We start from the raw sequence: 57,671 nt of genomic DNA, 5'->3' as shown, positions 1-57,671 counted from the left end.
ACAATAAAAGAAAGTATGCCGCTGAAGATCTGGGGATTTCGGAACGAACTTTGTATAGGAAGATCAAGCAATATGAATTGGAAGACCTTTAGTTTAATTATTCTTTTGATCTCCTCGGGGCTTGGTACCGGCTGTGGTGTTTATTCATTTACCGGGGCATCCATTTCTCCCGATGTAAAAACAATCTCCATCCAGACGTTTTACAATAATGCCCCGCTCGGCCCATCCAATATGAGCGTATTGTTTACTGAGAACATCAAAGACTATTTCCAGCAAAATACCAGCCTGGAGTTAGTTGATAATAACGGGGACCTCCAAATAGATGGTTATATATCCAATTACACCATTACCCCTGTAGCTGCCACTGCAGGAAATCAAGGACAAGCAGATTTTTCTGCGCTATCCAGAATTACTATTACTGTATCTGCTACCTACACTAATGTGCAAGATCCCTCCTTTGATTTTGACAAATCATTCTCTTTCTTCAAGGATTTTGACAATAATTCCACAAATCTGGCATCCGATGAAGAAGCGTTTGTAGAAGAGATATTCGACCAAATAGTTTTAGATATCTTTAATGCTTCCGTTGCAAATTGGTGATTTTGCTTAATTTTAGCTTAAACACCGTTAGCTAGTCCTGTGAACAAAACCGAGTTAATCACCTATCTAAGAGATCCAAGCAAGCTTTCCGGCGAGCAGTTAGAAAAGCTGGAAGGCATTGTAAGTGAATATCCCTATTTTCTTAGCGCTCGGTTGTTATTGGCAAAAGCCAGCAAAGAGCAAAAGCATCCTAAAACTAAGAAAAGAGTGGCATCTGCCGCTATATATTCAACAGATCGGATTTTACTTAAGAAATACCTGAACGGTAACCTGTTTTTTCTTTCACACCCTCCTGCTCCGGAAACTGAGACTAAAAAAGAGTCTGATACATCATCTCAGACCCAGAAGGCCAAAACCCCAGAGACCAAGCCCCCTACTCAGGAAAAAGCAACCCCAGAGGTAAAATCTGCACCTGAACAAAAAATTCCTGCTGAACAACCGGTAGAAAAAGTAGCTGCCAAGAAACCTTCAGAGCCGGCAGAACAAAAGAAAGAAGACAAACCACCAATTCAAGAGGCTGTAGGTACTGAGCAACCTAAAAGTCTTGAACCTAAGATATCACCTCCCAAAGAAGAAAAAGTCAGAAAGGATGTGCGTCCAAGTTCAATAAAGGAAAAGGAACAAAAACCACAACCTGAAATCCCTGAGGTACCTAGTGGAGAGCTTGACTCTATTCTGGAAGAGCTGCAGCGTGATATGGAGAATCTGAAGGCATCCCGTGAAAAATTTGCGGAGGTCCAACAGAAAATTGAAGAAGATGATGCAATCTCAACAGCACTTGAAAAGGTTTCTTTAAAGTCAGACCCGGAGGAACAGAAAACCCAGGAAAAACCTTCCATTGAAGAAAAAGACACCCAAAAGGAAGAACTAGAGAAGTTAAAAGACAAAATAAAGCAGGAAGAACAAGCAGAAGAAGAGGCTAGGGATACACCTAAAGCGGAAGAAGAAAAACCTTCCACTATAAAGGAGGAAAAAAGAGAAGCAGATAAACCTACATCACCTAAGGAAGAAGAACCTGAGGAAAATGCGAGAGCAGAACGGGTGATTCGTGAACCTCGATTCTCACGTTTCTCAACAAGAAGCTATCTAAAATCACCTGAAGAGACGGATTTGTCAAAATTGCCTGAAGAGAAAGAGGAAAAACCTAAGGCAAAAGAGCAACCATCTAAAAAACAAGACGAAAAGAAAGAAGGAGAAGAAGAAAAAATAAAGCTCCCTGACTTATCTAAGGCAAAGCCAGTAGCTCGAAAGAATCCCAGAAAAAAAAGTGCTAAAAAGGAAGAAAAGTCAGCGGAAGATGATAAGCCTACTACTAAAAAGGATGAGAAAGAGGAAAAGCCCAAGCAAACTGAAAAAGCAACTGCCGTAGAAAAAAAAGAAAAGAAAAGCACTTCTAAAAAGGAAACGAAGAAGACAGAAACAAAGAAAAAGTCATCAACTAAAGCTACTACAGAAAAGAAAGCCACTAAAAAGAAAACCTCCACAAAAAAAGAAGCTGTTTCAAAAAAAGAAAAGGAGTCATCAAAAAAAGGCACTCGAGCAAAGACTACTGCAAAAGATAAAAAGGAGGAGAAAAAAGATGATGACAAAGCTGATCGCAAGGACCAGCAGGACATTATTGATAAATTCATAAAAGAATCACCCACCATAAAGTATCAGCGCAAGGAAGATATAAAGGCTGAAGACTTAGCAGAGGAGAGTGCAGCGTGGGATCCTAACCTTGCCTCCGAATATTTAGCTGAAATTTATCTGCATCAGGGAAATAAAAAGCGTGCAATCGAAATCTATGAAGCATTAAGCTTGAAATATCCCGAAAAAAAATCTTACTTTGCGGACTTAATTTCAAAGATTGAATAGATGTACGGAATAATAGTAACCCTGATTGTAATAGTAGCTGTTTTGTTAATCCTTGTGGTTTTGGCACAAAACCCTAAAGGTGGTGGGCTTTCAAGCCAGTTTGGAGGGTCCGGAACCACTCAGCTAATGGGTGTTAAGAAGACTGGAGATTTACTTGAAAAGCTGACTTGGGGATTTGCTATTGCACTACTCGTATTATCTGTTTCTACAAACTTCATCCAGCCAACACAAGATGAAGGTGGACTTACAAGCCCTAACATTGACAATGCTCAAAACGCTCAACCTGTAATCCCACAAGGTATTCAGCCTGCTGATTCGGACAATTCCTCCCTGCAAGACCTCACTCAGGGTGATTCTGATTCAACCGGTAATTGAGTTTTCAAATCTTTAGCATCTTAGAATAAATAAGGCGACTCATAGAGTCGCCTCTGCATTCCATTTCCCAATGGAATGCCGCCTTAGATGCCCATTAAGTAACGTCAACTACTAAGTGAGTTCACCATTCACAGGTTTAATTGCTTTGACGGGCTCTGCTCATCCACGATAGTGTTCCTTTCCGCTCACTGCTAAATTAAATTGGTGATCAATTCATATCCTGTTTAACTTAAAGACTGGTAACCCAAACATTTTTCCCAATCTAGGCTGAGTTTTATGCCTAAAGAGAAATCGGGAAATATTTGGCAGCTATAAGTCTAAAGGATAGCATATGTACATATCAGCAAAAAAGGATGAGGATCGGGAATCTTTGTGGCGAAGATTTGCGAGTGGGGATAAATCTGTCTTTGGCAGGCTCTACACGCACTATCATAGGAGTCTTACGGCCTATTGCATCGGTCGCATTGGGAATATTGAACATGCTGAAAATGTTGCTTCGGAAGTACTGATCAAACTATTGCAATATGAAAAAGCCAATGAAATAGAAAATTTTGAAGGGTGGTTGTTTCAGGTAGCAAAAAATGAATGTATAACCTTTATTACAAAAACTGCGAGGCGAAAAAAATTGCTAAACAGCAATTATAAACCAGAGCTAAATCGTCTGCCGGATGTAGAGATTAGGTTTTCAATGGAAAATATCGATCATTTGATACGGACAAGTCTGGATGAGAAAGACTACAAAATATGGCAGCTACACCAACAAGGATATGACAACCGTGAGATTGCAGAAATCATAGACTCAAGCGAAAAGACGGTAGCCAACAGAAAATCAGCAGCACGAAATAAACTGAAAAGTGTATTTAAGAAATTAAATGAATAGCAAAGTGAAAACCAAATACAATTACGAGCTGATTGAGGATTACCTCAATGGGATTCTTGATTCAAAAACCATGAGTGAGGTAAAGCATCTACTTGAAACAGATGAGGTAGCACGGGGTATTGCTCAAGGCATTTTAAATATGAAGGAAAGGTTTGATGCTGATGAAAGTCAAATGGATGACTATCTGAGCCAGACGCTTGAAAAGAAGCAAAAGCTTATCAATGATTACTCTTCTCAAAGATCTTCCTTGCGAATTATCAAAATCGCGGCTGCCGTTCTCGTATTGGCTGTTTCCACATTTGCTATTTATCAGCTGACACAACCAACACTCAATGACGTATTGGCTTATGAGCTAAGTCAACCATACGAGATGTTTATTACTTCGCGGGATGGTGAGGGTAGCCTGGATCATGCACTTGTCACCTATAATAATGGCAATTATGCCGAGGTGTTCAATTACATCCAAAACACCCATACTGCCCAGTCGAGTTTCCTGAAGGGCCTGAGTTATCTTTATCTGGAGGAGTATGAGTCTGCAATCACAGAGCTTCAAAGCGTAGCAAACTCAGACAGTAGGTTTGAAGAGCAAGCAAGATGGTATTTAGCCATTGCCTATTTACAAACTGATGAACCCGAAAAAGCAAAAGCAATACTTGCACAAATTAAAGGCAATCCGAATCACTACAAAGCGGAAAGAGCTGTAGAAATACTGGATTTATTGAAATAGCATAAACGAGTCTTCAGACAAACCTTCTCTGAAAACCGAAAACCAGTCCCACGAGCAATAGTGCAAGTAGAATCCACATCCAATACCTTTCTGTCTCGTCATTTATCGGTTCAGTATCACCCATTGCCACAAAACTCCCCCAAAAGAACGGATGCCTGTACAATGGATCTTCAGCCTCCGACAAATAACTGAGCTGAGCATTTCGGAGTGCCTGGTCCTTAGATTCCCCCGCTTTTATTCTTTTATAAAACTCAACCATAATCTTACTGGTTGCAGCATCAGGTAATTTCCACATACTCATAATCACACTTGGGCAGCCGGCATAACTAAAAGCCCGGGTAAAACTAATTGGGCCCTCTCCTACCTGCATCGATCCACCCCCGCTGCTGCATGCGCTCAGCACTACCATGGTGGCCTCTATATCTAAATTGTATATCTCATCGATTGTTAGGTATCCATCGTTTAGGGTGTCATTCTCAGCATTAAATAGTAATTCTGAATACGCAGGTTCCTGATGATTCAGTAAACTATGCATTGCGAGATGGAGGATACTGTATTGGTTGGCATTTTTCTTAAATACACTTTCCGATGCTTCTTCATTTACCCAGATCTTTCCACCAATCAATTGTTGAATTTCACGAACTTCCGCAATTGCACCAGGTAGTGGTAGCTTCCCATTCCTTACTAATTCATATGTCATTGGATGTTTTGATGAATCAATGTCCTCATACAACATCTGACTATAGGAAGGTGCAAAACCACCAAATCTCAGACCTGTGTTACCATCGGAGGATCGATAAGTTAATGCTGCATTGTAACCGTAGCTAATATCGTAATTTGAAAGAAGGTAAGTCAGTTGCTCATACTGAACATCTATAGGTTCAGCTGATTCAGTAAGTAATGTGCCGAAACTAAGCCTGCTCAGTGGACCATCCGGTATAATTGTTAGTTTATCCGGAATCTCCGATTTCGGAATAACAGGCTTAACCAATTTTGAGTACAGGTAATATGCTGAAGTAACCAGCAAACTATCAGCCTCAACTGAAGATTCCACTATGAAAACATTATCGGTCAAACTCCTGTGATAGTCTTCGATCGAATTTGTCAAGTATTCCGTAATCGGAATCTTTTCGAGATTAATCGTTTGCTGACTTATTCCTGTAATGAAGATGCTATTCTTCCCCCAGTAATATGTTATTAGCATTTCATCCTCAGCCAAAGATCCCTGCAGGTCTTCAGCAGTTAAAGTTTCATTAGTGTACCAATAGTCATAGTATTTGGGATACTGCTCCCTAAGCTTCAATTTGAAAGCTTCATAGGTACTTTGCGCATCAAAAACCTCCTGCTGAAACAAATCCATTTTTTCCTGCTCACCCATTGCAATCGCATCCCGCAATTGCTCTCTATAATAAGCAACTTCAACACGTATGTCCTGCTCTCTAGTGACCAAAGAATCCGGCACTCCTGCAAAGCGCTTCGCTTCATTTTCATATATTCTGGCTTTCAAAACAGGAGATTTACTTTTTTCAATGACCTCAAAAAGTAAGTGTTTGTACTCTGCATCATTTCTATTTTCATAGAGCTGATAAGCTGCAGCGACAACACCGTCAAATACCGCGCGAGTATCTTTGGAAAGCTGGTTTCTGGATTCTTCAAGCTGAAACTCAGATGCGATCAGATCAATCAGATCAATGGCTTTTTCATAGTATCGAATCGATATAGTAAGCTCATCGTCACCCATCTCTGAATAAGTAGAAGCGATTCTATTGAGACTGTTTAAAGCAACCTGTTTATGAGTGAAAAATTGTATATCAATATCATTGTAGTTTACTTTCTTTAAAGAAATGGCTTCTAAGGAACTCCGATAATAGTCCAAGGCCTCTTCCGTTTCACCTTGTGCCTTCTTCAGATCACCAACCAGTTGATATAATGTCGCAACCTTAGGGTTCTTCGACCCAAGTTTATCACTATAGATTTTCAGCGCGTCTCTATAGTAGATATCGGCTTGCTGAAACATATTCAATTTTGCGTTTGCCTCTCCTAATCTCATCAAAACATCCGCCTCTGCTATAGTAGCAGCATTATCAGATTGGTAAATAGCAAGGGCCTTTTGATGATATTCTTTCTGGCGTTCAAGCAAATTGCGATCGGCATAATATTGTCCAACGATATTGTAGACAATAGCCAGGTAAGGATGATTAGCATTCAGATGCTTTTCTGCCAACATTTGGGAACGATCAAGTAGCTCCTTAGCCTTTTTTTCATTACCAGCTTTAGCATATAATCTTCCCAAATAGGCATAATAGGTGTGCAACACGGGCAATTGTTCACCGAACCGCTTCTTGACGATTACATTCCCTTGTTCAATAAAATGGATAGCTCTGCGGTAATTAAACAGGTTGCCATAAAGTGTTCCGATTGAATAGTAACTCGCCCCAACATTTACGTGATCGGGACCAAGCGTTTGTTTCCTTATTTCCAATCCCCTCAGGTAATAGTCGAGTGCACGATCATAATTACCCATTGCCTTATAATTATTTCCTACATTATTCAGACAATTAGACGTGGATGGATGGTTTGGCCTAAGCTTCTTCTCCCGAATTTTTAAAGCCTTTTGATTAAAACTTAGCGCCTTTTTCAATTGACCTTTCCGTTCAAAAACATTGCCGAGATAATAATAGGTGACTGATAACTCTACCGAATCTATATCCGGATTATCCTCTCTTATGACGAGTGCTTTTTCCAGAAAATACAGCGCCGAATCATAATCTCCATGAAAATGATAAAGATATCCCATCAGCGTGTAGTCCTTGGACACTTGCACACTCTCCGCACCAAAATGAGACTGCTTAATGGCAATTGATTTCTTAAGTATCTGAGCAGCCTCACCCCACTTGCCCGCACAGCCACCCTCTGCTTTCGCCAACTTATGGAAACCGTTTGCCTGATCAATGCTCGATTCGGTGCTTTTATCTAACCCCAGCCTGATATAATAATCTGCACTATCGCATAATCCCAGATTTAAATAACTTTCACCAAGTGCATAGAAGACATCAATTAACCTTTCTTCGCCTTGAGCACTTATTGATTTAGCCCTTAAAAGTACCTGAACCGCACTGTCATAATAACCTGCATCATTCAATGCTTCGCCTTGCTTTAGTAGGTCGTTTTCCTCAGGAATTTGAGCATATAGATTTGATGTGCATACAACACAAAAAAACAACCACAGGGCAAGGTGTCGAATTCGAGGCACAGCAAATAGATTTAGGGTATTTGAAGCTAGCTATTATTTAACCCATATCAAAAAGGCGATTCGAATACCCGGACCCTATGAAACTGAGATCTCTCTGACAAGCATACGCTTGGCAACAGGAAGTACGGTTTCAATTAAAGGGAACTTAAGCTTGGTTGTTGCCAGGTAGGTAGCCGGGTTTGGTAGCTCCGTAAATTGTCGGGTAAGCTCCACTTTAATGTTTTCATAAGTCTTACTTAACCCCTTCATTTCGTTCATCAAAAACTCTGTAGCCATGCTTCTGTATTTTTCTTCTGCATGCTCGAAAAGTGTCATCTGATATCGATAGATAGACACATCGCTGGAAGCATCGTGGTTGATAAACAGATATCCTTCATCAGAGTAGATCGGCGAAAGGCCGACCGGCTCCAGGTTTATGTTTTCCTCCACAAATTCATATAGTTCTTTCCCCTCTTCCAACATACCTTTCATTTTCGGAATCGCGAAAGAAATGATCTCTTCAATTTGCTGCATGACTTCATCGTCGTTGACGATCTTATCATAGGTCAGTCGCAGCTTATTAAAGTCTGCTTTGGTCAATGTTTCAGGAAAACTGTCATACATCAGTTTCTTGCTCTCACGGACTTTTATCAGGTTTCGATAGTGAAAAATCAAGTCGGTCATGAACGGATACAATTCCGATTGGTTAAAACGCTTTCCTACGTCTTTCAAATACGCCAGCAAAATATATTTCTTGTATTCGTAATCAATCAGTCCTTCTGTCAGCCAGTCATGTTTTAAACTATCCATACTTCATTCATTTTAAAGAAAATTAAAATTGAAATGTCAGTTTGTCAAGACTAAAACGAGGAATTAGTCAAAAGTGACGTCTGATTCTGTAAAAATGTCATGACAACCTACGAATACAGCTGTCATATTGGACTTGGCACACAAAATGATACACCACAGACCAAACTAGAAATTCAACTAAACATAAACGTTTACAAACATGTCCAAAGTAAATTTCAAACCACTTGCTGACAGAGTTCTTGTAGAACCTGCTGCGGCCGAAGAAAAAACAGCGTCTGGAATTATTATCCCTGACACTGCGAAAGAAAAACCTCAACGAGGAGAAATTGTCGCTATCGGTACTGGTAAGAAAGACGAACCTATCAACGTGAAGGTCGGCGACCAGGTACTTTATGGTAAATACTCAGGTACTGAGATCACCATTGACGGAAGAGAATTCCTGATCATGAAGGAAGCTGATATCTACGGAATTGTATAATTAATCTCAAAACTGAAAATCAATAATAATCATGGCAAAAGATATATTCTTTAATACCGACGCAAGAGACAGCATCAAGACTGGTGTTGACATCCTTGCAGACGCAGTTAAAGTAACACTTGGACCTAAGGGACGAAATGTAATCCTTGACAAGAAATTTGGTGCACCTACTGTAACAAAAGATGGTGTTTCTGTAGCGAAAGAAATCGAGCTTAAGGAACCAATCGAAAACATGGGCGCTCAGCTTGTGAAAGAAGTAGCTTCTAAAACAGCTGACGATGCTGGAGACGGTACCACTACTGCAACTGTATTGACGCAGGCAATCTTCGGACACGGAATCAAAAACGTGGCTGCAGGTGCAAACCCAATGGATTTGAAAAGAGGTATCGACAAAGCAGTAGCTGCTGTAGTTGAAAACCTTAGATCACAGTCTAAAGACATCAAAACTTCTGAAGAGATCGCTCAGGTAGCTTCAGTATCTGCTAACAACGATCCTGAAATCGGTAAGATGATTGCTGATGCAATGGACAAAGTAGGTAAAGACGGTGTAATCACTGTAGAAGAAGCAAAAGGTACTGAGACTGAAGTGAAGACTGTAGAAGGTATGCAGTTTGACAGAGGATACCTTTCTCCGTACTTCGTGACTAACACAGACAAGATGGATGCTGAGCTGGAAAACCCATACATCCTGATCTACGACAAGAAGGTTTCTAACATGAAAGAGCTTCTTCCTGTTCTGGAAGCTACTGCTCAGACTGGTAAGCCATTGTTGATCATCGCTGAGGACGTTGAAGGTGAAGCGCTTGCTACACTTGTGGTAAACAAAATCAGAGGATCACTGAAAATTGCTGCTGTGAAAGCTCCAGGTTTCGGAGACCGAAGAAAAGCAATGCTTGAGGATATCGCTATCCTTACTGGTGGTACAGTAATCTCTGAAGAAAGAGGCTACAAACTAGAGAACGCTACACTTGATTACTTAGGTACTGCTGAGAAAATCAATATCGATAAAGACAACACTACCATCGTAAATGGTGCTGGTAAAAAAGAAGATATTGAGGCTCGGGTAAACCAGATCAAGCAGCAAATCGAGAACACTACTTCAGATTACGATAAAGAGAAGCTACAAGAGCGTCTTGCTAAGCTTTCTGGCGGAGTGGCAATCCTTTACATAGGTGCAGCTACTGAGGTAGAAATGAAAGAGAAGAAAGACCGAGTGGATGATGCACTTCACGCAACAAGAGCTGCCGTACAAGAAGGTATCGTAGCTGGTGGTGGTGTTGCCCTTATCAGAGCAATGAAAGCGTTGGATAGTCTTTCTCTTGAGAATGAAGATCAAAACACAGGTGTTGCTATCGTGAAGTTGGCGATCCAGTCTCCATTGAGAACGATCGTGGAGAACGCAGGTGGAGAAGCTTCTGTAGTTGTGAATGATGTATTGGCTGGAAAAGCTGATTACGGATTCAACGCTGCAAATGGCGAGTATGTAAACATGTTCAAAGCGGGTATCATTGATCCTACTAAGGTGACAAGACTAGCGCTTGAGAACGCTTCTTCTATCGCTTCTCTCCTATTGACTACCGAATGTGTAGTTGCTGAGGAGCCGGAGAAAGAAGGCGCAGCTCCAGCTATGCCAGCCGGAATGGGTGGCGGCATGGGCGGAATGATGTAAGAAACATCAGCGCTTAATAGATATAGATATAGAAAGCCTTCTCTCCCGATAGCTATCGGGATGGAGAGGGCTTTTTTTGTGGCTTGAAATGAATGAAACAGGTATATTTGAAAGGTGGATATCACGCATATGCGTGTTACATTAATGTTAGAGCCTATTAGTGCTAATGAAACAGATATTTGTCTTACTTATAGCTTTTCTCAGTTGTTCAACTCTATCTAGTCAGAACAAGTATTATATTAAAGCTTATCACAACTCTGATTTTTACCAACGAGCGGAGAATATTTACAACTACGAGACACAAGAACGCCTAACAACTAAACACTCAATCAGCAACTTCAGTAGAGTATCAATTGCATTATCTATTAAAAACAATAAAGATTGGTATCATGAAATGGAGTTATCATACGCCTCGGAAAGTCAACCATTTCAACACGAATCAAGAGTTTCGGAAAATGAAAAAAGGAGTTTACTCTATTTTTCGATTCATTATGAGATTTACAAAGAACTTTGGACCAATGACCGCTTAAAATTACTCAGCGGTATTGGTGTTAACATTTACAAATCTAAAGCTGAACGAATTGTTGAGCGTCAACAGATTCCAATCAAAGATGAATACCTTGGAGCAACTATAAATTTTGTTCCTCGGATAACTTATAAAGTAACATCTAGAATCGGACTTGACCTGAACACTAAGCTTGGGCTTCTTGACTTTCATAGCTATGAATCGACTGTCTACATTGGTCAAATACCCCAAGAACAACAAAAGTGGGTTGATAGAACAGATTCTGATCTTCTCCCATTTTCATATGTGGTGCGATTTGGCCTCTCATATTTGATGTAATAAAAGGCTCTAACAAACGATATAGCACATGGCCTTACTTAGCTGTATGCCAAGTGCCTGCAGAACATCCCGCTTATCTGTCGCCAAATAATTGTAGTGCTTTCTACATACTTCAGCTCGTGGGAGTTCCTACCCCTCAGAGTCACTCGTAGAGGACTCTGAGATCATTGCTCGAAAATCTTCAACTTTAACAATTCCTTCTTCTTCTCTTTTATAAAACCCTGCACTTGAATAAGCATACTTTGTGTAATCTTCAACTAGATCCCACTTGCCACTCACAAGGTTATGATGCATATAGTCCAGCACTTTGTTGATGCTTTCATCCCCGACAACTGCTTTCGCATCAAAGGACAAACGAAATACCTGATGCTTCTTCCCTTTTGAACGTTCATTTACCTGAACACCTTTAGCCAGTTGTGCCAAAATTGATTTTTCATTTTTGTCTATCAGTCTTGAAATAATTTCATAAGCCATAAATCGTTTACCCTCTCCAAGTACACTGTTAAGTCCTTTGCAGTCCTTCTGAACATATACAAGCAGATGTAAATGATTAGGCATCATAACATAACCACAAGTGACGAGTCCACGGCTTGATAATTGATTTATCCAGTTAATACGTATGAATCTCGGCCTGCTCCAGCAATGGAAGCCATTTGTAACAGGTAAATGTGGTGAAATAGAAGGTCTCTTTCTCTTCGTGTATTCGATGTGTGGGCATGATCAAATATACTGCTACCTGTATTCCTCAGAGTCCGCTATCCCACTCCCCTTCCCTGGGGTGACTCTGAGGGGGTGGAATCTTCAATCAACGCTGGTGCGCGTTTGTAACACGTGCCTCAATCTAAAAACTCTACATCGATCAATCCTTTGATGCCACCATAATCTCGTGCGGAACTGTATAAGTAATCTTCCTCATTATCTACAATTTCTGCTTCAACCGGATTAGCATGGATGTATTACCCCTCAGAGTCACTCGTAGAGGACTCTGAGATCATTGCTCGAAAATCTTCAACTTTAACAATTCCTTCTTCTTCTCTTTCATAAAACCCTGCACTTGAATAAGCATACTTTGTGTAATCTTCAACTAGATTCCACTTGCCACTCACAGTGGTTATGATGCATATAGTCCAGCACTTTGTTGATGCTTTCATCCCCGACAACTGCTTTCGCATCAAAGGACAAACGAAATACCTGATGCTTCTTCCCTTTTGAACGTTCATTTACCTGAACACCTTTAGCCAGTTGTGCCAAAATTGATTTTTCATTTTTGTCTTTCAGTCTTGAAATAATTTCATAAGCCATAAATCGTTTACCCTCTCCAAGTACACTGTTAAGTCCTTTGCAGTCCTTCTGAACATATACAAGCAGATGTAAATGATTAGGCATCATGACATAACCACAAGTGACGAGTCTACGGCTTGATAATTGATTTATCCAGTTAATACGTATGAATCTCGGCCTGCTCCAGCAATGGAAGCCATTTGTAACAGGTAAATGTGGTGAAATAGAAGGTCTCTTTCTCTTCGTGTATTCGATGGGTAGGCATGATCAAATATACTGCTACCTGTATTCCTCAGAGTCCGCTATCCCACTCCCCTTCCCTGGGGTGACTCTGAGGGGGTTTAAGATGTCGAAACCAAGCCTTGAAGATTCCGGCACAAGGCCGGAATAACGTTTTAATATAGAGCATTAGGAGCCTCAGCTATCCAATAGCGCGGAAGTTACTTCCGTGCTCCATCCATACCCCGTAGCTGTCATTCATTTTATGGTAGCTGCAATTTTTTCCTGGTAGCTGTGATTCATTCGTTGGTAGCTGCAATTTTCTTATGGTAGCTGTGATCTCTCATGCCGTAGCTGTGAATTTTTAGTGGTAGCTGCCATTACTAACATGGTAGCTGTCGTTTTTCGGTGGTAGCTGTCACTCATTGAGTGGTAGCGCTAACTTATCAGTTGGTGGCTATGATTTCAGGGCAGTCGTCTTGGTTCTTGGATGACAATCCGTTCGATCTGTTCAGGTTCTGAATATTGTTCTAAGCTAGATTCTCGTTTATGAATGGCGCTTTTTCATTTTGAGAAAATGAAACCTATATAAATGCGTTTTTAAGCAAAAGGATAGAATTTTTATGATTGGCACAGCGCTTGAAGTATAACTGGCGAACCAAAAAATAAATCAAAATGAAAAAGATACTAGCAATTGCATTAATACCGATGACATTATTATGGTCCTGTTCAGATGATGACCAGGCTGCTCAGGACCCCCAACCGAATATGCCACCTGAGTCCAGTATGGCACCAAACTTCGAAAATTTTGAAGATGATGGAGCAAGAGCTGAGACGGTAAACAATTGGGCATATGCTGCAACAAGTGTAGGAATATATTCAGCTATTTTGTATTCAAACCTGGCCGTTCCTGTTACAGCTTTTAAGATTGGACTGAAACAGGATGCTACTTACAATACAGAAACAAACCTTTGGGTGTGGGAGTACGATATCAGCGTTCCTAATAAGGGATCTTATGCAGTGAGATTAACAGCGGATGTAGATGGCACAAACGTAGACTGGACCGGATACATCTCTCTAGCAGGATCATTCGAAGATTTCGTGTGGTTTGAAGGCGAATCAAACCTTAATGCTGATGCAGGATCATGGACGCTATATGAAAGTCCGGACAATCCTTCGGCGTGGTTGTCGGTAAACTGGAGTGATAATGAGGCAACAGGAGTTGCTACTTCTACATTTAATGTGGAAAAAGAAGGAAATTTCTTTGAGAGTAGCATCACCTATACTGCAGATGCGAATGCAGACTTTAACAGAAGTGTAGTAATTGTAGATACCAACGCTTCAAATACCATCGAAGTTGATTGGAACAAACCTTCAGGTGAAGGTAGAGTAAAAAGTGAGGCACATTTTGAAGACACAGCCTATCACTGCTGGGACAAAACACTTAATGATACTGACTGCCCTTCATAGTAAGATCAGTCAGCTAGGACATAAAAAACCCTCCCATTTGGGAGGGTTTTTTATGTCCTAGCTATTCAAAAACTCTTTAAACAAGGCATAGTCTGCCTTCATTCGCGTTGATTGTTTTTTGCGTGTCATCAGGTCTTTTGCAAAGTCTGGAATGGGTACCTCCTCCCTTAAGGCTTCCTTCAAGGTTGGAAGGAATTTGCAATAGTGAGCCGTCCCCAGGAATATTCCTTCTTCATCCGCATTATGCAGTGCTGCATAAGCAATCGCACCATGCGGATCTAACAGGTATTCGTTTGCTTGATGGCATTCACGAATCGTTTGCTTGATCGCATCGTCATCCAATGTAAATGGTTTCAGATGGTTTTTTATGTCCTGATAACTCCTATCAAACAAAGAAAGCAATCGTTTGAAGTTGCTGGGATCTGAAACATCCATGGCATTCGCAATGGTCTGAATGGTATCTTCTGGCTCATAATTCCCCGACTGCAAATACCTGGGCACCACATCATTTGCATTGCTCGCCGCAACAAATTGCTTAATCGGCACACCCATTTTCATTGCCAGCACACCAGAGGTCAGATTTCCGTAGTTGCCGCTAGGAACAGCAATCGTCACATCTTCAAAGCCTTGCTGAAGCGGTACATAAAAAAACAATGACTGAGGCAACCACCGGGCAATGTTGATGGAATTAGCAGAAGATAAATGGAGCTTTTTATTTAGCTGCTCATCTGCAAATGCCTGCTTGACCAGGTTTTGGCAGTCATCAAATGTACCCTCAATCTCAAGGGCCGTAATATTCTGTCCCAGCGTTGTTAGCTGTTTCTCCTGGAGTTCGCTCACTTTTCCTTTCGGGTAAAGAATAACAACCCTCACACCTTCCACTCCAAGAAAGCCATTAGCCACTGCCCCGCCTGTATCTCCTGATGTAGCTACCAAAACGGTCGTTTCTTTATTCTCACCTGCATTGAAGTGAGCAAGGCACTCGGCAAGAAACTTCGCTCCAATGTCCTTGAAGGCAAAGGTTGGTCCATGAAACAATTCCAGACAATGAGTTTTGTTGTTCACCTGTACCAGAGGAATTGGAAAATCGAAGACTCTTTCGGTGATTTCCTCTAGCTCATCTGTACGAATATCTGCAGTGCAAAATTTGGAAAGCACCTCAAAAGCGATTTCTGAAAGATGCATCTTAGGAATCTCCTTGATGAATCCCTTCTCCAATTGACGGATTTCTTTCGGAAAATAAAGTCCTCCATCATTTGGTAGGTTATTCAAAACGGCCTCCCTGAAAGAGACTTCAGGTCCTTGTCCTGTTGTGCTTTTAAATTTCATTATCAATCAATTATTTGACAGCCGACATCACTCATGCTACTTGTAAAAAAATCGCAAGAAATTCCCTTCTGCTTGTAAAGCTTATTAATTTCTTCTTTTGCCTTTTCCAGATCTTCACTCGATGTAAAGAGTGAAAACATACTGGGGCCTGAGCCGGAGATATTGAAACCTACACTTTCATGATCAAAAGCAATTGTCCTAATTTCATCATAACCCGGTATCAAAGACTTCCTGACGGGTTCGGCCACAAAATCTTCAATGGACGACTTAAGTCGATCCCAATCCTTATTATGAATTGCATGAACCAAACTAGCTAAGTTTCCCCATTGGTTTCGTGCCGTGACAATATCCAATGTTTTTGGCACGATCCCTTTGGCATCTGAAGTCTTAATCTCAACCGACGGACGAACGATCAATACTTTTAGATCAGCAGCAACAGGTAATTTGAAGTAGTCCAGTGGATCATAACTCCGTATAACAATAAATCCCCCTATCAAGGAAGGAGCAACGTTATCTGCATGATAGCTTTTGGATGCAAACGCCTCGCCTTCCAGTGCAAACGGCAATAATTCGGAGGTCTTCAATGGGTTGGGTAGCAATTGATTCACCGCATACACCGCACCTGCTGCACTTGAAGCACTGGATCCTAAGCCGCTTCCGGGTTTAAAGAATTTTTTAATCTGAAAATCAAAGCCTGTATTTATACCAATATGATCCAATAAAGCTTTAGCAGCTATGGTAGCCACATTTTGTTCAGGATCAAGAGATAAATCGGCTCCCTCTATAGACTGGATCACCAATTGATTATCCTTTCTTTTAGAAACGGCTATTTCTTCATACACCCCATCCAATGCAAATCCAATGGTATCATAACCGCATCCTACGTTTGCGACTGTGGCCGGAGCATGTATTTTAACGCTTTCCATATTAATTATCCGATTGAGCAATACGTAATACATCCGCAAATATCCCTGAAGCAGTAACCTCTGCTCCTGCCCCCGCTCCTTTAATGACTAATGGCTGTTCTGAATATCGCTGCGTATAAAAAAGCACTACATTGTCTTTTCCCTCCAGGTGATAAAATGGATGAGAATCAGGCACTTCCTCCAGACTTACTTTACCCTTTCCATTTTCATAGGATGCTACTACCTTCAACCGTGTGCCATTCGACATAGACCGCTCATACAGTTCCTTGAAATACGATTCTGCTGATTCAATTTTATTATAAAAATCATTCAGATCCGTACTTTGCTGACAGCTGTCAGGTAAAAAGGAAGTTAATGCTATTTGAGATGCTTCCATCGGGTAGCCACTTTCCCGAATCAAGATAAGCAGCTTTCGCATCACATCTTCTCCTGAAATGTCCAGCCTCGGATCCGGTTCTGTATAGCCCATATCCTTTGCTTTTCTGATTACATCAGCGAATGGTTGTTTTGTGTCGTATTCATTAAAAAGAAAATTCAAGGTCCCGGAAAGTACAGCCTTGAGTTTAATGACCTGATCGCCACTTCTCACCAGGTCATGTAGTGTTGACAACACAGGAAGACCTGCACACACATTTGTTTCAATGTAAAACTGGCTCTTATATTTCTTTGCTACCGCTTTCAATTCCAGGTACTCTTCATAAGATCTGGTAGCAGCAATTTTATTGGGTGTTACCACAGATATACTTTGTTCCAAAACTTCTTTATACATGGATGAAATATCTGCAGAAGCCGTAATATCAATGAATACCGAATTTCGGAAGTTCAGTTCAGTCATTTGCTGAACGAATGATTCTTTATCAAATGGCTCTCCTTTATTAAGATGTTCTTCCCATTTCGACAATGGAATCCCATCCTTTTCAAAAGCCATTTGCCTTGAGTTTGCTACACCAATCACTTTAATATTCAAATGATGATGCTCCTTCAAAAAACTAAACTGTTTCTTCAATTGTCCGAGAAAAGCCTTACCTACATTTCCAGTACCAATGATGAATAAGTTAATCCGCTTGGTCAACGAAAGGAAAAACCCTTCATGCAAAACGTTTAATGCTTTATCCAAATCTGAGTTGGGAATGATTGCAGAAATATTCCGCTCTGATGAGCCTTGTGAGATTGCTTTAATGCTTATGCCATTTCTTCCCAGCACATTAAACATGTTGCCGCTCACACCTATCTGATCTTTCATATTGGACCCCACAAGTGCAAGTAGCGAATAACCATCCTCTACTATGATAGAGTTGATGACATGCGTCTCATCTGAGCCAGCAAATTCGCTTTTCAATGTCTGCAATGCTAATTGTGCATCATCCGGAGTAAACCCGATGGTGACCGTTAGACCTGCATTACTGTGAGTCATAAAGACAATGGGTATTTCCTCCCTTGCCAGTACACTGAATATGCGTGGGAAAAAGGCACTATCATTTCGCAGCGTATTCCCGCTAACTGACAGAATTGTCACTTCATCAATACTCGAAATCCCTTTAATGAGATGCTGGTCTGTATTTTCATTAGAGATCAGTGTTCCGGCTCTTTCAGGGTGAAACGTGTTTTTAACCCAAACCGGGATGGACGCTTTCAAGACCGGATCTATACTTTGCGGGTAGATTACTTTAGCACCAAAGTAGGAAAGCTCGAGTGCCTCGTCATAGGATACCTGCTCCAGTGTGTGTGATCGCTTCACTCTATTAGGGTCAGCAGTCATGATCCCATCCACATCGGTCCAAATTTCAAGTGAATCAGCATTTAGAATGGAAGCAATAATTGATGCGGTATAATCCGACCCTCCTCTACCAAGCGTTGTGGTTTCACCGGTATCTGTAGAAGCAATAAAGCCGGGAAAGACATTAACCTGTTTAAAATGCTCTCTTCGATTTTGAAATTGTACTGATGTTTTATCAAAATCTACATTAGCCCCACCAAATCGCTGATCCGTGACAATCAATTCCCTTGTATCAAACCGAATCACATCAAGCCCTTGCGTGCTGAAAAAATCAGCCACAACAATGGAAGAAGCGACTTCTCCCGTTCCCAATATGAAGTCCAGACTTTTCGCGGTGAGTTCTTTAAGAAGATACACTCCCTCACAAACTCGCTTGAGTTGAGAAAAGCACGACAAAAGATCAGCCGATTCTTTGGAACCGGTTAATGCCTCATAAAGGCTTTTGTGCCTTTTCTCCACCTTTTCAAGTAATCTTAGATAGCTCTCATCGCCTTTTTTGGCAGCATCTGCAACCTGCTGAAGTTCATCCGTGGTATGTCCGGTAGCTGAAACAACCATACAGACTGCTGAGTCTGATGAAGCAACAATCTCAACTACCTGCTTGATTGCTTCCTTATTCTTCAGGGAAGTACCACCAAATTTTAATACTTTCATAAGCTCAGACATAAAAAAAGCGCCATTCTAATCTAGAATGGCGCTTTTGGATACAGTTTTTATACTTCAGCAACTACCATTCCTTGTGACAGGGATACTCGGTGGTACCTGTCGTTCTAGAAATAATAGTTGTTGTAATCGTTTTCATTTGATGCCAAATGTAATGTTGTAATTGGATAATCAAAATAATCCAGGTGAATATTGCATATTCATTTTGTAATCTCAGCCTGTGTGCCCATCCTAAATTTATTATTAAACAAAAAAACCAGCCCCTTGGGCTGGTTTTTAGATCAACACAATGGTTGAATCTGCCTTAGTTTTATTTTTTTTATAAAGTCTCTAGGAATAATTCAGAATAATCAATTGATTATTTAAATCAAATAATCATCATCAATACCCCTCATTCTGAACAATATTTACATTAGCATCAATCGCAGATTGTGGAATTGGAAGCAATTGTTGGTAATCTTCTATGCCAAGCATATCTCTGGCTTTGTCAAAGCGCTTCATCACCTGGAATGCTCTTCCTTCATACCTAAAATCCTCTATCCAAACCTCAAATAAAATATCCAGAATTTCTTCATTTGTAGTTGTTGGCAAGCCTTCGTATCCATGATAAGTGGCTAATTCATTATAAATGGCTTCAAAATCATTTATTTCATCAGCCTCATCACCAATAATCTCATCTGGATTTCTTTGCCTCAAATAGGTCTCTAAATAAATAAGTGTGGGTTCTGTTGCTCGAATAACCGGCACATAATCGCCTATGTTGAAAAAACTACTGAATTCTGCATCCCCGTCAGCTGCAAAACCCAAAATACTTTCACGTCTCCATCCGTTATCAAAAATTTCCTCATAAGGACTCTGTATATAAACATGATTTAGCGCTATGTCTTCAAAATCAGCTTCTATATCAAAAGGGTCTCTCAGCGTTAAACCGCTTATAGACGTCAGGCTAAATCGCATTCTAAAAGCTTTAAGGAACGCGTCTGTGAATGTTACCTCAGAGCCATATTCTACATAATAGCCATTATCAAATTCCGGTAGACTGTTTGCCTGTCCTGAAATATCGTATATCAACAGATCTGTATCCTCGATTGTTGCCAACGTCGCAACCCTCCAACTGAGTTCATCTGTTTTCAGGGGTCCGTAAAAAGGAATGTATCCAAAATAGTTTAATAGACTATGTCTAACATATGAATCCACTATAATCAATCTACTATCGTACAGATTCATTAGTTCTTGATCTGAAATATTTGAAAGATTCAAATACATCAATGCGATATCATCTAATATTTGGAAACCATCATTCCATAACTTCTCCACTTTAACACTGTTTGGAGAATATGTATGATTGTAAATGTCTGACCAATCCCCGCTGAGTTCATATTGATTTGTGAGCACTGCATCAAAGAGATAAGTATATTGAATGAATTGCTTCAAGTCTATCAAAGCCTGATCATACTTCTCTATAAGCTCACTCTCAGTTAGTTGTGGGGTAATTACTTCAATAAAGTTTTCATTCTCACTCACACTAGTCTTACCCTCACCATTAGTGACAACTAAAACAACAGTCTTGAAGCCGGCAGTTGAATATGTGACAATTGGATTTTGTTCAGTCGAAACTTCCGGATTACCACCGGGAAATTCCCACTCCCATGAAGTAGCTCCTTCAGTAATATCTGTGAATTGAACTTCCTCTCCAACTTCAACCACATTTTTATCCACTTCAAATTCAGCTACAAAATCATCTTCAACAGTTGGATCTGAGTCCACCTCTATGTAATCTATTTTTTCCACCATATCAGTTTCACTTCCATTAGAAACAGTAAGCGTAACTGATTTAAAACCTTCCTCTGCATATGTCACCGTAGGATTCTGCTCTGTAGATGTTTCCGGGGAGCCTCCGGGAAACTCCCACAGCCATGTAGAAGGATTGCCTGTGGATTCATCTTGAAATAGCACTTGCTCGTCCGTGCCTACATTTCTTTCAACCACACTAAAATTTGCTTCAAGCAGTGAATTATCTTCATCTGAGCCTAAATCACAGCATTGAAAAGTTATCATAGTTACAAACAGGGCGATGAGGGTTAAAGCTTTCATGACATTTTTATTCTTATTAATGAGTGAAAATTTGATTCATCAAGTTTGTGAAGCGAATAATAAATGTCAATACCCAACAATGAGTATTGATTAGGTGCTAAATAACCCTTAATTGGTATTGACTTTGTGTGGAGAAAATATTAGAACAAGAGCATGGCTTTCGCTCTTTGGATCAACTCTATTGTGTTGGCTACATCCAATTTTCGCAGCATGGCCCTTCGGTGCGTGCCGACGGTGTGTTCAGAAATCTTCAAAGACTTGCCTATGTCTTTTGAGGTAAACCAGCGAGACAGTAATGACAGCACTTCCCGCTCTCTGTTTGATAGTGGGTTGGATTTTTTGCTAAACGAAGGATTGAAAGGATCTATTCCTACAAATGAGGGTCGTCCGTTGAGTCCAAGAAGCGACATACTCCCACAGGATTCATTGGTGATGTGACTCACATTGGTATGTACATTCAGGGCATGCGTCATTCCACCATCTGCATCCAGCGCGATTGGAACCCCCTGATGCTGGATGAACTGAAACTCATTAGAGGCATCTTTTATTCGTAGCGTATAGCTACTTTTATAATTCAGCATTTCTCCCTTTTCCAGGCTTGCAAAATATTCCATAATTACATTTTCACAGGCTGTACAAAAAGGCATGTCCTCTTTATGAACGGACGATAGAACATAGTCTAATGAAAATTGCTCCTTTGAAACACCGTGGTAATCAAGTGCAGTTTGGTCTATGTAAGACAGGTTAAGCTCAGGAAAAGATGAAAAGTCAATTACGTAATAATAAAAATCGCCCACACAAAACAGGTCACCCAAGTACTTTTCAAGTTGAGGCCTTTTAAGAGGAGTTACTTCTCCAAAGTTGGATTTGAAGGTTTGCCACACCTTGTTCATGGCCACTGCGTTTGATTTATTATCAATCATTTAGAAAAGATTCATATCCCGCGCCAAAGTGAGTAATTCGGGTGTGTTTGCCACATCTACCTTTCGGAGCATATTTCTTCGATGTGTATCTACTGTTAGTCTTGAGATTTGGAGGGCTTCAGCAATATCCCTGGAGTGAAAGCCGCGGGCCAGGAGTCTCAATATCTCAGCTTCGCGACTTGTTAATACATCGGAAAAGCCTTCAATTTCAGAATACTTGTAATCAAACAATTCGGCATGATCACCTTCAACTTTCCACGAGCCACTTTTTACACCTTTCATCCAGGAAATGTCATTCAGGTAGGTCACATTTCGAGTGATTTTTCCATCTTTTGCCCCACTGATCAACGATTCTCGATTCACAAGTCTGTAGTTTCCCCCTTTTCCCTTCATCCTAAAAACTGATTGTGTCCGACAAGTGAACAAATCATCGATTTTACGATTCGAAAAACTAATCGCTTTAATTGAAAAGTCCAGCGCAAAATCCAGGTCGTTTGGATGAATTAATGCATATAGATCATCCAAAGACTTAAGTTCAGAGGTTGAATAACCTACAATTCGTCGCACTCTTTTGTTTATGTGAAATTGATCTTTGCCTACCTCATATGTTGGTCCCTGGGATTCTACAGAAAAGTAATCACGAACAACCTGTTCCTCCGAATTGGCACTCGGTTCAAAGACCCCTTTCAAGTCATCTATCGCTATATTTTTAGATTCATATCCCATGCTAAAGTGAGTAATTCGGGTGTGTTTGCCGCTTCTACCTTTCTGAGCATATTCCTGCGATGTGTATCTACTGTAAGTCGCGAAATCTTAAGAGCTTCGGCAATATCCCTGGAGTGGAAGCCTCGGGCGAGGAGTCTCAATATTTCAATTTCCCGAGATGTTAGTGTCTTAGTGAATTTCCTGGCTTCAGGAAAACTGTAATCGAAAAACTCCGCGCCTTCACCGTCCATTTTCCATGCCCTGATTTGCACCCCGTTCATCCATGAGATATCCTTTAAATATCCTACATTTCGGGTCGCCTTTCCTCCTTTAACTCCATTTATGAAGCATTCCCTAAGGTATGTTTTGTAGGAACCGCATTTTGATTTTAAGCGTAAAACAAACTGAGACCTGCATAAGAGTGGCATTTTCATTTCATGATTGACAAAATCTAACCCACGAATTGAAAAATTCACGACATGATTCACATCATCAGGATGAATTAATGCATATATGTCATCTACAGATTTAAAATCAGAAGCTGCGAATCCAGCCAGTTTAGATTTAGCTTGTGTTAAGAAAACATCTTGCCCAACTTCATAAAAGGGCCGGTTAAATTCAGCGTCCCAAAAATTACGGATGATCTCTTTTTCAGATGCTTCAACCTGGAAAAGATATTCCGTATCGATCCAGCCTATATTTTTAGATTCATATCCCATGCTAATGATAATAGTTCAGCAGTATTGGCCACCTTAGCCTTGCGAATCATATTTCTTCGATGCGTATCTACAGTATGTTTGGAAAGTTTCAGACCTTGAGCAATATCTTTCGAGTAAAATCCACGAGCCAACAATCTCAGGATTTCCTTTTCACGTTTTGTGAAAACACATTCATATTCAGTTCCATTTGACCGGTGAAACCTAAAATGTTCTGCTCCTGGCCCATTTAACTTCCATGAACCGACCTTAGGCTTTAACCAGGTCAGATCACTCAAGTAAGTATAATTAGATGCGATCTCATTGTTTTTGACACCATTTATAATGGCGTGCCTCAAGTAGTAGTACTGTTTGCTGTTCTTACCAATGACCCGAAATACAATTTTTGTTTGAGAACGGCCCGGTTTCAGATTGCCATTATTAAAGTGATCTATAGATGCTTTTGAAAACCGGATGACCATATCCCGATCTTCGGGATGGATCACTTCATATAGCTGAGAAATACGCTTTATTTCTGCAGGTGCATATCCAAATAACTTTTGTTTGGTCAGACAAATAATGGACTGCTCCCTAATCTCATATTCAGGCTTTTTATCCAGAGACTGTGGACTCAGGTAGCTATCGGTTGGCTCTTGCGAGAACCTTGAAACCAAATGTGAAATGTCCATTTTTTGATTTCATTCGTTGATCAATATCAATTTACTTAAATTTTAGCTAATAACTAAACCAGTTTTCACCTATGAGACTAGTCTGCTTACATGGAAATTCGTCATCACCAGCGGTTTTTAATGATCTGAGAGATGTATTTGAAGATGTTCACACCATTACATTTCCCGGTCATGGAGGGGATTTTTCCAGTAACCCGGAGAGTGATTATAGCCTGGATGAACTTCGAGCTTTTGCCATTCGCCATATCCCTCAGGATGAACCATTTCTCCTGATCGGAAATTCATTGGGTGGTCATATTGCCATTGAAGTCACTCCTCAGCTCAAAAACTGCGTAGGGCTCGTGTTTTTCGCCTCACCTCCATTGAAAAGACCGTTGAATATTGAGGAGGCCTTTATGCCTACAGATATACTCGGAATATTCCTGGAGGCAGATTACACCCAGGAAGTTATTGAAAACGCTATGAAGGAGATTGCTGTCAATGAAAAAGTATGGCCATTGCTATTGAGCGACTTTAAGAATACAGATCCGAAATTCAGAGAGATTCTTGGCAAATCCATCTTAAACGGTGAACTCATGGATGAAATTAAAATACTTGAAAAGCTATCTGTTCCTGCCTATGTAATACACGGAAAACAAGACCCCACCCCAAACATAGATTACATCAAAAAGCTAAAAGGAATCAATAAGATTTTTCAAATTGATCAATGCGGACATTACGCCTCCATAGAAGCACCGAAAAAGTTTAATGATATTATCAAACAGATTATCCAAGAAGTGGAGAATGATTAAATTGGCGGCTTATTTTAAATAAGCAGCATGACCTATTTAATAGTAACCATTGGATACATTCTGATTCTAGCAGGAATCATTATTTACAAAAGCAGAGGAGTAAAGAACGAAGAAGACTTTGTAGTAGCCGGAAGAAATGTACCGGTTTATTTACTTGTAGGAACCTTGGTGACAACCTGGATAGGATCTGGTAGCTTGTTCGGTACTGCCGGGCTCACTTTTCAGGTTGGGTTTTCCGAGCTATGGTTTTCACTTGGTGCATGGATCGGCATATTAGCTGTTTACTTCATTGCCGCAAGAGTTCGCAGAATATCTCAGTATACCCTTACAGACATACTGGAAAAGCGCTATTCACCACTTGCACGTTTATTAGGAACTATTACCATCATTGTTGCATACCTCATCATTGCAGGCTACCAGTTTAAAGGGGGTGGTAGGTTCTTATCTATTTTAACAGAAGGTGGCATTTCAGTAGAGCAAGGTACGCTAATCACCTTTTTACTCATCATTGCTTTTACTGCTCTGGCAGGAATGGTTTCAATTGTGTCCATCGATATATTCAATGGCATCATTATGATTCTCGCTATTATTCTGGCGGTTCCATTTGCCATATCTGGTTTTGGTGGCTGGGAAAATGTGGTAGATACCATCAACGAGGTTAGTCCAAATCACCTTTCGGTATTTGAAGGTCACGAACCTACGTGGTACATAGGAATCATGCTACCAACACTCATACTCATGCTTAGTGAAAGCAGTGTCTATCAAAAATTTTCTTCAGCGAAAGATGCCAAATCAGCAAAAAAAGCAGTAATGGGTATGTTCATCGGGGTGGTAGGAATCGAATTCCTTATGTGTCTTTTAGCAGTAGTAGGTTTTGCTATTTACGCACACGATCCGAGGTTTTTTATGCCTGATGGGTCGGTTAATGCTCCCATGTCAGAAGAGATCATTCTTCGAATTGGGTTTGAACAACTGCCGGCATTTGTCGGATCATTACTTTTTGCCGGAGGGGCAGCCATCATTTTATCGACAGGAAATACCTTCCTGATGGTGACCTCAACCAATCTTTCACGCGATATACTGGAAAAGTATTTCATTAAGAATGCTTCGGATAAAACAAAATTGATCATCCAGCGAACAGCCATTGTAATCCTTGGATTCATAGCCTACCTAATTATGACACAGTTTGAAGAGATATTGTCAATGGCCTTTATCTCCTATACCATGATCGGAGCTGCTCTGGCCCCTCCTCTGTTAGCAACCTTCTTCTGGAAGCGAGTAACCAAGCAAGGTGGAGTTGCCTCTATTCTTGCAGGAATGCTATCTGTAATCGTTATTGAAGTGTTGAATAAAACAGGCACAGTGGTTGATCTTGGTTTTATGTCGTTTCCTTATGATTCAAAGATGGTGGCTATCCCTGCATTGATCACTTCAATACTTGCATTGGTCATTGTTAGCTTGCTTACCAAGCCAACTCCAAAGGAGGTTGTTGATCCCTTTTTTGAGAAGGGTGAGCAAGACGATTAAGTGGCTATTACTAAAACAGTATGCCCTCGCGAAGGCTTTTGAAAAAAGCCGTAGACTTGGGCATCTTCTCACTACTTGAATTGAGATTCCCAAGTCCGATTCGTACCTCATCGGCAAGGGAATAGTGTGCCTTTGTTAGAAGAATAAAAAAGAAATAGTCGATCCTTTTTTTGAGAAAGACTGACTTCAAGTAACTTCGCGCAAACGTTTGAGTCCCGATCAGTTCGGGATTTTATTATTTATCAACACCCCATTAAAAAATGCAAGAATACGGCGTAAAATCCAGCAAAAGCGATCTTTCAGACTTAGGAATTAAAGTAAAAGAAGCTCATTGGAACCTGAGCCAATCAGAACTCATTGAGGAGACATTGAAGAGCGGAGAAGGCGTACTTACTTCTACCGGAGCTTTGATGTGCGATACAGGTAAATTCACCGGAAGATCTCCAAAAGATCGCTTCGTAGTGGAAGATGCCAACACCAAAGATTCAGTCTGGTGGGGCAATATCAACATTCCTTTTTCAGAAGATAACTTCGACAAGCTTTACAACAAGATGGTAAAGTTTGTAGAGGACAAAAAAGTATATGTGCGTGAAGCGTACGCTGGTGCGGATAAGACTCACAGATTAAGAGTACGTGTAATCAATACCATGGCGTGGCACAACTTGTTTGCTTACAACATGTTCCTTCGCCCGGATGAATATAAGATCAAGGATTTCGATCCGAATTTTACTATTCTGTGTGTTCCGGAATTTCAGGCTGATCCTGAAACAGATGGTACACGTCAGTCAAACTTCGCCATCATCAACTTCACCAAGCGCATGATCCTTATTGGAGGAACCGCTTACTCTGGCGAGATGAAAAAAGGAATTTTCTCTGTTCTTAACTACATGCTTCCACATGAGCAAGGTGTACTCAGTATGCACTGTTCTGCGAACATGGGAATAGAACAAAAAGACACTGCGATCTTTTTCGGACTTTCAGGAACAGGAAAAACTACCCTTTCGGCTGATCCGAACAGGCTATTGATCGGTGACGATGAGCATGGCTGGACAGAAAAAAACGTCTTTAATTTTGAAGGTGGATGCTATGCTAAAGTGATTGACCTTACAGAAGAGAAAGAACCGGATATCTACAAGGCTATCCAATATGGAGCAATTCTTGAGAATACAAGATTCAAAGAAGGAACAAGAGAGGTCGATTATGAAAACTCATCTGTAACAGAAAATACCAGAGCATCATACCCTATCCATCACATCAGAAATGCGATGGAGCCGTCGATCGGTGGTATTCCTAAGAATATTTTCTTCCTTACTTGTGATGCGTTCGGCGTGATCCCTCCTATTCAGCGATTGAATAAAGGTCAGGCGATGTATCACTTCATTTCAGGATATACCTCTAAGGTGGCTGGAACAGAAGCTGGAGTTACTGAGCCGGAACCGGTATTCTCCGCTTGTTTTGGAGCTCCATTCCTTCCTCTTCATCCTACCAAGTATGCTGAAATGTTGGGTGCCAAGATGGACAAGCATGAAGTGAATGTTTGGTTGATAAACACCGGATGGACAGGTGGTCCTTATGGTGTTGGGAACAGAATTAGCCTGAAGTATACGCGAGCAATGATTACAGCAGCATTGAACGGACAGCTTGATAACGTTGGATACAGAACCCACTCAATTTTTGGAGCGGAGATTCCAACAACATGTCCTGGTGTACCAAATGCAATCTTGAGTCCGAGAGAAACATGGAAGAACGACCAGGGCTTCTATCAAAAAGCTAACGATCTGGCCTCTCGATTTGTAGAAAACTTCAAGAAGTTTGAGGAATTTGCCAGTGACGATATCATGGCAGGAGCTCCAAAGCAAAATACGAGCTATAAGTAATTAGGCTTTTTTAAAGATCAACTGAACCCTGAGTGAGTAGCTCAGGGTTTTTTTATGTCTAAACTTTTATCTTCATACAACCTTTTAGACTTTAGATCATCCTACCCATAGAAAACGCCAATAGCCTGTGACCGAAACTCAAATTGTCTGGATCAAACAACTAAAGAAGGGAAACGAGTTGGCGGCTTTCAACCTATATAACAGTTATGCTAAAGCCATGTATAGTACACTCACAAGGATGACTAATGATAACGATGTAGCTAAAGATCTGCTTCAGGAAGCATTCGTTAAAGCTTTTCGAAAAATTGGTGATCTGGAAGATCCAATGGCGTTTGCAGGATGGCTTAAACGCATTGTGATAAATATGGGGTTGGAGTACCTGCGGAAAAAGAAAGTCTACTTTGAGGATATCACAGAGCAACAAGATCTGGAATCGGAAGAGGTGGACGAAAAGCTTGTTGATAATAAAACATTACATAATGCCATAAAGGAGCTGCCGGAAGGATGCCGAACTGTGCTTTGTCTTCATTTACTGGAAGGTTATAAGCATAAGGAAATAGCTGAACAGCTCGGTATTTCTGAATCAACATCCAAGACTCAATTCAGGCATGCAAAACAATTATTGAAAACTAAACTTCAACATCACTATGAATATTGAAGAGCTAATAAAAAACAGAAAGGATCAGTTGAATGTAGAATTCCCACCAGATGAAGTGTGGGGAAACATTCAAAAGAGCTGGAAAAATGAAAAGCCAACGTCTCAATGGTGGAAGATAGCTGCGGCAGTATTTATCACACTGTCTATTGGACTCCTGCTTCATAACATATCGCTCCAAAGTCAGGTAGATGAACTGGCATCCTTGGGTGACATCTCCGAAGACTATAGAGTGATGGAGGATGACTTTATCGCGCAGATAAGTACGATCGAGGCTGGTCTTGAAATTGAAAAAGTGAAGTCTCAGAATGACTTTGAGTGGATTTTTCAAGAGCTAAATACGCTCGATGAAATCAATGAAATGTATAGAAAAGATATAGGAACAATCAATTCTCATGAGTTAACCGGTATTCTAATCGATTATTATGAAAAGAAAATAAGACTACTCAAGAAACTCGAACTCGAAATAAAAAGGAACAATAAACTAAATGAAAATGAAACGACTGATACTAATAGCATTCGTATGTAGCTTATCAATGCTTGCACTGGCAAAAGGTGATGGAGAATCCAGAACCACTACCGTTAATGTAAGCATCTCATCATCCGACAGGATTAATATTCAGGCGAAGTACACAGAGCTGACTGTGGAAACATGGAATAAAAATGAGATAGAAATAGAAGCAACGGTAAGATATGATGGGAAAATGACTGATAAAATCCAGGAGTTTCTGGATCAGTTTGAGACCTTAGTGAATGATAACATCAGTAAGGGGACTGCAGGACTGTCTATCAATTCTGATCTTGATTTTCCAAACCGAGGTGTCAAAAAGAGCTTTTTTGGTCTCGTGATGGAAATTAATCTTGGTGACTTTGATGAGGCAAAGCTTGAATATAAAATCAAAGCACCTGGCACGAATAGCTATACGATAAACAACTCATATGAGGATGTAAGATTGATTGGATCCTTTAAGGATATCGACTTCACCCAATACTCCGGTGACCTGGAAGCAGAAACCATTCAAAATGCCAAGATGAATTTAAAGTATGGCTCGGCAAGTATTCGAACTATCGGTGTTGCAGAGATGCAAATCTATGAGCAAGAGCTGGATATCAATGAAATTGACGAGCTAACCATCAACACAAAGTACTCTGATCATGAGTTTAACAGCGTTGGGGCTATGAAGGCAGAATCCTATGAGTCTGATTTTCAAATAAGGGTTATAGATGAGCTTAAAGGTGACTTCAAATATGGAGAAATCACGATAGAAGAAAAGTTGGGTACCGCTGAAATGACGCTCTATGAAGTAGATATCGAAGCAAAAGAAATAGCATCAATTCGACTCAAAAACAGCAAGTACAGCAAGTTTGATATGGGTAGAGTGCAGTCTATTGTTTTCGAGCAATCATATGAGGATGAAACAGAAGCAATGTCTGTTGGTCTATTTAAAAGCCTTAACTCTAAGTATGGCAATCATGCGTTTGATGAGCTAACCCAATCACTAGAATTGAATGCCTATGAAGACGAGGTGAAAATTGATCGGGTTGATCCATCAGCCACTAAAATCTCAGTCGATGGTAAATACATAGATCTATTTATTGGAGTGAGTGATATACCATTCTTCTTGAAAACTGATGTGAAATACGGTAAGGTCGAATATGATGAGGACTCCATAGATATCAAACGCTACATAAAAGATGGTGATCAACTTGAAATTGAAGCCCAATCAAAAAAGACCAGCAAAAGCCCGCTTCAAATATCAGTAAAGGGATATGAAGTAGATGTTGTAATTGATTAAATAGGTCATCCGCCTTGGGCGGATGATTGTTATTTATTTATTTCAATCAATTCAATTTGAAAGATCAAAACAGCATTGGGAGGGATATTTATACCATTCCCTTCATTTCCGTAGCACATGCCTGAAGGCGCATACATGATAATTCTTCCACCTTCCTGCATGGTTGGAAGCATTGTTTTCCATGAATCAATTAGTGAGTTTAGCCTAAAATCTACATTTTCTGCTTCATCAAATATTTCTCCTTCAAGAAACTGACCTGTGTATGTCACAGTGACTAAATCCGTAAGCGTTGGATTCAATCCTGTTCCTTCTTCAAGTACTCGATAGCGAATTCCAGAGCTGTGAATCTGGGCATTTATATTATTACCTTCCAAATGCTGATCTATTCTTGCCAGATCGATTTCCAATTGTTCGCTGGCCGACCTAACAAGTGAAACAAGCTCCATTTCAAAAATCAAAACCGTATTAGGAGGAATGGGCCCGCTCCCTCTAGAACCATACGCATACTTAGATGGCACATACATAGTCATTTTACCACCTTCTTTCATTTCAGGAATCATCAACGCCCAGGCTTCAATCAGTGCTCCCAAGTTGAAATTAACTCCTAAGTCATTTCTGTCGAAAATTTCGCCATTCAAAAAGGTCCCCTTGTATTTAACAATTACATTGCCGGAAGCTGTTGGTGACTCTCCGTCCCCCTCCCGATCCACAACGTATCGTATGCCGGACTCATGCTCCTGTGCTGTTATCCCATTCGCTGATAAATGACTATCAATTATTTCCAGATCTAAAGCAAGTTGCTCTTCTTCTGTAAGTCCTTCTTCATCTTTACCACATCCACTAATGAGTGCGATTCCAAAAACTGTGATTAGTAAAAGTATTTTTTTCATATCAAATTTCACTATTATCCAAATAAAGCGCCGGCAATGGTTGCCGTCATCATTGTGGCAAGTGTCGCTGCAACTAAGGCTCGGAATCCAAGCTTAGACAAGTCGGCCTGCCTTCCAGGAGCCATCCCTCCAATTCCACCGATCTGAATGGCGATAGAGCTGAAATTAGCAAATCCACAAAGTGCGTATGTTGAAATCACAATTGATTTCTGCGACAGTAAACCAGCAGCTTTCATATCCGCCAAACTCAAATACGCAACAAACTCATTAATTACCGTTTTCTGTCCTAACAAGGATCCTACTTTTATGGTTTCCGCCCAATCTACACCCATGATAAATGCAAAAACTCTGAATACCTGGCCGAGTATATATTGCAATGAAAACCCTTCAAAAGCTCCATCAGTTGTCCTTATAACAAACTCGTTTAGTCCGAACAACTCACCGATTCCATCCACCAAAATCCAGTTCAGTGCAAAAATCACAGCAATGAAGGCCAATAGCATTCCGGCAATATTCAATGCAAGCTTTACCCCATCTGAAGCCCCTCGCGCTAATGCATCCACCAGATTTACACCAATATTTTCCTTGTTTACCTTAAGACTACTGTCAATCTTTTCTGGTTGGTCTTCAGGTAAGAAAATTTTTGCCATAACGATCGCGGCAGGTGCATTCATGATAGAAGCACTTAACAGATAGGTAGCAAAAACTTCTTGCTGCGCTACATCGCCACCACCAAGAAACGAAACATACGCACCTAGAACACTACCCGCTATTGTTGCCATCCCCCCTGTCATGAGACAATTCAGCTCTGAATTGGTCATTTTTCCAATAAACGGACGTACCAAAAGTGGTGCTTCTGTTTGTCCTAAAAAGATATTTCCTGCGGCAGATAAACTCTCCGCTCCAGACAGTCGCATCGTCTTGGCCATAATCCAGGCAAAACCGTAGACGATTTTTTGAAGGAGACCTAAATAATAAAGTCCTGCTGTAACAGCAGAAAAGAAGATGACTGTAGGCAAAGCTTGAAAGACAAACAAAAAGCCTAGATTATGATTGGCATCCTGAACTGCATTACTATTTTTAGCTAAATCACCATACAGGAACTCTGCTCCTTTGAGACCAAAATTGAGGAATTTAACAAAACCCGAACTCATCCAGCTAAAGAGCTGATTAACGAATTCCACATTTGCAATCATCAATCCAATCACTACTTGGATAAATATACCGATTCCAACAAGCCGGAAGTCAACTCGTTTTCTGTTACCGGAAAGCGCCCATGCGATAGCAACAAGCCCCAATAATCCGGCTATTCCTCTTATGTACTCCATGTTAATTTCGCTTATTCAGCACGTCCCTGATTCGAGCGGCCTTTTCATAGTCTTCTTTGTCCAGGGCGTCAGTGAGCAGTTTCTCAAGTTCGCTAGATGACAAATCTTCAATACTAGTCTTCTCTTCTGGCTTTGATGCCTCTTTCTGTACTATTTCTTCCTCGTATTCATCGGTCAGCACTATACCTGCCTCGGTCATAATACTTTCGTTGGTAAAGAAATCCACGTTAAACCGAAGACCTATGGCGATAGCATCAGATGGTCTGGAGTCTATTTCGAAAATTTTACCATCATGCTCACAAATGATCCGAGCGAAAAAGACTCCTTCTTTAAGGTCTGAGATGTAGACTTCCTTTATTGATATATCAAAATTGTGGGAAAACGCTTTGAACAGGTCGTGAGTCATTGGACGATTTGGGACAATCTTCTCGATCTCGATGGCTATTGCCTGAGCTTCGAACATTCCAATGATGATCGGCAACCTTCTGTTTCCGCCGGACTCTCCCAATACAAGCGCAAAAGAGCCTGATTGGGACTGACTTGAAGACAGTCCCAATATCTCTAATTTTATTTTATCATTGGCCATTAACCCTGTGCCTTCTTGATTGCTTCAGTAAGTTTTGGAACTACATCAAAGGCATCACCAACGACACCATAATCTGCAGCTTTGAAAAACGGAGCTTCCGGATCCTTATTAATTACAAGAATATACTTTGAGGAGTTCACTCCTGCTAAATGCTGAATAGCTCCTGAAATTCCGATAGCAATATACAATGATGGACTTACTTTAATGCCTGTCTGACCTACGTGCTCGTGGTGAGGCCTCCAGTCCATATCAGAAACAGGCTTGCTACAACCAGTTGCAGCGCCTAGAGTCTTCGCTAGCTCCTCAATCATTCCCCAGTTTTCCGGTCCTTTCAATCCTCTACCGCCTGAGACAACTAAATCAGCTTCGGGGAGTAAAATATCTCCTTCTGCCTTTTCTACCTTGGTTGTCTTTACTGTGAAATCTGAATCATTCGTTGCTGGAGCAAAATCAACTACCTCAGGAGAGCCTCCATCTTCCTTGATGGCAATTGCATTTTTCTTAATAATGATGATTTTCTTATCCCCTTCAAGGTTGGTATTAGCAAACGCTTTACCTGTGTAAATACTTTTCTTAACTGAATACCCTCCTGAAGTATCAGGTAGATCAGTGACATTTGAAGCCAATGATGCGTCTACTTTAATGGATACTCTTGCTGAAACAGGATCGCCTAATGAGCTTTTTGCTAAAACAAGAAGATCAGAGCCTTCCTGGTTCATCGCTTCTGCTATTGCTGAAGCATAAGCCATAATATTTGGTGCAGACAGTTTGTCATCTGTTACGCTCAGCACCTTACTTGCTCCGGCTTTACCGACCTCATCCATATCATCGGTTTTGCCAAAAACAATAGCTGTAACATCGCCTGCAACAGCATGCGCATAACTAACAGCCTCCAACGATGACTTCTTTACTTTTCCTTCATCTAATTCTACAAATGCTAATGCTGCCATGTTATATAACTTTTGCTTCGTTTTTCAATAGATTAACTAATTCATCCATGTTGTCAGGATCAACCAACTTCACATCTCCTTTTGCAGGTGGCAATTCAAACTTGCTCACTTTCGTTTTTGGTGCATCACCTGTAGGATCTTTCACTTCTAAAGGTTTGGTTCTAGCACTCATTATTCCACGCATATTTGGTATCTTCCATTCTGCAATCGGCTCCTGACATCCCGCTACAAATGGAAGTGGTAATTCCATGTATTCCTTACCACCCTCAATCTCTCTTGAAATTTTAGCGGTATCACCATCGATATCTAGCGTCATTACCGGTGAAACAGAAGGAATCCCTAAAAGCTCCCCTACCATTCCATGAACCTGACCACCATTAAAATCGATTGACTCTCGTCCCATAAGGATTAGGTCAAAGCCACCATCCTTTGCTACTGCAGCAATCTGCTTCGCTACAAAAAGTGCATCCTCTGGAAAAGCATTGATTCTTATAGCATCATCAGCGCCAATGGCTAAGGCTTTTCGTATGGTAGGTTCCGTTTCAGCTTCTCCAACATTAAGGACGGTAATGCTACCTCCAGACTGTTCTTTCAATTCTACAGCTCTAGCTAATGCATAATCATCGTACGGACCTATGATAAATTGGACACCATTCTTGTCGAACTTAGTGTCTCCGTCAGTGAAAGCAATGCGCGATGTGGTATCAGGCACATGCGTAATACAAACTAATATTTTCATGTGTATAAATAATTTTTAATAGTCACCGGTTCGCCGGCGCGATGGAATTCGCATGAGTGATATTCATCCTAGATTGGTATTTATCAAAATCATGCTCATTTCATTTATCTAATCAAGTGTTTTGTATAAGAAACAAGTAAGAAATCAATCGGTTCAACCGCTGATTTTCGAACCTCGAAGTTAGCAATATTGACGAATTTGGGAAGCCTATATTAGAGCCTTTTGATAAAATAAGGAAACCTGCCTGACACGACTCTTATCTTCCTTAGGGATTTTAACTCATTTAAGTATTTTCTTTTACAATGGTTTTATCTTTTAATCATTCTTTCTAAATTTCGGTACAAGAACCAAATTTTTAATATTATGAGAAGATTTAATCAGTTGGGCATCCTCGCCCTATCTCTGGTAATGCTATGGTCTTGCCAGGAAAATGAAACACAAAGACCGGAACTAGAAGAGGTCCCGCAAGAAGTTCTAGAAAAAGTAGCGGTCCTTGGCTTTAATGCCGATGAGGTGAAAATGTATGATGGCAATCTGTTTATTGAAGGTGACATTAGAATTTCATTGGATCAGTTGGACCGCATGTCCCCAAGTGAAGGATTACCGGTAGAAGAACATTATCATACAGATAATCTTGTAACCGGAACCCCACGAACGATTAATGTTTTTGTAAACATGCCGCAGAAGTATAAAGATGCGACTGACATTGCAATTGACCGATACAACAATGAAAGCCTGAACTTAACCTTTAATCGAGTATCTAGCTCAGGACAGGCAGACATCACCATAAAAGCCTCACCATGGTACTATTACTGGTTTGGAATATTGGGCTCAGCTGGATTCCCTGAAAATGGAGATCCATACGGCACGATCCTGATGACCAGAGGCTACTATGATAATGTATCTAACATCAATGGGCTAGCGACTACCATTGCCCATGAGATGGGGCATTGCATCGGATTTCGTCATACAGATTACATGGACAGAAGTTACAGCTGCGGTGGTGCTCCTGACAATGAAGGCGATGGTGGTGTAGGTGCCAATCATATCCCGGGAACACCAACCGGACCAAGCGCGAATAGCTGGATGCTAGCGTGTGGCAGTCCTGAAGGAGATCGACCTTTCACAGCTGATGACAAAACAGCTTTGGGGTACGTCTATTGATCCGTAAGTAATATGAAGCTGCCTCATTAGATCTGTTGGACTTAATGTAGTAGCTCTTTTCTGTATTTAGTCGTCCCATCACTCAAGTGGTTGGACGACTTTTTTTTATTTCATCCCAGAATTTTGATTCTCAGAAAAACATTCGTATTCTCAAATTGGGAATACCATTCAATCTGAAATTGCACTTATAGGCAAATAAGCCACATTGGCACACTAGTGGCATTTTGTAGTTTAAAAAATGTAACTATGAAAAATCTACTAATAGCCACATTACTTATTTCGATTCCATTCCTCTCTCCTGCTCAATCATCACAGGTGGTCAATGAAGACATTGAGATTATTGAGGAATTTCACTCCATCAATGTCAATTCCAGATATACTGTCTATTTGAAGCAATCCAATGAGACTAAAATTGAAGTCCGTGCTTTGAAGGAGATATTGGATATCTCTGAATTTAAAGTAGAGGATGGTGTGCTTAATATCAATATCAAGAGAGACAAAAAGAACAAAAGCGTTTGGGAACAAATCGATGATATCAAAATAGCTCCAAAACTGGATGTATTTGTTTCAATGAAAGAAGTGAATGCTTTAAATGTTTATGGAAATGGTAAAATCATAACTGAAAATTCTATTTCCTCTAACAGGTTAGATATAACACTTTCAGGATCAGGATCTTTAGCTGCTGACATTAAAGGTGGAAAACTAGCCATTAATCACTCTGGAGGTGGATTGATGAAAATCAAAGGGTATGCTGATCATGCAGATGTATCACTATCCGGCTATGGAAAAATTGAAGGTTATGAACTCGATTTAAAGTCAGCCAAAACCAAATTGACTGGATCAGGAGATGTTGAAATCAAAGTGGATGAACAGCTTGAGGCTTTTGTCTATGGTGATGGCACAATCAGCTTTAAAGGAAACACGAAAGAAGTAACTAAAAAAGAATACGGATTAGGTAAGGTGGAGCGTACGTATTGATTGAATCCTCTTCATATTAATACGTATCATAGTAGAGGCCATCCTCGTAAATTTCGGGGGTGGTTTTTCTATGTTTATAGACCAAAAAGCAATTTGACGGGTAAATGACGGGTATATTGCAATGCGTTTTTTTGGCAAACAGTCTATGTTCGAAATAGAATTGCTGAAAAATTAATCTGAAAATGAAACAACCCGAACTTGGTAAAAGGCTGGCAGACCTGAGGCAGCAGAAAAGCATGACCCAGGAAGAGCTGGTAGAAGCTTGCAATGTTAGCGTAAGAACCATACAGCGCATTGAGTCTGGCGAAGTGACTCCTCGAACTTCCACTGTGAAGATATTGCTATCTGCACTGGGTGCTGATCTTGAAAGCTTCAAGAGTACAATAGAAATCACAAAATCGGACGAAAAACTCCGAACCTCTGAGTCCTGGCTTCATGTAGCATGGATTTCGGGAATCGTTTACTTTGTGTTGGGGTTTCTGGATGCCGCACTAGAATATGGAAGGTATGAAAATGAATTTGAAGTCGATTCGGTAACGTTTTACGCATTTTCTAAACTATTATATTTCGTCTCCTATTCTTTTTTCATGTTTGGCCTGATTAGGCTGGGCGACTACTTTACCAATTATCTATTAAAGATTACAGGGTATTTAATGGTAGGCTTATTCGCCATCATAACTTTCTTTGACATTTTCTCCATTTTCTACTCAATGAGTGAATTCAACCTGATGACATTGGGAGCGGGTGAATCTATTTGTGTTGGTGCTACAGGAATTGTTTTTGGAATAGGACTTATGCGCCTTCAAGATAGTATGGGGCAGCTCGCAAAAATTGCCGGGATTATAGAAATAGTAGCCGGATTCTTTTTCGCTGTAGTAATCCTCTTTTTGCTCGGATACATGATGTTAGTTCCAGCAACCATCATCGAAATTATCCTTCTCTACAAAGGGTATGAGTTCATTAAATCTGAGCGACTAAAAAGTTAAGACCATGAAAAGATTCAGTTGTTTACTCAGTCTTCTCGGACTGGGGTGGTTGCTCTATTGCCTTTTTCAACCGATTGTTGACTGGAATTTTGGATGGAAAGATCTCCCAGAAAACCGGAATAATACGATGTTTAAGGGTGTAGAAGATGAGAAATACCTGCAACCTATTCATTCATCTAAACTGCATTTAGATAGTATTCTCACCATTAGTAACGCACCCTCCATTTCTGTTGCCGCTATGATAAATGGCAAAATGGTGTGGACCTATGCTATTGGTTTTAAGGACCTGGATGTTATGTTGCCTGCTGATACAGCCACTCGATACAGGGTAGGTAGTGTATCAAAAGCTCTTACTTCATTAGGGTTGGGTAAGATGATAGAAAGTAACCAAATCTACCTTAACTCTTCGATTCAGTATTATACTAATTTCTTTCAGGAAAAACCCAAAATAACCATTCGACAATTGGCTTCTCACCAATCAGGAATTCGAAATTATGGAACATGCTTTTGCTTTCCTGTTTGGGAATATTATCGGAATAAGGAATTTGAAAGCGTGGAAGAAAGCCTGAGTGATTTTGAAAGCGATGGATTGTTATTCAATCCCGGCGAGGGATTCTCCTATAGTTCCTTCAACTATACCGCATTGAGTCATGCTATGGAGAAGGCCTCAAACATGGATTTCCTTAGCCTTATGGAGGATGGCGTGTTTAAGCCCTTGGGAATGATCCACACCATGCCAGATAAGCATGATGTACCTATACCTAATAAGGCTGTTCCGTATGATGTGGATGGGAATCTCTTTAAAAAAACGGTTGATGTAAATCTCAGCAACAAATGGGCCGGAGGTGGATTCCTCTCCGCTCCTTCTGACCTGGTCAGGGCTGGGAATGCACTACTGGATTCCGGGTATTTAAATTCGGAAACAATAGAATTGCTTACATCCCCGCAACGATTGAAAAGCGATTCTATCAATGAACAATATTATGCCCTAGGCTGGCGACATAATTACTCGGAAAGGTATTTTAATGGCGAGCGAAAAGTAGCGGTTATTCACCACGGAGGGATGGCTGTTGGTGGATTGGCTTTATTGGCAGTTTATCCTGAGTTTGATCTGGTAATTGCCATTACTATAAACAAGACAGGACAGGAAGGAAGGTTTGAATTATTTGATTACATCACACCGATTGTAAACGCTTTCATCAAAAGGTTGGAAGAAAAATCACTCTAGCTGTACCTTCGCACCTTATGAGCGAAGCAGTTGATGTTTTAATTGTGGGAGCCGGACCTATAGGGCTGGCTTGCGGCATTGAATGTGAGAAAACCAACCTTTCCTATGTCATTGTTGACAAAGGCTGTCTGGTCAATTCACTATACAATTACCCCCGAAACATGACCTTCTTTTCCACGTCTGATCGACTGGAAATTGGTGGAGTTCCATTCATTTCGCATAATCCTAAGCCTACCCGACCGGAAGCCCTGGAATATTATCGACGAGTTGCTTCTTCTTGGAAATTGAACACCCGATTGTATGAGCGCATAGAAGAAGTAAAAAAGGAAGATGAACTATTTCAGGTTCACTCAAGCCGGCGAACATATACTGCTAAAAAACTAATCATAGCAACTGGTTTCTATGATTTACCATACATGCTCAATGCTCCTGGTGAAGATTTGCCGAAAGTGAAACATTATTACGACGAACCACACCCCTATTATGATATGGATGTTGCAGTCGTTGGAGCTGCTAACTCTGCGGTAGATGTAGCACTGGAGGTGTATCGGAAAGGTGCCAAAAGTGTGACCATGGTCATTCGGGAAGAAGAAATCAACCCACGAGTGAAATACTGGGTAAAACCTGATATTGATAATCGAATTGCAGAAGGTTCAATTAAAGCCTATTTTGAAAGTAACATTACGAGAATAGAGGAACACTCCATTGACATTCAAACGCCAAAGGAGCAGTTGACTATTCCAAATGATTTTGTACTGGCTATGACCGGCTATCAGCCTGATTTTTCATTCCTGAAGCATGTAGGAGTTGAGATTGGTGATGATGAGTTTCAAACACCTAACTACAATGAGAAGACCATGGAAACGAATGTTCCCGGAGTTTATCTAGCGGGAGTAATTTGTGGTGGACTGAAAACGAATGCCTGGTTTATAGAAAATTCCAGAGAGCATGCAGAGATTATCATCAACCACATAGTCAACTAATGGATTATATCGGATTTATTGCTGCTTTCCTGACCACTATATCATTTGCACCTCAGGCAATTAAAACCATACGAACCAAAAGCACCGAGAGCCTTTCACTTGGGATGTATCTGATATTCACAATCGGAGTTGCTTGCTGGCTTGCTTACGGAATACATCTGGGAGATGCTCCCATCATTTTCGCAAATTCAATCACACTCCTATTGACAGGAACCATTCTAGCTTTGAAGATTAAGCATGGTTAATCTCTCACCCTTCCTTGCAAAACACTGATATTCTGGTCGATTGGATTTCCGTTTGTTCTTCTCAATGTAATTATTTGCCCAACATGATTGATCGCATCAGCGATCGGGCCATTTAGCAAGTTCCAAAAAGGAAACTCTGCCGACGGAAAAACCATGTCGAATCTATCTAAATCTTCACCGCTAGATTTTTTCAGGACATCACTGGCTTCACGAATGTTTTCTAATGTTTTACTTCTTTTTTCCTGATATGATAATCCCTCAATTTCCACACCTTCAAATGGTTTTTCATTAACAGCATCCACCAGGATTTGGGTCAATGAAAGAATATGATCTATGGTTTCTTCTACATTTCGTGCACCCTCGCTGGGCCGATAGTTCAGGTCACTTTCAGTGAGGCCGGCAGTTCCCCAATAGTATCTAAAACCAAGTCCGTCGACTATTCTTGCAGAGGTGGTTCCTGCATTGTATTCATCGGGGTATTCAGGAATTTGGTAGTAATAGTCTGTGGAGTCTGCTTGTTGAGCAAACGTTGAAGTGATTGTAAATAGAAAAGAGAAAAAAAAATATCCTTTACACATGATTGGTTTAGTTGGTTAATCCCAAAAGTAGTTTACAAGAGTGAATTACAAACCTGTTTATTAGTAAACAACCAACCACATTACCCCCCTTGCTATTCTCCGCTTACTAGTAAATCATGTAAAGCTTTCTGTTCAGCAAAAGATTCCTTTTTTAGGACACCAGAATCGACGGATTTAGGTTCAGAGTTTCTAGTCAGGTATATCGGAACTTCCACTCGAACCGTCTTTTCAACTAACACTGTATCTGGTGGTAAGTGAACGAGCACAGTATCATAAACAGGGACATTCACAGCGACAGGTTTTTCCACTATGACCTCTTTTTGCGGAAGCAATACCCAAATTAATGGGATAACTACCAAAAGAATAATGAAATTGGCATAGAGAGGAGTTTTTGTATAGATCCAACTATTTCTATTTGATTGCTGCTTTCCTTTTATTAGACTTATAAGTTGTGCTTTTGTACGACCACTTGGCTGCATTTCTTTTTCAGCTCGCAATTGATGGATCGCTCTGAACATTCCTTTGTACTCCTCCTCGCTAATTTCATGCTCTACCCATTCGCGATCTTCATTTGAAAGCGATTCAAATGGTGTTGACCTTAGCAGCTTATCTAATTTTTCAAAGTTTTTCATAATCCTTCCTTTTAATCTAATTCCACGCGATCAACAACAAACTTTCGAATGTAAAAAAGCTTCGATTTTACCGTTCCGGAGGGGATATCATAGATCTCAGCTAATTCTCTTAATGACATATCCTGCTGATAACGTAACAGAAACATTGATCTTCGTTCTTCATCCAGCATATCAAGCAGCTTGTAAACCTCGTCTTTTATAAACCCTTCATCTATTGAACGTTCCGCTTCTGAATACACAACACCTTCTTCGAGTTGGCTGAGGTATTGCGTTTCAAAGCCTTTTTTCCGATATGCATTCTTACACATATTATGTGCTATTTGAAATAACCACGGCCGTACAAGGCTATGTTCATTATATAACTCAGGTCGCTCTATCAGCTTTGCAAAAAGATCATGTAAGTGATCTTCAGCTACAGAACTATCTGACCAAAGCATTCGATAAAAAAATGCTTTAATTCGGCTAGCGTAGCGATCATAAAGCAATGTAAAAGCACGATGATCCCCATCTTTAATGAGGATCATCAATTGCTCGTCGGTCTTACTTTTATATTTTCTGAACAGTTTCAACTATTCCTCGATTACCTCCATGAACAATCTAAAACCAACTGTCGTATCTGGTCCGCTATAACTGACCTCACTGGTTATTGTGCTTTCTTCCGGCAGATGATTCCAGCTGCCACCCATGGCGATCCCATTAATATCTGTCATTTCCGCCACATTGCCAATCACATCGTATAGCCCCATACCATTAGAGAAATATGTGCCTACTGGGGAGGTTATTTCAAAACCATCACCATTAATTTCTGCAGGGCAGGTTTTCTCATCACTAACCTTCACATTAGCCAAATAGCAACCTTTGTTGTTCATAACAGTATTTCTAAACTCCCACTCACCATACCAGGGATATGAAACCTTATGCTCGTTCAATGAAAAATTCTGCTTTTTGTTTTTCTCTCCATAGTATGCTGTTACCGTATTTTCCGACAAGTTCCAAGACTGAAACTCTGTGTATCCCAATGCAGCCATTGTCCATTCGTTTTTAGAAGGTAATCGAAATTTAACCTTCTCAAATTCTCTTCCCTCCTGAGCATTATATTGTGCTGTTAGCCATTCACAATATATCTTGGCTGCCTCGTAAGTAATATCCATAGTAGGGTAATCCCCATAATTTCCCTTTTTCATGTCTGGTCTTCCCATAAAATGATAGCTTTTGTGAAAGTTGTAGGAAAACCCTTCGTACTTGGAGAGATCAATGTTCACCTTTTCAAAAATATCGTCATACTCATTATCCTTTAAGTACTTCAGAAAAAACTCGAATTCCTTATTTGTCAATTCAACGTGTGAGGCATAAATATTTCCTTTCACCTTTTGTAGCTTTCGATCTAAAGTTTTGATGTCAATTTCCACTTTCTTAAAATCAGTAGGATTTTTAGATCCTTTTGCAAGCAAAATATCTACTTGTGACTTGAGCTGATTTCTATCTGCAATTAGTAACAAGCGATCTTTAAAAAAATCAGACTTTTCAAATTGCTGATACTCATCATAATATTCTTTAAGCAAGACAAGTGGTACAAGGTAGTTAGCCTCCAAAACTTTGCCTGTGGAGCTATTCGGTTCTCCATTAAAATCAATGGTTAGATAGTCTAATAGGAATCGATTTTCAAGATTTTCCTTAAGTGACCCATACTGATCCAATCGATCAGATTCATACTGCGAGGCTAATCCAACCACATACAGTCGACTATCAATAGCACTAATATGTTTCCGAGGTAAAGTCAATGCGTAAAAAAAATCACTGTCAGGATTAGACTCAGGTAAATCGAAAATAGTCTCAGAACTTTTGATTCCCAGATCTTCAAATTTTCTGGATAGGTAAGAGCTGTTTTCAGCTAACTCCAAATTAATTATTTCTACATCTTCCCGCACTGACATGACATCCTGAAGAACCCAAAGCGGAATGGTTGTGTGAGTAGCCTCTGTAATCAGAATTCCATTATCGACTACAGACATCAAAACATTATATGCATAGTTTAAAGTGCTGCTATGTACAAGTCCACTTTCAAATACCTTGTCCGAATAGATTTCTCTATCATCTGATAATTTGAACTCGGCCAGTAAGACTCTGGCTTCCAAAAAATCATCTGTGTTACTTTTTATCAGTGCGTTTTCTAGGGAACTAACACCTTCATCCGTCCACCCTATAAGGCTTGCTTTCACATATTCAGCTTCTGCCGACTCTGGATGATACTTATTTACATCAGTGCTTATTATTTGAAGTTCTTCATCAGAGGCTCCACTATACTTTGCTGATTTAAAAAGCTCTATCCATCCATTTTTATCAGTTGGATTATCATTCATAAATTTTTTCCATAAGGTAAACCTTTCGTTGTACCAACCTTTTGACTTCAACTCAGTCAATTTAGAAGGGATTGGCTCAGGCCTTACTTTGGCGAATGTGGTAATACTTAGAAAAACTAAGAGGTAACTTATTTTTAGATTCTTCATTTTAATTACGTTTGGGTTTGTTAAAATGGGCCCGACATGAAGGAATACACTTGAAAACAAGCGGGGTTCAAATTAGATCAAAATATTTTTCAAATGAATGATGCCAGAATCTCCATGCTAAAGGACTTTATCAAAGATGAACCCACAAATCCGTTCAATAAATATGCGCTGGCGATGGAGTATTATGATGCACAACCAATCAAATCATTGGAACTGCTCAGATCACTTATCAGTGAACACGCAGACTATCTACCAACCTACTTCAAAGCTGCCCATCTATTATGGGAAGAAGAATTGTGGGAAGAAGCGGACGAAGTTTTTACAAACGGAATTGAACTGGCTGAGAAGCAAGAAGATCAAAAAGCCATATTGGAATTGAAGTCGGCATATCAGAACTTTCAGTTTGATCGCGATTGATATTTTTGGATTATGAAAATGGCCAAATCACCTGACGAATATTTTTCGAGGAATGAAGAATACCGCCCACTACTTGAAAAGCTGCAATCGATTTTACAGTCAACCGAACTTGAGGAGAAAATGAAGTGGGGCATTCCTACTTATTGCTGGAAGAATAAAAATGTGGCTGGCATTGGTGCTTTCAAAAGCTATGCCGGACTCTGGTTTTTTAATGGTGTGTTTCTGAAAGACTCAGCCAATGTATTAATCAACGCTCAGGAAAGAAAAACGAAAGGTATGCGCCAGTGGCATTTTGAATCCATTGATGATATTGACGAACAATTAGTTAGCGCATACATTAAGGAAGCCATTCAAAATCAAAAGGATGGTAAAGAAATCAAGCCGGAGAAAAAGCCACTGATTATTCCAGATGACCTGAAAGAAGCCCTAGCTTCCAGCAGTCAACTTGCAGAAGCTTTTGAATCGCTATCGCTTTCTTGCAAGAGAGAATATGCGGAGCACATTGCTGAAGCGAAACGACCGGAAACCAAACAAAAAAGGCTGGAGAAAATCAAGCCGATGATATTGGAGAAAGTTGGATTATATGATAAGTATAAGTGACACCCTTAGTCCCCCCAAGGGACACTATCTAAAAATGATTGCCATGACACATAGATTCTGAAACAGTTCAGAATGACGTGATTTCAAAACTTAACCACAATCTTCCCAAAATGATCCGAGGCTTTGAATCGATCAAAAGCGTTTAAGTAATCGTCCACTTTATATACTTGATCAACGGTTGGTTTGATCTGATGCTTGTTCACAAATTCCAGCATCTCTACAAACTCATCATCACTTCCCATGGTGGAGCCCATGATCTGAGCTTGTGACCAAAAGAGCCTGAACACATCTACTTTTTCAGGGTGTCCGGTAGTGCTCCCATACATCACAATTCGTCCGGCTGGTTTCACGATCTTTAGGTAATTATTTAACTGGTTTCCTCCTGCGCTATCAATGATGGCATCAAATCCTCCCACCTGTCCGGCCTCCTTAAACCACTTCTCATCTTTGTAGTTGAAGCCTCCCTTCACTCCCATTTCTTTTACGCGCTCAATCTTCTCATTACTGCCACTTGTGACATAAACCTCAGCACCTGAAGCAAAGGCAAAAGCAATAGCAAATTGGCTCACTCCACCGCCTGCACCCGTAACAAGTACCCTTTTTTTGGCTTTTGCTCCTCCTTTTTTAATAGCAGCTCGGAAAGCAGTGAGACCGGCAAGCGGTAATGCGGCTGCCTCTTCAGCACTCAAATGTGGGGGCTTTTGCTGCAATCGATGAGCAGGTACTTTGATGTATTCTGCAAGGGTTCCATTGGTTGGCATGCCAAGCACCGAGTAGTCTGAAGACTGAACTTCCGGGTTATTTCCCCAGTTTACATTTGGATTAATGATTACCTCTTTACCCTTCCATTCAGTAGGTCCTTCTTCCACAACTCCACACCCGTCCGAACCAAGCACAGTCCCAAACTGAATGCCCGGATACATGCCTTCCCGGATCCATTGATCTCGTCGGTTAAGGGCAGCAGCTGAAATTTTCACCAAACACTTGTCACCTGATACTTTAGGCTTATCTATATCTACTAATTGAATCGGTTCCGATTCTTGCGTAATCGTAATCGCTTTCATCTACAAAATTTGATTAGAAATTAAAACGGCGCATCATCTTCTGGACTCTGACCACCATCATTCGCTTTACTTGGAAGTGTGATTGTGAAATCATCATTGGATGGACCAGATGTTGGGAAGCCTCCAAAGCCATTCCCCTGATCTCCATCCCAATCTGTAAATTTCGTGAACTTGCCGATGAACTTGAGATTGACCGTATCCAGTGATCCGTTTCTGTGCTTAGCAATAATCACCTCGCCTAGTCCTTGTAGCGGCATGCCCGACTCGTCCGTATCCAGCCCGTAGTATTCCGGACGATACAGGAACATTACCATATCTGCATCCTGCTCAATCGACCCTGATTCCCTAAGGTCAGAAAGTTGTGGGCGTTTATCACCTCCCCTGGTTTCCACCGCCCTACTCAACTGAGAAAGAGCAATTACAGGTACATTTAGTTCTTTAGCAATTCCTTTCAATGCCCTTGAGATGGAAGCAATTTCCTGCTCCCGGTTTCCACCACCTTTGCTACTGTCTCCACTCATCAACTGTAGGTAGTCAATGATAATCAGCTTCACGCCGTGCTGTGCAGCCAGCCTTCTACACTTAGCTCGGAGCTCTAGAATACTAAGAGCAGGTGTGTCGTCAATAAAGATCGGTGCTTCCGAAAGTTTTCGGGTTTTGTGGATCATCTGCTCCCACTCATAGTCGGCCAGGTCGCCTTTCTTAATTTTTTCACTTGGCAGCTCTGCTTCGGAAGAAATCAGACGATTGACCAACTGAACGGATGACATCTCCAATGAGAAAATCGCCACGGGTGTATTGAAGTCAATGGCTGCATTTCGTAATGCAGAAACCACAAAGGCGGTTTTACCCATACCCGGCCGTGCAGCAATGATGACTAAATCTGATGGCTGCCACCCGGAGGTAACTCGATCCAGCGCTGAGAACCCACTAGGCACACCAGTGAGTCCGTCTTTACGATCTTTTCTGATCTGAATCTCATCAATGGCCTGATGCATCAATGAACTCATTTTATCATAGTTCTTTCTGATGTGAGACTCAGACACATCAAATAGTGACTGCTCTGCCCGATCTAATAACTTAAATACGTCAATGGTATCTTCATATGCATCTTTTTGAATCTCAGAAGAGATTCGAATCAATTCCCTTTTGATAGACTGCTCAGCAATGATCCGCGAGTGATACTCGATATTGGCAGCTGAATTCACTTTCGTTGTGAGCTCTGCTACAAAGTGAGCACCACCGACCACTTCCAGCTTTGCTTCTTTGCGAAGCTGATGCGTGACCGTCTTTATATCTATCGGTTGACTGTCGTTGAAAAGTGTAACGATAGCCGCATAAATTTCCTGATGTGCATCCTTGTAGAAACTTTTAGCATGCAAAATGTCAATCACGTTGGAAAGTGCATCCCGCTCCAGCATGAGAGCTCCAAGTACTGCTTCTTCTATTTCAACTGCCTGTGGTGGCAGTTTACCCAAATGATCTGTAAGTGTGGAAAGGCCAATTCGACGGCTTTTTGCAGATGCAGATGATGATTGTTTAGCTCCTTCCATTAAGAGAATTCTATTTGTTGTTATTGGTCATACAAACTTAAATTTTAGCAAATGATAATGACGTCATTTCATCAACGATTTACCCCCCACTTATCCACAACGATTATTCAAATCCTTTGGTGCATTATACTATCTTTGATCGCTTACCTTTTAAACGCAACATTTTGTTCAAACTCAATCTAAAAAATCCCTTGGTTGTATTCGATTTAGAAACAACCGGCACCAATATTTCACAGGATCGAATTGTAGAGATGGCCATGGTGAAAGTAATGCCCGATGGTTCTGTCGAAGAGAAGTGCAGAAAAATTAACCCAACTATACCCATTCCGCATGAGACCAGCTTAATACATGGTATTTATGATGAGGATGTAAAAGACGAACCCACATTTGCTCAAGTGGCAAAATCACTAGCTAAATATCTGGAAGGATGTGATCTGGCCGGATTTAATGTACTAGGGTTTGACGTCCCAATGCTTGTGGAAGAATTTCTAAGAGCAAATGTTGACTTTGACACTGAGCAACGAAAAATCGTAGATGCACAAAAAATCTTCCATCTCATGGAGAAGCGTAACCTCTCTGCTGCGCTTAAATTTTACACCGGAAAAGAACTGGAAAATGCTCATAGTGCTCTGGCCGATACACAAGCAACTTATGAGGTATTGCTTGGACAAATTGAAAAGTATGAAGGACAAGATGCATTCGATACGCTTGGTAAAAAACTTGCTACTATCGAGAATGATATGAATGTTCTACATGATCTTACAACTTCATCCCGCGTTGATTTTGCAGGTAGAATGATATACAAAGATGGAAAAGAGGTTTTCAATTTTGGAAAACACCGTGGAAAGTCTGTAACTGAAGTTCTTCAAAAAGAACCAAGCTTCTACGATTGGATGATGAAAGGTGATTTTCCACTTGACACTAAAAGGAAGCTTACTAAAATTAAGCTGAGAAGATTTAACCAATGATATGCATGATCAGCAATCTATAATAGTCCATTTTAAGGGATGGATTGATAGTCTCGAACCTATACATAGGTTAACTGAACAACTGAGGGAGGTATTGGATAATAATCCTCTTGGCCTACTTGATGGCCATGAGATCGCAATGGATTGCAGTCATGGATATATTTTCTTTTACGGTCCAGATGCTCAGCTACTTTTTGAAGAAATTAAAAGCATTTTAATCAAAGCTGATTTGCTTAAGTGTACCAAAGCTGTATTGCATCAGGGAACGACAACAGAAATAATCATTTCTTTGTAAGAAAATCTCTCTTGTCATCCATTTACACTTCTAAGAAAAATATCTTAACTATTTTAGAGCTAAATGATCCGAAAAATTACTTAGTCAAATAACACGTTTATTATATTACATTTGACTTTTACCTAGCCTATGTCTACTACCTTTAAAAAGAACGCCAGCCTCAGACTCGTCTTACTTATAGCGCTTGTCATTTCTATCTATCTGATATTGGTGTGGCTCTTAGTTTATGTTGAAAAGGACAGTGGCCAAACTGCACTGAACACCTATTCAAATGCTATTTGGTACTCCCTGGTCACACTTACGACGGTTGGTTACGGAGATATCTTCCCTGCTACTGTATGGGGTCGGTATATTTCTTTAATATTCATTTTAACTAGTATTGGAATTTTCGGAATTTTAATTGGACAACTTACAACGCTTATGACAACAATAAAGGAAAACAAAAAGCTTGGTTACACTGGAACCGGTTTTACCAATCACGCGGTAATTATTGGATGGAATGAGTTTGGATGGCATGTCGTAGATCAGTTGGTCGGTGTAGGAAGAAGGGTCGCTGTTGTGACAAATAAGAAAGATGATGTAGACCTGATACGAGAAAAGTATAGCTCAAAAAACGTCTTCGTATTGTTTAGTGATTACAACAATCATGACCTGATCAAAAAGTCGAATATTGAAGAGGCTACTATCGTATTTGTAAACATGGAAGACGATACGGATAAGTTAGTCTATGTTCTCAATCTCAAGAAAGTATTCCCTGAAACAGAGTTTGTGGTGACACTTGAAAATGGGGATTTAAAGAACACATTCCTGGCCGCCGGAGTTAGCAACACCATTTCCACGCAGGAGATATCTTCAAAATTGCTCGCTTCATATATGTTTGAACCGGATGTAGCCACATATAGTGAATCTATCCTCAGTTACGCAAAATCTGACACAGACTATGACATTAAGCAGCTCTTAATTACTCCCAATAATCCTTATAATGGAAAGTCATATCAGGACGTATTCTTTGATTTGAAGAAGCGTTATAATTCCGTACTAATTGGTATTACAAAGCGAGATAAATTCGGGCAGAAGAAGTTGATTAAAAATCCATTAGGAGATTTAAAAATTCATACAGGAGATTATCTGATCATAATTCTGAATGGTAAGGCATTCAAACTGTTGAAGCGAATCTTTGCTGTAGAAGAAGGAGCTGTAAAGGAATAAACATGAAAAAGATCATATTTATCGGGCTTACAATACTCTTAGCAGGTTGTGAAAACAAAGACATAAATGAGGGTGAGGAATTTAGACCCAGAGCTGTGAACGACAGTTTTGACGACACTCATTTCACTAAAATAACGGTCGACGGAGTAGAATACCTCATGACCGAGAGAGATAACAACAACCCCCATGAAGGATTTGGGTTTATGGCATTCAGAGCTAATAAGCTAATGGAAAAGCAAGACACCATCATATCCTACCTGAAAGCCATGCAGTTTTTCCAAAATAAAGTATACGCTAGAATGTATGGCATCTCTGCTGATTCCGGTCAAGCTGAATTCGAAGATAAACTTCAGGAGTTCTTCCTACTTGAGACCAAGGAACTGGAAGAGCTTGAGCGTGAGGATCTTTCGAATACAAAACCAGAATAAGTTGAAACAAAAAAAGGAAGAAGATTAACTCTCCTTCCTTTCCAACATTCTCATATCTTATAAAATCTTATCCGAAGAAAGACTTTAGTTGTCTAAGTGCATTCGCTAAATCTTCATCAATACCAGCGCGCTCAATTATTTCTTTTCCAACTTTCTCTGCATCTATTAACTCATCTTTATCCTTAAAGACTTCACTTAAGATATTACAGTCATCAATCAGAGAGAATAGAACCGTGAATGCTGGAGATGGCTTAGCGCTCTTAAAAACAATCGCTTTAAGATTATTTCTTATCTCCTGCTCAAAGGCATAGTTTGCATTGTCCATTCTGTCTGAAAGTGGAATCCAGAGCAATTTGGTCTCTTCCTTCTTCAGGATACCTCTCTGAGCAAGCAAAGCATTCAAATCTTCCTGAATGTCTTTAAACTTTCCGGATAGTGTCTTTATCTGATCAAGCATAGAGGGACCTGTCTGAAGTTTCTTCAAAACATTATCCAAAATGCCGTTTCCGGTTCCTATGGTATCGATTACTGAAACGTTACCGCCATCAAGCTTGATTTTCTTAAGTAGGTATAGCTCAAGAATGCATGCTGCAATTACTCCGGGTACTACCGTCTTCTCAGCAGCTGCTAAAATTCGTCCTTCTTCGTCATCTAAAGCTATTAAGTAAAATCCCTCAGCGATGCTTAGTTTCATAGTTGGTTAGTTTTTAAAAAATTGATGTGTTTCTCAAAAGGCGAATTTCATAAATTTTAGTGAATTCATCACGTGTAAACGCCTATTTTTTCAGTAAAGAGCCTATAGTCATTCCCTGAACCAATATTGAGAATACAACCACACAATAGGTGGTGAATAGAATAGTGTCTTTCACCTCATCCGGAAAAGCAATGTCGGTAAGCGATAGTGCCAACGCTACTGAAATTCCTCCTCTAAGTCCACCCCAAGTCAGTATCTGAATGGTTTTAGGTTCAAACTCTCTAAATCGTTTCATCACGGTAATTGGAATACTTACACCGATGAACCTGGCAAATAATACAATCACAATTCCAATTCCTCCAATAGCCAGATTACTCACGGTAAATGATTCCGCAATTACCAACATTTCAAGTCCGATAAGTATGAAAAGGATTGCATTCAAGGCTTCATCCAACAAATGCCAGAATTTGAATACATACTCTCCTGTTGCGTTAGCGAGTTTTTCATCTCGACCCTGATTACCAATGAAAAGTCCCATTACCACCATAGCAAGTGGTGCAGATACGTGGATCATTTCTGAGATTCGCCCACCCACCATCACGAGTGTAAGCGTTACCAGCACTTCCAGTTCCACATGGTCATTATCGATAAAGTTGAGCAACTTAAATCCACAGAAGCCAAAGACAGCTCCTAACAGCAATCCACCAAACACTTCAACACTAAATAGCATTGCAACACTAGCTGCGGTTATCTCTCCTGCTCCATGTCCACCTGGCTCATGTATACCCGCCTGAGCTTTGGCAATTCCTAAAATGGTAAGGAATATTACAACCCCTACACCATCGTTGAATAACGACTCACCTGCAATCTTGATTTCTAATTTCTTCGAAAGCCCAAACTGTTTAGTAAGCGCTAAAACTGCAATCGGATCTGTAGGTGATATTAAAGCACCAAATAACAAGCAGTATATCAGATCGATTTCATACCCCAGTAAAGGGAAAATGTTATAGACGAGAAAACCAACTAAAAACGTGGACATTAACGTACCAATGGTTGCGAGGATTATAACCGGAACCCGCTCTTCAATCAACTTATTCAGGTTGGTTGATAAAGCACCCGCAAACAACAGGAAGTTCAGCATGACATTCATGAGCACTTCCTCAAAGTCGAATTCGGCTATTATATGTTCTGCTCCTTCCGTAATGGAGGGGACAAAGTAGCCCAATATCAGGATCGATATCGACATGATAAGAGCGATCAACATTAGTCCGATTGTGGATGGCAGCTTTAGTACGGTAATATTGATTAGCGTAAAAGCGGCGGCCATGAAAATTAGGAGTGTGATTAGTTCTAAGATACTCATCGGTTATCTGGGTAGAAGTTTCTTTTGGTTTAGATTAGTGTAGCAAAATAAATAAATTCAGAATACGAAAAAAATCGTTCTCTGTAAATGGCAAAATAGCTCTAAAATCTGCATCCCACCAATTTAAACTTATGATTCAGTATTTTCCACTAAGAAAACTCACTAAAAATCCTTATTCAAATAGTACAATTTCCTTCCTTATTCTATTAATACTCACAAGTTGTGCAAGCGTTAAACAAATTGCAATTGAAAAAGACGCTAGCCGCTTACTCAACCAATCGCCGATTTTCTCCAGTCATTTCACGGGATTTAGCATCTATGATATTGAGCTAAATCAATTCATTGCCAGCCATAATTCCACACTGAAGTTTACACCGGCATCAAATACTAAACTTCTGACTGCATACACTACCCTGAGGACCTTTAGTGATTCTATTCCTTCGCTTGCGTTGCAAGGTATAGACTCTGGGTTCATCGTGTCTCCACTTGGAGATCCCTCCTTTTTGTATAGCCCATTCAAAAACCAAACCGTATTTGAAAAACTAAAATCTGCCAAAAAAATCCTCATACATTTACCAGAAAGTGAAGTTTCACCCTATGGTAGTGGCTGGGCCTGGGATGATTACATCTATAATTATCAACCTCAGCGAAGTTTATGGCCCATTTATGGCAATACTGTCAGTATTAAAAAAGCTGGTGACACGCTTACGATCACCCCTCCTTTTTTTAAGGACTATGTAGAAATACTGAAGCAGCAACGACCTGGAGAGCTGATTGACAGAGAGTTGAAGTTCAATCTATTTAAAGCGTACCTGGAAAGCGACACCTCGGATTTCGAACGAATTATACCCTTTGAATACTCAAATGAACTACTCCTACAGTTGCTGAATGATACGCTGGCAAATGAAGTGAATTGGTACGATGGGGAAGCTATTCTTACAGACACATTATATGCTCAGCATATCGATTCGGTATTAGTCAAGATGCTCAAACCGAGCGATAATTTCCTGGCTGAACAGTTATTGCTCATGTCCGCAAGACAGAGTGGCTTTGATGAGGTCAAGCCATTCATAAAACACATTAAGACCACCTGGCTAGCACACCTTTCTGATATGGTCTGGGTGGATGGTTCAGGATTATCCAGGTACAATCTCATTGCCCCGGTTGATCAGGTTCGGTTGCTAAAGAATTGCCTTGATGAGTTTGGATGGGAAAGAATGACTGCTCTATTACCTTCAGGTGGTGAAGGAACCTTGAAAGATTTATATCTTCCTCTTGAAGAGGAAGAACCCTTCATTTTCGCTAAAACAGGCACTCTGAGTAACAATCATAATCTGAGTGGCTATTTAATCACAAAATCAGGAAAGCGTCTCATCTTTTCATTTATGAGCAATCATTATATACGACCTACAACTGAAGTTAAGAAGGCAATGGAAGCCTTTTTACAAGAAATTAGAAATGCTTATTGACTGTAAGAAACGTCCAGATCAGATAGCTCCAATAGAATATTGTCTAGCGTTTGAACCATCACTTCCTTATCAGCATAGTAGTTAGAAGTGATCGTATTCATATCGGAAAAAATCTGGACCTCATACTCTTTCCTATTGCCCTCCGCAAAATCCAGTGCATTTCTCAAATTCTCAATTGCTTTATCAAGTGCTTTCATCGTTTCCGGACGTTTCTCTTCCAAAATGAACGCACGAGCACTGGCTATTTCGTAATAAATAAGTGCATTTAAGACAATCACACTGCTTTCATTGAGCTTCTTTCTATCAAAACGTCCATCAGTCATTTCATTTTTAACCTGATATAGGCCAATTAAACCCGTTGATATAAGCTTTCTGCTGGCCTCATCTGCGTGATCTCGAAGGAACTCAATAGAATGGATCGCTTCATTCAGATGCAGTAGGCTTCTTGAATGTATTTTTTCTTCTAAATAAAGTCGAGCATTTTGTAATGCATATCCCGGAACAGACGCTTTAGCACTAATAGAAATCGGCGATCGCTCTGCACTAATAAATCCAGCGATATGAAAAGCAACAATTACTGCCGCCAAAACGGAAAGATAATACGGTAATTTTCGAAATTTCATACACTGTTAACATAGTTAAAATGCATGATTTTTGTTCGTTTCTACTGAAAAATGAGGGTTTTTACGGATTATACGCTCGTACTAAACCCCCAGTTAATCGCATCAAAGAGACTTTAGAATCAATCAGGTTATAGGTAGCCTGAAGTTCTAAAATTGCCGCTGAGAGGTAGTTGTTTTGTACATCACGATAGTCGAATGAATTGATAGATCCATTCCTGAATTTCTCTTCTGAATTCTGTAGGTTAATCTCTGCTGCTTCCCTCCTGCGCTCGTTTATAGCCAACAGTTGTTTTCTGACCAGGTACTGATCATAAGCTGTCGCCAAATCACGCTCTACATTTTTCTTTAACTGATCGATGCGGATATTTCCGATATCTTCCTGAACCATAGCATTTTTTATTGCCCGGTTTATCCTGTTCCCATCAAACAATGTGAAGCTTACCGTAAAATTAGCGAAGTAGGTGCCCGTTTTGGATACAAGTGGTTCTGGAGGATTTTGATAATCAGGGTTAGGGCCAGAGTAACGAGCATCTGTCAGATTACTTACATTCCGATTCCAATTATAACCACCATTTAGAGATACAGTTGGATATCTCGATGACTCTTGAAGAGCAGTATTTGCTCCAAGTATGGCCTGCGAAATGTAAATCTTTTTTAAATCAACATTTTGGTTGAATGCAGCATCAACCAAATCATCATAAGCATAAGTTATATCCTCAATGGCAAGCGAGTCTGTAAGGAGATATTTTGTATTTATATCATCCTTAGCAAGCAATAGGTTAAGGTTCCTAAAAGCATTATTTAATGCAAGCTGCTGATTCAAAACAGAAGCCGAGTCTGTCAGGTAGTTATTCTCTTCCAATAATTTATCGGATGTTACAGCTCCGCCTAAGTCGTATTTCGTCTGAATGTATTCAAACTTGTCACCAGAAAGTGAAAGTTGCTTTTTAAACTCACTTAGCCGCTGTTGCTCCAACACAGCCAGATAGTAACCCAAAATGATAGATTGAATGGTGTTAGCGACTACCACTTCCGCATTTTGTTCAGACTCAGCATGCAACTGATCCAACCTTCTTTTGCTGATAATTGCCCTGTTTCCCTGGAAAATATTCCATGTAACAGTCACTCCAGGAGTCATCCCATATGTTTGCTGATTATTTAGCTCGAATCCCGGAAAAAGCTGACCTCCGAAAAACAGATTATCGGATTGCTGATTCCTTACTGAATTTTGACTTTGCAATGTTAGATTGACGGTAGGCAGCCTACCCGCTTCACCCCATGTATTGTTATTCTCGGCAACCTGAACATTTCGATGCTCAATGCGAATCCCATAATTTCGTTCCAATCCGATTTGGATTGCATCGGATAGTGAAAGTGGCTCTTGAGCATGGATGCTCAATGCACTTAATAAACTTATTGAAAGTATTAGATACTTCATTAACTAGTTGTTTATAAAAATTAAGCTGATTCTTTGTATTCCTCCATTCTTCGCTCATCGATAAGCACCCGCTCCACATCTTCGCGACTTGGCTTATCCCCTGTCCATAGCCACTTCGCATATCTTCTTAGATCATTGGCTATCAGAATAAATACTGGGAAAAACAGAAGAATAATGATTGTTCCAAACAGAACACCATAAGCTACTGAAATCGCCATTGGAATCAGGAACTGGGCCTGGAAGCTCGTTTCTTTAATCAATGGATAAAGCCCCAACACAGTGGTAAGAGATGTCAGCATAATCGGTCTAAATCTGGCGATACCGGCATTATAGGCCGCCTGATAAACGGACTGACCTTCCTCCTTTACGAGTGTGTTAAACTTAGAAAGGAACACTACAGCATCATTGATGATGACCCCCATTAGTGCAATCATCCCCCATAGACTAAGCATAGAGACCGGTTTTGGAGTCGCACTGATCCATGTTTCAATTCCATGCCCGAGTATGCCCGAAAACCATCCTAATGGCACCATCATCAGAACCAATACAGCCTGATAAAACGACCTAAAATTGATCATAAGAATGAAAAGGATGCAAACAAAAGCCCCGACAAAAAAGGTCGCCATCTCCCCTGCGGATCTGGATCGTTCCTCAGCCTGACCGCCATAGTCCACCTTTACAGTTGGGAACTTTGCCAGCATTTTTGGTACAATGTCTTTTTCCACTTTTTCCAGAATTACATTGGCGTCTCCAAACGGATCCACCATGTCTGCTTCTACCGTTACAGATCGAGATGCTTCGTAATGCTTGATACCGGAAACCCCGCGGTTAATTTCATAGTTAGCAAGCTGAGTGAGCGGGTACTCT

The 57,671-nt window shown here is 40.4% G+C and carries 57 protein-coding genes (2 of these 57 cut by a window edge); 29 read left to right on the top strand and 28 right to left on the bottom strand.

What is annotated here, in order from left to right; all coding sequences use genetic code 11:
- From CHB71_RS16570 to CHB71_RS16545, 6 genes are all read left to right on the top strand, one after another.
- On the top strand, positions 1-92 hold the 3' portion of the coding sequence (locus tag CHB71_RS16570) for a sigma-54 interaction domain-containing protein (protein ID WP_089358051.1). 1,195 nt of this gene lie to the left of the window's left edge; the window shows 92 of its 1,287 coding nt (coding positions 1,196-1,287); its start codon lies off the left edge, out of view; its stop codon occupies positions 90-92.
- A complete protein-coding gene (gene lptE / locus CHB71_RS16565; RefSeq protein WP_089358050.1) occupies positions 73-600 on the top strand; it encodes an LPS assembly lipoprotein LptE in 528 nt (175 codons plus the stop codon). The genes CHB71_RS16570 and lptE overlap by 20 nt, the downstream gene beginning before the upstream one ends.
- Before the next feature lie 39 nt (positions 601-639).
- On the top strand, positions 640-2,457 hold the full coding sequence (locus CHB71_RS16560) for a hypothetical protein (RefSeq protein ID WP_089358049.1): 1,818 nt from the start codon (positions 640-642) through the stop codon (positions 2,455-2,457).
- Positions 2,458-2,832 carry a preprotein translocase subunit SecG gene (gene secG, locus CHB71_RS16555; RefSeq protein ID WP_089358048.1) on the top strand — a complete coding sequence of 125 codons (375 nt, stop codon included), beginning with the start codon at positions 2,458-2,460 and terminating at the stop codon, positions 2,830-2,832.
- A gap of 331 nt (positions 2,833-3,163) precedes the next feature.
- Positions 3,164-3,712 carry an RNA polymerase sigma factor gene (locus CHB71_RS16550; RefSeq protein ID WP_089358047.1) on the top strand — a complete coding sequence of 183 codons (549 nt, stop codon included), beginning with the start codon at positions 3,164-3,166 and terminating at the stop codon, positions 3,710-3,712.
- A gap of 4 nt (positions 3,713-3,716) precedes the next feature.
- Complete coding sequence (locus tag CHB71_RS16545; RefSeq protein ID WP_144017465.1) at positions 3,717-4,439, top strand: tetratricopeptide repeat protein; 723 nt, start codon at positions 3,717-3,719, stop codon at positions 4,437-4,439.
- A gap of 13 nt (positions 4,440-4,452) precedes the next feature.
- Here the strand turns inward: CHB71_RS16545 and CHB71_RS16540 are convergent, their stop codons facing one another.
- Entirely contained in the window at positions 4,453-7,692 is a 3,240-nt protein-coding gene (locus tag CHB71_RS16540) for a CHAT domain-containing protein (protein WP_144017464.1), read from the bottom strand.
- A 75-nt stretch (positions 7,693-7,767) separates the two neighbouring features.
- Positions 7,768-8,481, bottom strand: coding sequence for a hypothetical protein (locus CHB71_RS16535; RefSeq protein WP_089358044.1), 714 nt, complete (start codon positions 8,479-8,481; stop codon positions 7,768-7,770).
- A 199-nt stretch (positions 8,482-8,680) separates the two neighbouring features.
- On the opposite strand from CHB71_RS16535, the gene CHB71_RS16530 reads away from it, so the two are divergent.
- The 3 genes from CHB71_RS16530 (at position 8,681) to CHB71_RS16520 (ending at position 11,472) form a co-directional block, all read left to right on the top strand.
- Positions 8,681-8,959: a co-chaperone GroES gene (locus tag CHB71_RS16530; protein ID WP_089358043.1), complete on the top strand. Its 279-nt coding sequence runs from the start codon at positions 8,681-8,683 to the stop codon at positions 8,957-8,959.
- Between the two features lie 31 nt (positions 8,960-8,990).
- Positions 8,991-10,628 carry a chaperonin GroEL gene (groL, locus tag CHB71_RS16525; RefSeq protein WP_089358042.1) on the top strand — a complete coding sequence of 546 codons (1,638 nt, stop codon included), beginning with the start codon at positions 8,991-8,993 and terminating at the stop codon, positions 10,626-10,628.
- Positions 10,629-10,794: 166 nt separating this feature from the next.
- On the top strand, positions 10,795-11,472 hold the full coding sequence (locus tag CHB71_RS16520; RefSeq protein WP_144017463.1) for a hypothetical protein: 678 nt from the start codon (positions 10,795-10,797) through the stop codon (positions 11,470-11,472).
- Positions 11,473-11,601: 129 nt separating this feature from the next.
- Here CHB71_RS16520 and CHB71_RS16515 read toward each other — a convergent pair whose 3' ends face one another.
- Positions 11,602-12,033: a hypothetical protein gene (locus CHB71_RS16515; RefSeq protein WP_144017462.1), complete on the bottom strand. Its 432-nt coding sequence runs from the start codon at positions 12,031-12,033 to the stop codon at positions 11,602-11,604.
- 519 nt (positions 12,034-12,552) lie between these two features.
- The gene (locus tag CHB71_RS16510; protein ID WP_144017461.1) at positions 12,553-12,861 is read right to left on the bottom strand and encodes a hypothetical protein; all 309 of its coding nucleotides are present in this window, start codon (positions 12,859-12,861) and stop codon (positions 12,553-12,555) included.
- Between the two features lie 786 nt (positions 12,862-13,647).
- Between CHB71_RS16510 and CHB71_RS16500 the strand changes: the two genes are divergently transcribed.
- A complete protein-coding gene (locus CHB71_RS16500; RefSeq protein WP_089358037.1) occupies positions 13,648-14,442 on the top strand; it encodes a hypothetical protein in 795 nt (264 codons plus the stop codon).
- Positions 14,443-14,499: 57 nt separating this feature from the next.
- On the opposite strand, the gene thrC is transcribed toward CHB71_RS16500, so the two are convergent.
- The 8 genes from thrC to CHB71_RS16460 all read right to left on the bottom strand — a co-directional run bounded on the left by thrC (position 14,500) and on the right by CHB71_RS16460 (position 24,243).
- Positions 14,500-15,771 carry a threonine synthase gene (gene thrC / locus CHB71_RS16495; RefSeq protein ID WP_089358036.1) on the bottom strand — a complete coding sequence of 424 codons (1,272 nt, stop codon included), beginning with the start codon at positions 15,769-15,771 and terminating at the stop codon, positions 14,500-14,502.
- 2 nt (positions 15,772-15,773) lie between these two features.
- Positions 15,774-16,697, bottom strand: a complete 924-nt coding sequence (locus tag CHB71_RS16490) for a homoserine kinase (RefSeq protein ID WP_179213454.1) — start codon at positions 16,695-16,697, stop codon at positions 15,774-15,776.
- 1 nt (position 16,698) lies between these two features.
- Positions 16,699-19,128: a bifunctional aspartate kinase/homoserine dehydrogenase I gene (gene thrA / locus CHB71_RS16485; protein ID WP_089358081.1), complete on the bottom strand. Its 2,430-nt coding sequence runs from the start codon at positions 19,126-19,128 to the stop codon at positions 16,699-16,701.
- A 390-nt stretch (positions 19,129-19,518) separates the two neighbouring features.
- On the bottom strand, positions 19,519-21,231 hold the full coding sequence (locus CHB71_RS16480) for a PKD domain-containing protein (protein ID WP_089358034.1): 1,713 nt from the start codon (positions 21,229-21,231) through the stop codon (positions 19,519-19,521).
- A 140-nt stretch (positions 21,232-21,371) separates the two neighbouring features.
- Positions 21,372-22,154, bottom strand: a complete 783-nt coding sequence (locus tag CHB71_RS16475) for a response regulator transcription factor (protein WP_089358033.1) — start codon at positions 22,152-22,154, stop codon at positions 21,372-21,374.
- The gene (locus CHB71_RS16470; RefSeq protein WP_089358032.1) at positions 22,155-22,880 is read right to left on the bottom strand and encodes a LuxR C-terminal-related transcriptional regulator; all 726 of its coding nucleotides are present in this window, start codon (positions 22,878-22,880) and stop codon (positions 22,155-22,157) included.
- Positions 22,856-23,578 (bottom strand): response regulator transcription factor, encoded by a 723-nt coding sequence (locus CHB71_RS18945; protein ID WP_221406749.1) that lies wholly within the window; start codon positions 23,576-23,578, stop codon positions 22,856-22,858. The genes CHB71_RS16470 and CHB71_RS18945 overlap by 25 nt, the downstream gene beginning before the upstream one ends.
- Complete coding sequence (locus tag CHB71_RS16460; RefSeq protein WP_221406748.1) at positions 23,554-24,243, bottom strand: LuxR C-terminal-related transcriptional regulator; 690 nt, start codon at positions 24,241-24,243, stop codon at positions 23,554-23,556. The genes CHB71_RS18945 and CHB71_RS16460 overlap by 25 nt, the downstream gene beginning before the upstream one ends.
- A gap of 71 nt (positions 24,244-24,314) precedes the next feature.
- On the opposite strand from CHB71_RS16460, the gene CHB71_RS16455 reads away from it, so the two are divergent.
- The 6 genes from CHB71_RS16455 (at position 24,315) to CHB71_RS16430 (ending at position 30,889) form a co-directional block, all read left to right on the top strand.
- Positions 24,315-25,034: an alpha/beta fold hydrolase gene (locus CHB71_RS16455; RefSeq protein WP_089358031.1), complete on the top strand. Its 720-nt coding sequence runs from the start codon at positions 24,315-24,317 to the stop codon at positions 25,032-25,034.
- 27 nt (positions 25,035-25,061) lie between these two features.
- A complete protein-coding gene (locus tag CHB71_RS16450) occupies positions 25,062-26,561 on the top strand; it encodes a sodium:solute symporter family protein (protein WP_089358030.1) in 1,500 nt (499 codons plus the stop codon).
- A 260-nt stretch (positions 26,562-26,821) separates the two neighbouring features.
- Positions 26,822-28,438: a phosphoenolpyruvate carboxykinase (ATP) gene (gene pckA / locus CHB71_RS16445; RefSeq protein WP_089358029.1), complete on the top strand. Its 1,617-nt coding sequence runs from the start codon at positions 26,822-26,824 to the stop codon at positions 28,436-28,438.
- 127 nt (positions 28,439-28,565) lie between these two features.
- The gene (locus CHB71_RS16440; RefSeq protein WP_089358028.1) at positions 28,566-29,096 is read left to right on the top strand and encodes an RNA polymerase sigma factor; all 531 of its coding nucleotides are present in this window, start codon (positions 28,566-28,568) and stop codon (positions 29,094-29,096) included.
- Positions 29,086-29,622, top strand: a complete 537-nt coding sequence (locus tag CHB71_RS16435) for a hypothetical protein (protein ID WP_089358027.1) — start codon at positions 29,086-29,088, stop codon at positions 29,620-29,622. Before CHB71_RS16440 ends, CHB71_RS16435 begins: the two co-directional genes overlap by 11 nt.
- Positions 29,588-30,889: a hypothetical protein gene (locus tag CHB71_RS16430; protein WP_144017460.1), complete on the top strand. Its 1,302-nt coding sequence runs from the start codon at positions 29,588-29,590 to the stop codon at positions 30,887-30,889. Before CHB71_RS16435 ends, CHB71_RS16430 begins: the two co-directional genes overlap by 35 nt.
- A gap of 29 nt (positions 30,890-30,918) precedes the next feature.
- Here CHB71_RS16430 and CHB71_RS16425 read toward each other — a convergent pair whose 3' ends face one another.
- The 5 genes from CHB71_RS16425 to CHB71_RS16405 are packed head-to-tail and all read right to left on the bottom strand — an operon-like array spanning position 30,919 to position 35,382.
- Positions 30,919-31,779, bottom strand: coding sequence for an FKBP-type peptidyl-prolyl cis-trans isomerase (locus CHB71_RS16425; protein ID WP_144017459.1), 861 nt, complete (start codon positions 31,777-31,779; stop codon positions 30,919-30,921).
- Positions 31,780-31,793: 14 nt separating this feature from the next.
- Positions 31,794-33,107 carry a NupC/NupG family nucleoside CNT transporter gene (locus CHB71_RS16420; RefSeq protein ID WP_089358024.1) on the bottom strand — a complete coding sequence of 438 codons (1,314 nt, stop codon included), beginning with the start codon at positions 33,105-33,107 and terminating at the stop codon, positions 31,794-31,796.
- 1 nt (position 33,108) lies between these two features.
- Entirely contained in the window at positions 33,109-33,693 is a 585-nt protein-coding gene (locus tag CHB71_RS16415; protein ID WP_089358023.1) for a bifunctional nuclease family protein, read from the bottom strand.
- Positions 33,693-34,643 carry an electron transfer flavoprotein subunit alpha/FixB family protein gene (locus tag CHB71_RS16410; protein WP_089358022.1) on the bottom strand — a complete coding sequence of 317 codons (951 nt, stop codon included), beginning with the start codon at positions 34,641-34,643 and terminating at the stop codon, positions 33,693-33,695. Before CHB71_RS16410 ends, CHB71_RS16415 begins: the two co-directional genes overlap by 1 nt.
- A 1-nt stretch (position 34,644) precedes the next feature.
- Entirely contained in the window at positions 34,645-35,382 is a 738-nt protein-coding gene (locus CHB71_RS16405) for an electron transfer flavoprotein subunit beta/FixA family protein (RefSeq protein ID WP_089358021.1), read from the bottom strand.
- A 363-nt stretch (positions 35,383-35,745) separates the two neighbouring features.
- On the opposite strand from CHB71_RS16405, the gene CHB71_RS16400 reads away from it, so the two are divergent.
- The 6 genes from CHB71_RS16400 to CHB71_RS16375 all read left to right on the top strand — a co-directional run bounded on the left by CHB71_RS16400 (position 35,746) and on the right by CHB71_RS16375 (position 40,966).
- Complete coding sequence (locus tag CHB71_RS16400) at positions 35,746-36,546, top strand: M57 family metalloprotease (protein ID WP_089358020.1); 801 nt, start codon at positions 35,746-35,748, stop codon at positions 36,544-36,546.
- Between the two features lie 246 nt (positions 36,547-36,792).
- Positions 36,793-37,524 (top strand): head GIN domain-containing protein, encoded by a 732-nt coding sequence (locus CHB71_RS16395; RefSeq protein ID WP_089358019.1) that lies wholly within the window; start codon positions 36,793-36,795, stop codon positions 37,522-37,524.
- A gap of 182 nt (positions 37,525-37,706) precedes the next feature.
- Entirely contained in the window at positions 37,707-38,510 is an 804-nt protein-coding gene (locus tag CHB71_RS16390; protein WP_089358018.1) for a helix-turn-helix domain-containing protein, read from the top strand.
- A gap of 4 nt (positions 38,511-38,514) precedes the next feature.
- Positions 38,515-39,738 carry a serine hydrolase domain-containing protein gene (locus CHB71_RS16385; protein WP_089358017.1) on the top strand — a complete coding sequence of 408 codons (1,224 nt, stop codon included), beginning with the start codon at positions 38,515-38,517 and terminating at the stop codon, positions 39,736-39,738.
- A gap of 17 nt (positions 39,739-39,755) precedes the next feature.
- Positions 39,756-40,721: a YpdA family putative bacillithiol disulfide reductase gene (locus tag CHB71_RS16380; RefSeq protein WP_089358016.1), complete on the top strand. Its 966-nt coding sequence runs from the start codon at positions 39,756-39,758 to the stop codon at positions 40,719-40,721.
- Entirely contained in the window at positions 40,721-40,966 is a 246-nt protein-coding gene (locus CHB71_RS16375; protein WP_089358015.1) for a SemiSWEET transporter, read from the top strand. Before CHB71_RS16380 ends, CHB71_RS16375 begins: the two co-directional genes overlap by 1 nt.
- Here CHB71_RS16375 and CHB71_RS16370 read toward each other — a convergent pair.
- The 4 genes from CHB71_RS16370 to CHB71_RS16355 form a co-directional block, all read right to left on the bottom strand.
- Positions 40,963-41,544 carry a DinB family protein gene (locus CHB71_RS16370; protein WP_089358014.1) on the bottom strand — a complete coding sequence of 194 codons (582 nt, stop codon included), beginning with the start codon at positions 41,542-41,544 and terminating at the stop codon, positions 40,963-40,965. The genes CHB71_RS16375 and CHB71_RS16370 overlap by 4 nt on opposite strands.
- Positions 41,545-41,636: 92 nt before the next feature.
- Positions 41,637-42,176 carry a hypothetical protein gene (locus CHB71_RS16365; protein ID WP_089358013.1) on the bottom strand — a complete coding sequence of 180 codons (540 nt, stop codon included), beginning with the start codon at positions 42,174-42,176 and terminating at the stop codon, positions 41,637-41,639.
- A gap of 11 nt (positions 42,177-42,187) precedes the next feature.
- Positions 42,188-42,745 carry an RNA polymerase sigma factor gene (locus CHB71_RS16360; RefSeq protein ID WP_089358012.1) on the bottom strand — a complete coding sequence of 186 codons (558 nt, stop codon included), beginning with the start codon at positions 42,743-42,745 and terminating at the stop codon, positions 42,188-42,190.
- Positions 42,746-44,683: a formylglycine-generating enzyme family protein gene (locus CHB71_RS16355; protein ID WP_089358011.1), complete on the bottom strand. Its 1,938-nt coding sequence runs from the start codon at positions 44,681-44,683 to the stop codon at positions 42,746-42,748.
- Between the two features lie 93 nt (positions 44,684-44,776).
- On the opposite strand from CHB71_RS16355, the gene CHB71_RS16350 reads away from it, so the two are divergent.
- Positions 44,777-45,100 carry a hypothetical protein gene (locus tag CHB71_RS16350; RefSeq protein ID WP_089358010.1) on the top strand — a complete coding sequence of 108 codons (324 nt, stop codon included), beginning with the start codon at positions 44,777-44,779 and terminating at the stop codon, positions 45,098-45,100.
- An 18-nt stretch (positions 45,101-45,118) separates the two neighbouring features.
- Positions 45,119-45,700 carry a YdeI/OmpD-associated family protein gene (locus tag CHB71_RS16345; RefSeq protein WP_221406747.1) on the top strand — a complete coding sequence of 194 codons (582 nt, stop codon included), beginning with the start codon at positions 45,119-45,121 and terminating at the stop codon, positions 45,698-45,700.
- Between the two features lie 83 nt (positions 45,701-45,783).
- Here the strand turns inward: CHB71_RS16345 and CHB71_RS16340 are convergent, their stop codons facing one another.
- Both CHB71_RS16340 and dnaB read right to left on the bottom strand, forming a co-directional pair.
- The gene (locus tag CHB71_RS16340) at positions 45,784-46,764 is read right to left on the bottom strand and encodes a zinc-binding dehydrogenase (protein ID WP_089358008.1); all 981 of its coding nucleotides are present in this window, start codon (positions 46,762-46,764) and stop codon (positions 45,784-45,786) included.
- A gap of 20 nt (positions 46,765-46,784) precedes the next feature.
- Complete coding sequence (gene dnaB / locus CHB71_RS16335) at positions 46,785-48,317, bottom strand: replicative DNA helicase (RefSeq protein ID WP_089358007.1); 1,533 nt, start codon at positions 48,315-48,317, stop codon at positions 46,785-46,787.
- A 164-nt stretch (positions 48,318-48,481) separates the two neighbouring features.
- Here dnaB and CHB71_RS16330 point away from each other — a divergent pair, with 164 nt between their 5' ends.
- The 4 genes from CHB71_RS16330 (at position 48,482) to CHB71_RS16315 (ending at position 51,217) form a co-directional block, all read left to right on the top strand.
- On the top strand, positions 48,482-49,285 hold the full coding sequence (locus tag CHB71_RS16330; protein WP_089358006.1) for a 3'-5' exonuclease: 804 nt from the start codon (positions 48,482-48,484) through the stop codon (positions 49,283-49,285).
- A gap of 1 nt (position 49,286) precedes the next feature.
- Positions 49,287-49,580 (top strand): hypothetical protein, encoded by a 294-nt coding sequence (locus tag CHB71_RS16325; RefSeq protein ID WP_089358005.1) that lies wholly within the window; start codon positions 49,287-49,289, stop codon positions 49,578-49,580.
- Positions 49,581-49,709: 129 nt separating this feature from the next.
- Complete coding sequence (locus CHB71_RS16320; protein WP_179213453.1) at positions 49,710-50,789, top strand: potassium channel family protein; 1,080 nt, start codon at positions 49,710-49,712, stop codon at positions 50,787-50,789.
- 2 nt (positions 50,790-50,791) lie between these two features.
- Positions 50,792-51,217: a hypothetical protein gene (locus tag CHB71_RS16315; RefSeq protein WP_089358004.1), complete on the top strand. Its 426-nt coding sequence runs from the start codon at positions 50,792-50,794 to the stop codon at positions 51,215-51,217.
- 67 nt (positions 51,218-51,284) lie between these two features.
- Here CHB71_RS16315 and CHB71_RS16310 read toward each other — a convergent pair whose 3' ends face one another.
- Together CHB71_RS16310 and CHB71_RS16305 are read right to left on the bottom strand one after the other, a co-directional pair.
- Positions 51,285-51,911, bottom strand: coding sequence for a GOLPH3/VPS74 family protein (locus CHB71_RS16310; protein ID WP_089358003.1), 627 nt, complete (start codon positions 51,909-51,911; stop codon positions 51,285-51,287).
- A gap of 82 nt (positions 51,912-51,993) precedes the next feature.
- Positions 51,994-53,274 carry a cation:proton antiporter gene (locus tag CHB71_RS16305; RefSeq protein WP_089358002.1) on the bottom strand — a complete coding sequence of 427 codons (1,281 nt, stop codon included), beginning with the start codon at positions 53,272-53,274 and terminating at the stop codon, positions 51,994-51,996.
- 131 nt (positions 53,275-53,405) lie between these two features.
- On the opposite strand from CHB71_RS16305, the gene CHB71_RS16300 reads away from it, so the two are divergent.
- Complete coding sequence (locus CHB71_RS16300) at positions 53,406-54,743, top strand: D-alanyl-D-alanine carboxypeptidase (RefSeq protein ID WP_089358001.1); 1,338 nt, start codon at positions 53,406-53,408, stop codon at positions 54,741-54,743.
- Here CHB71_RS16300 and CHB71_RS16295 read toward each other — a convergent pair.
- The 3 genes from CHB71_RS16295 to CHB71_RS16285 form a co-directional block, all read right to left on the bottom strand.
- Positions 54,737-55,366, bottom strand: coding sequence for a hypothetical protein (locus tag CHB71_RS16295; RefSeq protein WP_089358000.1), 630 nt, complete (start codon positions 55,364-55,366; stop codon positions 54,737-54,739). The genes CHB71_RS16300 and CHB71_RS16295 overlap by 7 nt on opposite strands.
- 61 nt (positions 55,367-55,427) lie before the next feature.
- Complete coding sequence (locus tag CHB71_RS16290; protein WP_089357999.1) at positions 55,428-56,804, bottom strand: TolC family protein; 1,377 nt, start codon at positions 56,802-56,804, stop codon at positions 55,428-55,430.
- 20 nt (positions 56,805-56,824) lie between these two features.
- Positions 56,825-57,671, bottom strand: partial view of an efflux RND transporter permease subunit gene (locus tag CHB71_RS16285; protein WP_089357998.1) — the 3' end only. It continues 2,357 nt past the right edge of the window; only the last 847 of its 3,204 coding nucleotides appear in the window; its start codon lies beyond the right edge, outside the window; its stop codon occupies positions 56,825-56,827.

This window comes from Ekhidna lutea, assembly GCF_900188325.1.
GTDB lineage: Bacteria > Bacteroidota > Bacteroidia > Cytophagales > Cyclobacteriaceae > Ekhidna > Ekhidna lutea.
The sequence above is the reverse complement of the archived record's forward strand: the minus strand, read 5'-3'. Positions and strand labels throughout refer to the sequence as shown.

Coding starts and splice junctions, on each gene's coding strand:
- lptE (WP_089358050.1), top strand. CDS start 73: ATGAATTGGAAGACCTTTAGTTTAATTATTCTTTTGATCTCCTCGGGG.
- secG (WP_089358048.1), top strand. CDS start 2,458: ATGTACGGAATAATAGTAACCCTGATTGTAATAGTAGCTGTTTTGTTA.
- CHB71_RS16550 (WP_089358047.1), top strand. CDS start 3,164: ATGTACATATCAGCAAAAAAGGATGAGGATCGGGAATCTTTGTGGCGA.
- CHB71_RS16535 (WP_089358044.1), bottom strand. CDS start 8,481: ATGGATAGTTTAAAACATGACTGGCTGACAGAAGGACTGATTGATTAC.
- CHB71_RS16530 (WP_089358043.1), top strand. CDS start 8,681: ATGTCCAAAGTAAATTTCAAACCACTTGCTGACAGAGTTCTTGTAGAA.
- groL (WP_089358042.1), top strand. CDS start 8,991: ATGGCAAAAGATATATTCTTTAATACCGACGCAAGAGACAGCATCAAG.
- CHB71_RS16520 (WP_144017463.1), top strand. CDS start 10,795: ATGAAACAGATATTTGTCTTACTTATAGCTTTTCTCAGTTGTTCAACT.
- CHB71_RS16515 (WP_144017462.1), bottom strand. CDS start 12,033: ATGATGCCTAATCATTTACATCTGCTTGTATATGTTCAGAAGGACTGC.
- CHB71_RS16510 (WP_144017461.1), bottom strand. CDS start 12,861: ATGATGCCTAATCATTTACATCTGCTTGTATATGTTCAGAAGGACTGC.
- CHB71_RS16500 (WP_089358037.1), top strand. CDS start 13,648: ATGAAAAAGATACTAGCAATTGCATTAATACCGATGACATTATTATGG.
- thrC (WP_089358036.1), bottom strand. CDS start 15,771: ATGAAATTTAAAAGCACAACAGGACAAGGACCTGAAGTCTCTTTCAGG.
- CHB71_RS16490 (WP_179213454.1), bottom strand. CDS start 16,697: ATGGAAAGCGTTAAAATACATGCTCCGGCCACAGTCGCAAACGTAGGA.
- thrA (WP_089358081.1), bottom strand. CDS start 19,128: ATGAAAGTATTAAAATTTGGTGGTACTTCCCTGAAGAATAAGGAAGCA.
- CHB71_RS16480 (WP_089358034.1), bottom strand. CDS start 21,231: ATGAAAGCTTTAACCCTCATCGCCCTGTTTGTAACTATGATAACTTTT.
- CHB71_RS16475 (WP_089358033.1), bottom strand. CDS start 22,154: ATGATTGATAATAAATCAAACGCAGTGGCCATGAACAAGGTGTGGCAA.
- CHB71_RS16470 (WP_089358032.1), bottom strand. CDS start 22,880: ATGGGATATGAATCTAAAAATATAGCGATAGATGACTTGAAAGGGGTC.
- CHB71_RS18945 (WP_221406749.1), bottom strand. CDS start 23,578: ATGGGATATGAATCTAAAAATATAGGCTGGATCGATACGGAATATCTT.
- CHB71_RS16460 (WP_221406748.1), bottom strand. CDS start 24,243: ATGGACATTTCACATTTGGTTTCAAGGTTCTCGCAAGAGCCAACCGAT.
- CHB71_RS16455 (WP_089358031.1), top strand. CDS start 24,315: ATGAGACTAGTCTGCTTACATGGAAATTCGTCATCACCAGCGGTTTTT.
- CHB71_RS16450 (WP_089358030.1), top strand. CDS start 25,062: ATGACCTATTTAATAGTAACCATTGGATACATTCTGATTCTAGCAGGA.
- pckA (WP_089358029.1), top strand. CDS start 26,822: ATGCAAGAATACGGCGTAAAATCCAGCAAAAGCGATCTTTCAGACTTA.
- CHB71_RS16435 (WP_089358027.1), top strand. CDS start 29,086: ATGAATATTGAAGAGCTAATAAAAAACAGAAAGGATCAGTTGAATGTA.
- CHB71_RS16430 (WP_144017460.1), top strand. CDS start 29,588: ATGAAACGACTGATACTAATAGCATTCGTATGTAGCTTATCAATGCTT.
- CHB71_RS16425 (WP_144017459.1), bottom strand. CDS start 31,779: ATGAAAAAAATACTTTTACTAATCACAGTTTTTGGAATCGCACTCATT.
- CHB71_RS16420 (WP_089358024.1), bottom strand. CDS start 33,107: ATGGAGTACATAAGAGGAATAGCCGGATTATTGGGGCTTGTTGCTATC.
- CHB71_RS16415 (WP_089358023.1), bottom strand. CDS start 33,693: ATGGCCAATGATAAAATAAAATTAGAGATATTGGGACTGTCTTCAAGT.
- CHB71_RS16410 (WP_089358022.1), bottom strand. CDS start 34,643: ATGGCAGCATTAGCATTTGTAGAATTAGATGAAGGAAAAGTAAAGAAG.
- CHB71_RS16405 (WP_089358021.1), bottom strand. CDS start 35,382: ATGAAAATATTAGTTTGTATTACGCATGTGCCTGATACCACATCGCGC.
- CHB71_RS16400 (WP_089358020.1), top strand. CDS start 35,746: ATGAGAAGATTTAATCAGTTGGGCATCCTCGCCCTATCTCTGGTAATG.
- CHB71_RS16395 (WP_089358019.1), top strand. CDS start 36,793: ATGAAAAATCTACTAATAGCCACATTACTTATTTCGATTCCATTCCTC.
- CHB71_RS16390 (WP_089358018.1), top strand. CDS start 37,707: ATGAAACAACCCGAACTTGGTAAAAGGCTGGCAGACCTGAGGCAGCAG.
- CHB71_RS16385 (WP_089358017.1), top strand. CDS start 38,515: ATGAAAAGATTCAGTTGTTTACTCAGTCTTCTCGGACTGGGGTGGTTG.
- CHB71_RS16380 (WP_089358016.1), top strand. CDS start 39,756: ATGAGCGAAGCAGTTGATGTTTTAATTGTGGGAGCCGGACCTATAGGG.
- CHB71_RS16375 (WP_089358015.1), top strand. CDS start 40,721: ATGGATTATATCGGATTTATTGCTGCTTTCCTGACCACTATATCATTT.
- CHB71_RS16370 (WP_089358014.1), bottom strand. CDS start 41,544: ATGTGTAAAGGATATTTTTTTTTCTCTTTTCTATTTACAATCACTTCA.
- CHB71_RS16365 (WP_089358013.1), bottom strand. CDS start 42,176: ATGAAAAACTTTGAAAAATTAGATAAGCTGCTAAGGTCAACACCATTT.
- CHB71_RS16355 (WP_089358011.1), bottom strand. CDS start 44,683: ATGAAGAATCTAAAAATAAGTTACCTCTTAGTTTTTCTAAGTATTACC.
- CHB71_RS16350 (WP_089358010.1), top strand. CDS start 44,777: ATGAATGATGCCAGAATCTCCATGCTAAAGGACTTTATCAAAGATGAA.
- CHB71_RS16345 (WP_221406747.1), top strand. CDS start 45,119: ATGGCCAAATCACCTGACGAATATTTTTCGAGGAATGAAGAATACCGC.
- CHB71_RS16340 (WP_089358008.1), bottom strand. CDS start 46,764: ATGAAAGCGATTACGATTACGCAAGAATCGGAACCGATTCAATTAGTA.
- dnaB (WP_089358007.1), bottom strand. CDS start 48,317: ATGGAAGGAGCTAAACAATCATCATCTGCATCTGCAAAAAGCCGTCGA.
- CHB71_RS16325 (WP_089358005.1), top strand. CDS start 49,287: ATGCATGATCAGCAATCTATAATAGTCCATTTTAAGGGATGGATTGAT.
- CHB71_RS16320 (WP_179213453.1), top strand. CDS start 49,710: ATGTCTACTACCTTTAAAAAGAACGCCAGCCTCAGACTCGTCTTACTT.
- CHB71_RS16315 (WP_089358004.1), top strand. CDS start 50,792: ATGAAAAAGATCATATTTATCGGGCTTACAATACTCTTAGCAGGTTGT.
- CHB71_RS16310 (WP_089358003.1), bottom strand. CDS start 51,911: ATGAAACTAAGCATCGCTGAGGGATTTTACTTAATAGCTTTAGATGAC.
- CHB71_RS16305 (WP_089358002.1), bottom strand. CDS start 53,274: ATGAGTATCTTAGAACTAATCACACTCCTAATTTTCATGGCCGCCGCT.
- CHB71_RS16300 (WP_089358001.1), top strand. CDS start 53,406: ATGATTCAGTATTTTCCACTAAGAAAACTCACTAAAAATCCTTATTCA.
- CHB71_RS16295 (WP_089358000.1), bottom strand. CDS start 55,366: ATGAAATTTCGAAAATTACCGTATTATCTTTCCGTTTTGGCGGCAGTA.
- CHB71_RS16290 (WP_089357999.1), bottom strand. CDS start 56,804: ATGAAGTATCTAATACTTTCAATAAGTTTATTAAGTGCATTGAGCATC.